Annotated in this window: 53 protein-coding genes and 1 tRNA gene (1 of these 54 running past the window's edge); 35 read left to right on the top strand and 19 right to left on the bottom strand. The window is 70.7% G+C overall.

Annotated elements, in window-relative coordinates; all coding sequences use genetic code 11:
* The 10 genes from uvrA to ACFVHK_RS11450 form a co-directional block, all read left to right on the top strand.
* Positions 1–2342, top strand: the 3' portion of a protein-coding gene (gene uvrA, locus ACFVHK_RS11495) for an excinuclease ABC subunit UvrA (RefSeq protein WP_376928928.1). 550 nt of this gene lie to the left of the window's left edge; the window shows 2342 of its 2892 coding nt (coding positions 551–2892); its start codon lies beyond the left edge, outside the window; its stop codon occupies positions 2340–2342.
* A 2-nt stretch (positions 2343–2344) separates the two neighbouring features.
* Positions 2345–4300 carry an excinuclease ABC subunit UvrC gene (gene uvrC / locus ACFVHK_RS11490; protein WP_376928927.1) on the top strand — a complete coding sequence of 652 codons (1956 nt, stop codon included), beginning with the start codon at positions 2345–2347 and terminating at the stop codon, positions 4298–4300.
* A 42-nt stretch (positions 4301–4342) separates the two neighbouring features.
* The gene (rapZ, locus tag ACFVHK_RS11485; RefSeq protein WP_376928926.1) at positions 4343–5215 is read left to right on the top strand and encodes an RNase adapter RapZ; all 873 of its coding nucleotides are present in this window, start codon (positions 4343–4345) and stop codon (positions 5213–5215) included.
* 43 nt (positions 5216–5258) lie between these two features.
* Positions 5259–6239, top strand: a complete 981-nt coding sequence (whiA, locus tag ACFVHK_RS11480; RefSeq protein ID WP_376928925.1) for a DNA-binding protein WhiA — start codon at positions 5259–5261, stop codon at positions 6237–6239.
* 127 nt (positions 6240–6366) lie between these two features.
* Positions 6367–6993 carry a superoxide dismutase gene (locus ACFVHK_RS11475; RefSeq protein WP_376928924.1) on the top strand — a complete coding sequence of 209 codons (627 nt, stop codon included), beginning with the start codon at positions 6367–6369 and terminating at the stop codon, positions 6991–6993.
* Between the two features lie 95 nt (positions 6994–7088).
* Positions 7089–8093 (top strand): type I glyceraldehyde-3-phosphate dehydrogenase, encoded by a 1005-nt coding sequence (gene gap / locus ACFVHK_RS11470; RefSeq protein ID WP_129233016.1) that lies wholly within the window; start codon positions 7089–7091, stop codon positions 8091–8093.
* A gap of 11 nt (positions 8094–8104) precedes the next feature.
* Positions 8105–9319 (top strand): phosphoglycerate kinase, encoded by a 1215-nt coding sequence (locus ACFVHK_RS11465; protein WP_376928923.1) that lies wholly within the window; start codon positions 8105–8107, stop codon positions 9317–9319.
* Positions 9310–10098 carry a triose-phosphate isomerase gene (gene tpiA / locus ACFVHK_RS11460; RefSeq protein ID WP_376928922.1) on the top strand — a complete coding sequence of 263 codons (789 nt, stop codon included), beginning with the start codon at positions 9310–9312 and terminating at the stop codon, positions 10096–10098. Before ACFVHK_RS11465 ends, tpiA begins: the two co-directional genes overlap by 10 nt.
* A 125-nt stretch (positions 10099–10223) precedes the next feature.
* The gene (gene secG / locus ACFVHK_RS11455; RefSeq protein ID WP_376928921.1) at positions 10224–10475 is read left to right on the top strand and encodes a preprotein translocase subunit SecG; all 252 of its coding nucleotides are present in this window, start codon (positions 10224–10226) and stop codon (positions 10473–10475) included.
* Positions 10476–10485: 10 nt separating this feature from the next.
* Positions 10486–10851 carry an RNA polymerase-binding protein RbpA gene (locus ACFVHK_RS11450; protein ID WP_376928920.1) on the top strand — a complete coding sequence of 122 codons (366 nt, stop codon included), beginning with the start codon at positions 10486–10488 and terminating at the stop codon, positions 10849–10851.
* 86 nt (positions 10852–10937) lie between these two features.
* Here the strand turns inward: ACFVHK_RS11450 and pgl are convergent, their stop codons facing one another.
* Genes pgl through tkt form a run of 6 tightly spaced genes read right to left on the bottom strand, consistent with a single transcriptional unit; the run spans position 10938 to position 19052 of the window.
* Positions 10938–11708: a 6-phosphogluconolactonase gene (gene pgl, locus ACFVHK_RS11445; RefSeq protein WP_376928919.1), complete on the bottom strand. Its 771-nt coding sequence runs from the start codon at positions 11706–11708 to the stop codon at positions 10938–10940.
* On the bottom strand, positions 11705–12670 hold the full coding sequence (locus ACFVHK_RS11440; protein WP_376928918.1) for a glucose-6-phosphate dehydrogenase assembly protein OpcA: 966 nt from the start codon (positions 12668–12670) through the stop codon (positions 11705–11707). Before ACFVHK_RS11440 ends, pgl begins: the two co-directional genes overlap by 4 nt.
* Positions 12667–14208, bottom strand: coding sequence for a glucose-6-phosphate dehydrogenase (gene zwf / locus ACFVHK_RS11435; protein ID WP_376928917.1), 1542 nt, complete (start codon positions 14206–14208; stop codon positions 12667–12669). Before zwf ends, ACFVHK_RS11440 begins: the two co-directional genes overlap by 4 nt.
* A gap of 13 nt (positions 14209–14221) precedes the next feature.
* Complete coding sequence (locus ACFVHK_RS11430; RefSeq protein WP_376928916.1) at positions 14222–15826, bottom strand: glucose-6-phosphate isomerase; 1605 nt, start codon at positions 15824–15826, stop codon at positions 14222–14224.
* Entirely contained in the window at positions 15823–16932 is a 1110-nt protein-coding gene (gene tal / locus ACFVHK_RS11425) for a transaldolase (protein WP_376928915.1), read from the bottom strand. The genes ACFVHK_RS11430 and tal overlap by 4 nt, the downstream gene beginning before the upstream one ends.
* A gap of 23 nt (positions 16933–16955) precedes the next feature.
* Complete coding sequence (tkt, locus tag ACFVHK_RS11420; protein WP_376928914.1) at positions 16956–19052, bottom strand: transketolase; 2097 nt, start codon at positions 19050–19052, stop codon at positions 16956–16958.
* Positions 19053–19335: 283 nt separating this feature from the next.
* Here tkt and ACFVHK_RS11415 point away from each other — a divergent pair, with 283 nt between their 5' ends.
* Positions 19336–20256 carry a heme o synthase gene (locus ACFVHK_RS11415; protein ID WP_376928913.1) on the top strand — a complete coding sequence of 307 codons (921 nt, stop codon included), beginning with the start codon at positions 19336–19338 and terminating at the stop codon, positions 20254–20256.
* A 165-nt stretch (positions 20257–20421) separates the two neighbouring features.
* Here the strand turns inward: ACFVHK_RS11415 and ACFVHK_RS11410 are convergent, their stop codons facing one another.
* A complete protein-coding gene (locus ACFVHK_RS11410) occupies positions 20422–20673 on the bottom strand; it encodes a hypothetical protein (RefSeq protein WP_376928912.1) in 252 nt (83 codons plus the stop codon).
* 144 nt (positions 20674–20817) lie between these two features.
* Between ACFVHK_RS11410 and ACFVHK_RS11405 the strand changes: the two genes are divergently transcribed.
* Positions 20818–23736, top strand: a complete 2919-nt coding sequence (locus ACFVHK_RS11405) for a helix-turn-helix transcriptional regulator (RefSeq protein WP_376928911.1) — start codon at positions 20818–20820, stop codon at positions 23734–23736.
* A gap of 9 nt (positions 23737–23745) precedes the next feature.
* Here the strand turns inward: ACFVHK_RS11405 and ACFVHK_RS11400 are convergent, their stop codons facing one another.
* Positions 23746–24684 carry a COX15/CtaA family protein gene (locus ACFVHK_RS11400; protein ID WP_376928910.1) on the bottom strand — a complete coding sequence of 313 codons (939 nt, stop codon included), beginning with the start codon at positions 24682–24684 and terminating at the stop codon, positions 23746–23748.
* A 246-nt stretch (positions 24685–24930) separates the two neighbouring features.
* Between ACFVHK_RS11400 and sufB the strand changes: the two genes are divergently transcribed.
* The 6 genes from sufB to ACFVHK_RS11370 all read left to right on the top strand — a co-directional run bounded on the left by sufB (position 24931) and on the right by ACFVHK_RS11370 (position 29947).
* Positions 24931–26349 carry a Fe-S cluster assembly protein SufB gene (gene sufB / locus ACFVHK_RS11395; protein ID WP_129233029.1) on the top strand — a complete coding sequence of 473 codons (1419 nt, stop codon included), beginning with the start codon at positions 24931–24933 and terminating at the stop codon, positions 26347–26349.
* A 15-nt stretch (positions 26350–26364) separates the two neighbouring features.
* Entirely contained in the window at positions 26365–27534 is a 1170-nt protein-coding gene (sufD, locus tag ACFVHK_RS11390) for a Fe-S cluster assembly protein SufD (RefSeq protein WP_376928909.1), read from the top strand.
* Between the two features lies 1 nt (position 27535).
* Complete coding sequence (locus tag ACFVHK_RS11385; protein ID WP_376928908.1) at positions 27536–27862, top strand: non-heme iron oxygenase ferredoxin subunit; 327 nt, start codon at positions 27536–27538, stop codon at positions 27860–27862.
* Between the two features lie 58 nt (positions 27863–27920).
* Positions 27921–28688 carry a Fe-S cluster assembly ATPase SufC gene (gene sufC, locus ACFVHK_RS11380; RefSeq protein ID WP_129233032.1) on the top strand — a complete coding sequence of 256 codons (768 nt, stop codon included), beginning with the start codon at positions 27921–27923 and terminating at the stop codon, positions 28686–28688.
* A 19-nt stretch (positions 28689–28707) separates the two neighbouring features.
* Positions 28708–29037, top strand: coding sequence for a metal-sulfur cluster assembly factor (locus ACFVHK_RS11375; RefSeq protein WP_129233033.1), 330 nt, complete (start codon positions 28708–28710; stop codon positions 29035–29037).
* An 88-nt stretch (positions 29038–29125) separates the two neighbouring features.
* Positions 29126–29947: a methyltransferase domain-containing protein gene (locus tag ACFVHK_RS11370; protein ID WP_376928907.1), complete on the top strand. Its 822-nt coding sequence runs from the start codon at positions 29126–29128 to the stop codon at positions 29945–29947.
* Between the two features lie 25 nt (positions 29948–29972).
* On the opposite strand, the gene ACFVHK_RS11365 is transcribed toward ACFVHK_RS11370, so the two are convergent.
* The 4 genes from ACFVHK_RS11365 to ACFVHK_RS11350 form a co-directional block, all read right to left on the bottom strand.
* The gene (locus tag ACFVHK_RS11365) at positions 29973–30203 is read right to left on the bottom strand and encodes a hypothetical protein (protein ID WP_129233035.1); all 231 of its coding nucleotides are present in this window, start codon (positions 30201–30203) and stop codon (positions 29973–29975) included.
* Complete coding sequence (locus ACFVHK_RS11360) at positions 30203–30649, bottom strand: GNAT family N-acetyltransferase (protein ID WP_376928906.1); 447 nt, start codon at positions 30647–30649, stop codon at positions 30203–30205. Before ACFVHK_RS11360 ends, ACFVHK_RS11365 begins: the two co-directional genes overlap by 1 nt.
* Positions 30646–33240: a valine--tRNA ligase gene (valS, locus tag ACFVHK_RS11355; protein WP_376928905.1), complete on the bottom strand. Its 2595-nt coding sequence runs from the start codon at positions 33238–33240 to the stop codon at positions 30646–30648. The genes ACFVHK_RS11360 and valS overlap by 4 nt, the downstream gene beginning before the upstream one ends.
* A gap of 187 nt (positions 33241–33427) precedes the next feature.
* Positions 33428–34768, bottom strand: coding sequence for an MFS transporter (locus ACFVHK_RS11350; RefSeq protein WP_376928904.1), 1341 nt, complete (start codon positions 34766–34768; stop codon positions 33428–33430).
* 90 nt (positions 34769–34858) lie between these two features.
* Between ACFVHK_RS11350 and ACFVHK_RS11345 the strand changes: the two genes are divergently transcribed.
* The 5 genes from ACFVHK_RS11345 (at position 34859) to ndk (ending at position 41059) form a co-directional block, all read left to right on the top strand.
* Positions 34859–35209: a GntR family transcriptional regulator gene (locus ACFVHK_RS11345; RefSeq protein ID WP_376928903.1), complete on the top strand. Its 351-nt coding sequence runs from the start codon at positions 34859–34861 to the stop codon at positions 35207–35209.
* 276 nt (positions 35210–35485) lie between these two features.
* The gene (gene ileS, locus ACFVHK_RS11340; RefSeq protein ID WP_376928902.1) at positions 35486–38812 is read left to right on the top strand and encodes an isoleucine--tRNA ligase; all 3327 of its coding nucleotides are present in this window, start codon (positions 35486–35488) and stop codon (positions 38810–38812) included.
* A complete protein-coding gene (locus ACFVHK_RS11335) occupies positions 38809–40182 on the top strand; it encodes a bifunctional folylpolyglutamate synthase/dihydrofolate synthase (protein ID WP_376928901.1) in 1374 nt (457 codons plus the stop codon). Before ileS ends, ACFVHK_RS11335 begins: the two co-directional genes overlap by 4 nt.
* A 77-nt stretch (positions 40183–40259) precedes the next feature.
* Positions 40260–40640 (top strand): DUF4233 domain-containing protein, encoded by a 381-nt coding sequence (locus ACFVHK_RS11330; protein ID WP_376928900.1) that lies wholly within the window; start codon positions 40260–40262, stop codon positions 40638–40640.
* The gene (ndk, locus tag ACFVHK_RS11325) at positions 40637–41059 is read left to right on the top strand and encodes a nucleoside-diphosphate kinase (RefSeq protein WP_376928899.1); all 423 of its coding nucleotides are present in this window, start codon (positions 40637–40639) and stop codon (positions 41057–41059) included. Before ACFVHK_RS11330 ends, ndk begins: the two co-directional genes overlap by 4 nt.
* A gap of 96 nt (positions 41060–41155) precedes the next feature.
* On the opposite strand, the gene ACFVHK_RS11320 is transcribed toward ndk, so the two are convergent.
* Positions 41156–41779 carry a vitamin K epoxide reductase family protein gene (locus tag ACFVHK_RS11320; RefSeq protein ID WP_129235398.1) on the bottom strand — a complete coding sequence of 208 codons (624 nt, stop codon included), beginning with the start codon at positions 41777–41779 and terminating at the stop codon, positions 41156–41158.
* A gap of 272 nt (positions 41780–42051) precedes the next feature.
* On the opposite strand from ACFVHK_RS11320, the gene ACFVHK_RS11315 reads away from it, so the two are divergent.
* Positions 42052–44835: an Rne/Rng family ribonuclease gene (locus ACFVHK_RS11315; RefSeq protein ID WP_376928898.1), complete on the top strand. Its 2784-nt coding sequence runs from the start codon at positions 42052–42054 to the stop codon at positions 44833–44835.
* On the opposite strand, the gene ACFVHK_RS11310 is transcribed toward ACFVHK_RS11315, so the two are convergent.
* Positions 44821–45102 (bottom strand): DUF4031 domain-containing protein, encoded by a 282-nt coding sequence (locus ACFVHK_RS11310; protein WP_376928897.1) that lies wholly within the window; start codon positions 45100–45102, stop codon positions 44821–44823. The genes ACFVHK_RS11315 and ACFVHK_RS11310 overlap by 15 nt on opposite strands.
* A 237-nt stretch (positions 45103–45339) precedes the next feature.
* Between ACFVHK_RS11310 and rplU the strand changes: the two genes are divergently transcribed.
* From rplU to ACFVHK_RS11260, 10 genes are all read left to right on the top strand, one after another.
* Positions 45340–45648 (top strand): 50S ribosomal protein L21, encoded by a 309-nt coding sequence (gene rplU / locus ACFVHK_RS11305; protein ID WP_129234758.1) that lies wholly within the window; start codon positions 45340–45342, stop codon positions 45646–45648.
* A gap of 21 nt (positions 45649–45669) precedes the next feature.
* Entirely contained in the window at positions 45670–45927 is a 258-nt protein-coding gene (gene rpmA / locus ACFVHK_RS11300) for a 50S ribosomal protein L27 (RefSeq protein ID WP_067948501.1), read from the top strand.
* A 75-nt stretch (positions 45928–46002) separates the two neighbouring features.
* Positions 46003–47538, top strand: coding sequence for a GTPase ObgE (gene obgE / locus ACFVHK_RS11295; protein WP_376928896.1), 1536 nt, complete (start codon positions 46003–46005; stop codon positions 47536–47538).
* Positions 47535–48320, top strand: coding sequence for a glutamate 5-kinase (gene proB / locus ACFVHK_RS11290; protein ID WP_129234760.1), 786 nt, complete (start codon positions 47535–47537; stop codon positions 48318–48320). Before obgE ends, proB begins: the two co-directional genes overlap by 4 nt.
* A gap of 46 nt (positions 48321–48366) precedes the next feature.
* Positions 48367–49647: a glutamate-5-semialdehyde dehydrogenase gene (locus tag ACFVHK_RS11285; RefSeq protein ID WP_376928895.1), complete on the top strand. Its 1281-nt coding sequence runs from the start codon at positions 48367–48369 to the stop codon at positions 49645–49647.
* Between the two features lie 73 nt (positions 49648–49720).
* The gene (locus ACFVHK_RS11280; protein WP_129234762.1) at positions 49721–49942 is read left to right on the top strand and encodes a hypothetical protein; all 222 of its coding nucleotides are present in this window, start codon (positions 49721–49723) and stop codon (positions 49940–49942) included.
* Positions 49943–49958: 16 nt separating this feature from the next.
* Complete coding sequence (nadD, locus tag ACFVHK_RS11275) at positions 49959–50558, top strand: nicotinate-nucleotide adenylyltransferase (RefSeq protein WP_129234763.1); 600 nt, start codon at positions 49959–49961, stop codon at positions 50556–50558.
* Positions 50559–50977: 419 nt separating this feature from the next.
* Complete coding sequence (locus ACFVHK_RS11270; RefSeq protein ID WP_376928894.1) at positions 50978–51844, top strand: hypothetical protein; 867 nt, start codon at positions 50978–50980, stop codon at positions 51842–51844.
* Positions 51845–51896: 52 nt separating this feature from the next.
* Positions 51897–52304 carry a ribosome silencing factor gene (gene rsfS, locus ACFVHK_RS11265; RefSeq protein ID WP_376928893.1) on the top strand — a complete coding sequence of 136 codons (408 nt, stop codon included), beginning with the start codon at positions 51897–51899 and terminating at the stop codon, positions 52302–52304.
* A gap of 92 nt (positions 52305–52396) precedes the next feature.
* Positions 52397–52472: transfer RNA gene (locus ACFVHK_RS11260), tRNA-Ala, on the top strand.
* Positions 52473–52589: 117 nt separating this feature from the next.
* On the opposite strand, the gene ACFVHK_RS11255 is transcribed toward ACFVHK_RS11260, so the two are convergent.
* The 5 genes from ACFVHK_RS11255 to ACFVHK_RS11235 form a co-directional block, all read right to left on the bottom strand.
* Positions 52590–53039 carry a hypothetical protein gene (locus ACFVHK_RS11255; RefSeq protein ID WP_376928892.1) on the bottom strand — a complete coding sequence of 150 codons (450 nt, stop codon included), beginning with the start codon at positions 53037–53039 and terminating at the stop codon, positions 52590–52592.
* Positions 53040–53484: 445 nt separating this feature from the next.
* A complete protein-coding gene (locus ACFVHK_RS11250; RefSeq protein ID WP_376928891.1) occupies positions 53485–53667 on the bottom strand; it encodes a hypothetical protein in 183 nt (60 codons plus the stop codon).
* 141 nt (positions 53668–53808) lie between these two features.
* The gene (locus ACFVHK_RS11245) at positions 53809–54261 is read right to left on the bottom strand and encodes a hypothetical protein (protein WP_376928890.1); all 453 of its coding nucleotides are present in this window, start codon (positions 54259–54261) and stop codon (positions 53809–53811) included.
* Positions 54262–54264: 3 nt separating this feature from the next.
* The gene (locus ACFVHK_RS11240) at positions 54265–55905 is read right to left on the bottom strand and encodes a hypothetical protein (protein WP_376928889.1); all 1641 of its coding nucleotides are present in this window, start codon (positions 55903–55905) and stop codon (positions 54265–54267) included.
* Positions 55906–56220: 315 nt separating this feature from the next.
* Positions 56221–56436, bottom strand: coding sequence for a hypothetical protein (locus tag ACFVHK_RS11235; RefSeq protein ID WP_129235834.1), 216 nt, complete (start codon positions 56434–56436; stop codon positions 56221–56223).
* Positions 56437–56557: 121 nt separating this feature from the next.
* Here ACFVHK_RS11235 and ACFVHK_RS11230 point away from each other — a divergent pair, with 121 nt between their 5' ends.
* Positions 56558–57064 (top strand): hypothetical protein, encoded by a 507-nt coding sequence (locus ACFVHK_RS11230; RefSeq protein ID WP_376928888.1) that lies wholly within the window; start codon positions 56558–56560, stop codon positions 57062–57064.
* The last annotated feature ends 49 nt before the right edge of the window (positions 57065–57113 follow it).

Below are 57113 nucleotides of genomic sequence, written 5' to 3'. Positions count from 1 at the left end.
GCGCGGTCGTCGACGGCGAGCTGATCCGCCTCGACGAGGCTCCGAAGCTGAAGAAGCAGGTCAAGCACGACATCTCCGTCGTGATCGATCGGCTCGTGGCATCCGATGACCTCCTGGGTCGACTCACCGATTCGCTCGAGACGGCCCTGCGGCTGACCGACGGCGTGGTCCAGGTGAACTACGTCGACCGCGAGGGCGATGCCGCGTGGCAGACGTTCTCCGAGAAGCTCAGCTGCCCCAACCAGCACCCGATCGCGCTCACCGAGATCGAGCCGCGGACCTTCTCGTTCAACGCGCCCTTCGGTGCGTGCCCCGAGTGCTCCGGGCTCGGCACGCGCATGTCGGTCGACGAGGAGCTCCTTCTCGGCGACCCGACGCTCAGCATCGCCGAGGGCGTGATCCTGCCGTGGACCTCGCAGGGCAAGAGCCTCTACAACTACTACGAGAAGCTCCTCGACGGACTGGCTCGCGACCTCGGCTTCTCGCTCGACACGCCGTGGGAGGACCTCGACGCAGACGCCCGCCACGCGGTCCTGCGCGGCGACAACTTCGAGGTGCGAGTGCGCTGGCGCAACCGGTACGGGCGCGAGATGAGCTACACCTCGGGCTTCGAGGGGGTCGTGCCCTACATCGAACGCCAGTACCTCCAGGCCGAGACCGACGTGCAGCGCGCGCGCTGGGCCGAGTACCTCCGCGAGATCCCCTGCCCGGTGTGCCGCGGCGACCGGCTGAAGCCCGAGGTGCTCGCGGTCCTCGTCCACGACGCCTCGATCGCCGACGTGTGCCGACTCAGCCTGCACGACGCGCGCGCGTTCATGGACCGCCTCGAGCTGACCGACCGCGAGCAGGCGATCGCGGCGCAGGTGCTCCGCGAGATCAAGCTCCGACTCGACTTCCTCATCCGCGTCGGGCTCAGCTACCTCGACCTCGCCCGGGCCGCGGGCACCCTCTCCGGCGGCGAGGCGCAGCGCATCCGGCTCGCGACCCAGATCGGGTCGGGTCTCACGGGCGTGCTGTACGTGCTCGACGAGCCGAGCATCGGCCTGCACCAGCGAGACAACCGCAGGCTGATCGACACCCTCGTCGCCCTCCGCGACCTCGGCAACACGCTGATCGTCGTCGAGCATGACGAGGACACGATCCGCACGGCCGACTGGATCGTCGACATCGGACCCGGGGCGGGCGTGCACGGCGGCACGGTCGTGCACAGCGGCAGCTATGCCGACCTGATGAAGAACACCGAGTCGCTCACCGGCGACTACCTCGCCGGGCGCAAGGAGATCCCGATCCCGCCGACGCGTCGTCCGGTCGATCCCTCGCGGGTGATCCGGGTCGAGGGAGCACAGGCGAACAATCTCCGCGGCGTCGACGTCGAGTTCCCGCTCGGGACCTTCACGGCGGTCACGGGCGTGAGCGGGTCGGGCAAGTCGTCGCTCGTGAACGACATCCTGTACCGGGTGCTCGCCAATCGACTGAACGGGGCGCGCAAGGTCCCCGGCAAGCATCGTCGGGTCAGCGGCCTCGAGCACCTCGACAAGGTGGTCCACGTCGACCAGGCCCCGATCGGCCGCACCCCGCGATCGAACCCGGCGACCTACACGGGCGTCTTCGACCGCATCCGCACGCTGTTCTCCGAGACCGCCGAGGCCAAGGCCCGCGGCTACCTGCCGGGCCGGTTCAGCTTCAACGTCAAGGGCGGCCGCTGCGAGGCGTGCTCGGGTGACGGCACGATCAAGATCGAGATGAACTTCCTCCCCGACGTGTACGTCGCGTGCGAGGTCTGCGGCGGCAAGCGCTACAACCGCGAGACGCTGCAGGTGCACTACAAGGGCCGGAACATCGCCGAGGTGCTCGAGATGCCGATCAGCGAGGCGGCCGAGTTCTTCGAGCCGATCTCGGCGATCCACCGCTACCTCAAGACGCTCGTCGACGTCGGCCTGGGCTACGTGCAGCTCGGTCAGAGCGCGACGACGCTCTCCGGCGGCGAGGCGCAGCGGGTGAAGCTCGCCACGGAGCTCCAGCGCCGGTCGAACGGGCGCAGCGTGTACGTGCTCGACGAGCCCACGACCGGCCTGCACTTCGAAGACGTGCGGAAGCTCCTGAAGGTGCTCGGCAAGCTCGTCGAGAAGGGCAACACCGTCATCGTCATCGAGCACAGCCTCGACGTCATCAAGTCCGCCGACTGGATCATCGACCTCGGGCCGGAGGGCGGGTCGGGCGGTGGCCAGGTCGTCGCGACGGGCACGCCGGAGCAGGTCGCCGAGGTCCACGAGAGCCACACGGGGTACTTCCTGCGCGAGATCTTCGAGGCCGCCGCCGGCCCGGCGGTCGCCGCCAGCTGAACATGGCCGACACCGTCCCGTACCGTCCGCGGCCGGGGGAGATCCCGACCCGTCCGGGCGTCTACCGGTTCCGCGACGCCGACCGACGCGTGCTCTACGTCGGCAAGGCCATGAACCTCCGCGCCCGGCTGTCGAACTACTTCGCCCCGCTGCACACCCTCCACGAGCGCACCCGCCGCATGGTCACGACCGCGGCGTCGGTCGAGTGGACCGTGGTCGGCAACGACATCGAGGCGCTCCAGCTCGAGTACACGTGGATCAAGGAGTTCGATCCGCCGTTCAACGTCAAGTACCGCGACGACAAGTCGTACCCGTACCTCGCGGTGACGCTCGCCGACGAGGCGCCGCGCGCGATCGTCACCCGGCGCCGCGGTATCCCCGGTGCCAGGTACTTCGGCCCGTACCCGAAGGTGTGGGCGGTCAACGAGACGCTGGACCTGCTCCTGAAGCTCTTCCCGATCCGCACCTGCAAGGACTCCGACTACAAGAGGGCGATCCAGACCGGCAAGCCCTGCTTCGCCGGCCAGATCGGGCGGTGCTTCGGCCCGTGCTCGGGTCGGGTCACGATCGCGGAGCATCGGGCGAACGTCGACCGGTTCGTGGCGTTCATGCAGAACCAGGACCGCCGCATCATCACCGACCTCACGCAGCAGATGCGGGCCGCCGCGGCGGTGCAGGACTACGAGACCGCGGCGCGACGGCGCGACGAGTTGCAGGCGGCGGAGTCGTTCTTCGAGAAGAGCGCGGTCGTCCTGCGCGAACACGTGGACGTCGACGTGTTCGGCATCGACCACGACGAGCTGGCGGCGGCTGTGCACCTCTTCATGGTCCGCGGCGGCCGGATCCGGGGCGTGCGTTCCTGGACGGTCGACACCGAGCTCGACATGAGCCTCGGCGATCTCGTCGACTCGGTGGTGCAGAACGCGTACGGCGATGACATCCGTCCGCCGGCAGAGGTCGTCGTCCCGGCGCTGCCCGACGACGCCGAGGCGCTCGAGGGCTGGCTCGCGGCGCTCGGCAGCCGGAAGGTGCGTCTGCGTGCCGCCCGCCGGGGCGACAAGGCGGCGCTCCTCGACACGGCGACCCAGAACGCACGCCAGACGCTCATGCTGTACAAGACGCGGCGGAGCGCCGACTTCACGGCGCGCTCCCGTGCGCTCGAGGACATCCAGGAAGCGCTCGGCATGGCCGATGCGCCGCTTCGCATCGAGTGCTTCGACGTCTCGCACCTGAGCGGCACGAACGTCGTCGCGTCGATGGTCGTCTTCGAGGACGGACTGCCGCGCAAGGACGAGTACCGTCGCTTCACGATCCCGAGCACCACCGACGACACCGACTCGATCCAGCAGGTGCTCACGCGTCGTCTCGCGTACCTCGCATCACCCGATGACGCGAACGGGGCGGATGCCGCGGCCGACGCCCCGGTCGGCGGCGACGGCGCGGAGGCGCTCGACCCGCCCGTCGACGACGGCGAGGCCGTGGTTTCGCCGCGTCGCGCCAAGTTCGCGTACCGGCCGAACCTGCTCGTCGTCGACGGAGGGCAGCCGCAGGTCGCCGCGGCCGAGCGGGCCCTCCGCGAGTCCGGGGTCGGCGGCGTCTACCTCTGCGGCATCGCCAAGCGCCTCGAGGAGATCTGGACCCCGGATTCCGACTACCCGGTGATCCTTCCCCGCAACAGCGACGCACTCTTCCTCTTCCAGCGCATCCGCGACGAGGCGCATCGCTTCGCGATCACCCACCAGCGGCAGCGCCGCAAGCGCGACATCACGACGGTCCTCTCCGAGGTTCCCGGGCTCGGCCCCGCCCGTGTCAAGGCGCTGCTCAAGCACTTCGGCTCGGTCGCGCGTCTCCGCGGGGCCGACGAGGCGGCGATCGCCGAGGTCCCGGGCATCGGCCCGAGCCTCGCATCGGCGATCCGCTCGCACCTGGAGGGATCGCACCGCTCCGCCGCCGACTAGGCTGGACCACCGGGGGAACGCAGGAAGGGAGCGCCGAGCGAGATGACCGACGGCGATCGCCAGGAGATGCTCATCGTCACGGGGATGTCGGGAGCAGGACGCTCCACCGTCGCCGACGCACTCGAGGATCTCGGCTGGTACGTCGTCGACAACCTCCCGCCCCAGATGCTCCGCCCCCTCGTCGAGCTCGCCCAGCGAGCGGGAGCATCGCTTCCGCGGATCGCCGCGGTCGTCGACATCCGGGGAGGCACGTTCTTCTCGGAGCTGCAGGAGATGGTCGAGTCGCTCCGCGACAAGGTGGACGTCCGCGTCGTCTTCCTCGACGCGAACGACGCGGTCCTCGTACGCCGGTTCGAGTCGGTGCGCCGACCGCACCCGCTGCAGGGCGACGGAACGCTGCTCGACGGGATCGCCGCCGAACGCACACGGCTCGCGGAGGTGCGCGAATCGAGCGACATCATCGTCGACAGCTCCGACCTCAACATCCACCAGCTCGCGACCCTCGTCACCGAGACCTTCGCCGAGGAGAACCGCCCGGGCCTGCGCGTGATCGTCCAGAGCTTCGGGTTCAAGTACGGCCTGCCGCCGGACGCGGACCTCGTCGCCGACGCGCGATTCCTTCCGAATCCGTTCTGGGAGCCGGAGCTGCGCGCCCACACGGGCGAGGACCCCGAGGTCGCCGAGTTCGTGCTCGGCCAGCCCGGAGCGCGTGAGTTCCTCGACGCGTACGTCGCGGCGCTCCGCCCGGTCCTCGAGGGCTACCAACGCGAGAACAAGCGCCACGCGACCATCGCGCTCGGCTGCACCGGCGGGAAGCACCGCTCCGTGGCCCTGGTGCGCGAGCTCGCGGCGCGACTGAGATCGATCCCCGGGCTCGCGGTGAGCGTGAAGCACCGCGATCTCGGACGGGAATGAACCGGCGCCGACGGCGCCGACGCAGCACAGAGAGGACGACCACGTGGCCCTGACCGCTGAGGTGAAAGAGGAGCTGGCGAAGGTCGAGGTCGCCCGGACCTCGGTTCGAGCCGCGGAGCTGGCATCCGTGCTCCGATTCGCCGGGGGACTCCACATCATCTCGAGCCGGATCGCCATCGAGGCCGAGCTCGACGCGCCGTCGATCGCGCGCAGGGTGACCCGCGACCTCGGCGAGCTCTACGGCGTCCGGCCCGACGTCTCGGTGATCTCCGCATCCGGCCTGCGCCGGACGAACCAGTACCTCGTGCGCGTGCTCGACGGCGGCGAGACGCTCGCGCGTCAGACCGGGCTCCTCGACGCGCGCCGCCGCCCCGTGCGCGGACTCCCCAACAAGCTGACGACCGGTTCGCGCGACGAGGTGGCGGCCGTGTGGCGCGGCGCGTTCCTGGCCCGGGGGAGCCTCACCGACCCCGGCCGGTCTGCAGCGCTCGAGGTGACCTGCCCCGGCGGAGAGACGGCGATGGCGCTCGTGGGGGCGGCCGGGCGGCTCGGCGTCTCCGCGAAGGCCCGTGAGGTGCGCGGCGTGCACCGGGTCGTGATCCGCGACGGCGAGGCGATCAGCGCGATGCTCGCACTGATGGGCGCCGAGGAGACGGTCCGGAACTGGGAGGAGCTCCGCCAGCGACGGGAGGTCCGGGCGACGGCGAACCGGCTCGTGAACTTCGACGACGCGAACCTCCGGCGTTCCGCCCAGGCGGCCGTCGCGGCCTGCGCCCGGGTCGAGCGGGCCATGGAGATCCTCGGCGACGAGATCCCCGACCACCTGAAGTACGCCGGCGACCTGCGCCTGGCGCACCGCGACGCGAGCCTCGACGAGCTCGGCCACCACGCCGACCCGCCGCTGACGAAGGACGCGGTCGCGGGGCGCATCCGTCGACTGCTCGCGATGGCCGACAAGCGCGCGGTCGAACTCGGCGTGCCGGGCACCGAGGCGAACCTCCCGCCCGACCTCGACGACGTCTGAACGGCGCCCGATCGGCGCCCGAACGCCGTCAACCCCCGTCATCCGGCCCGACCACGGGCATAGGATCGAGAACGCCGCGGTCCCCGGGCAGACGTCCGGTTCACCCGGCTGCTGACAAGGAGAAGCAATGGCTGACTACACCCTCCCTGAGCTCGCCTACGATTACGCGGCGCTCGAGCCGTCGATCAGCGGCACGATCATGGAGTTGCACCACTCGAAGCACCACCAGGCCTACGTGACCGGTGCGAACACGGCGCTCGCCCAGCTCGCCGAGGCGCGCGACTCCGGCAACCTGGCCAACGTGAACAAGCTCGAGAAGGACCTCGCGTTCAACCTCGGCGGCCACGTCAACCACTCGATCTTCTGGACCAACATGTCGCCCGACGGCGGCGACAAGCCGACCGGTGAGCTCGCCGCGGCGATCGACGACCACTTCGGCTCGTTCGACAAGTTCCAGGCGCACTTCACGGCGACCGCGCTCGGCGTGCAGGGCTCGGGCTGGGCCGTGCTCGCCTGGGACTCGATCGGGCAGCGCCTGATCATCGTCCAGTTCTTCGACCAGCAGGCGAACTTCCCGGCGGGCGTCGTCCCGCTGCTGATGCTGGACGTGTGGGAGCACGCGTACTACCTCGACTACCGGAACGCGCGCGCCGACTACGTGAAGGCGTTCTGGAACATCGTGAGCTGGGAGAACGTCCAGCAGCGCTTGCAGGCCGCCACTGAGAAGACCTCAGGCCTGCTGCTACTGTCATAGCGGATGGTGTCCCCGGGCGCCGTCCGGGGACACCGCCGTCCGGTCAGATCCATCTCGAAGGCGCGATCGCGCCCGTACCTACAGGGGAGATTCCTGTGTCCGTAAAGATCGGCATCAACGGCTTCGGCCGCATCGGCCGCAACTACTTCCGCGCCGCGCTCGCGCAGGGCGCGGACCTCGAGATCGTCGCGGTGAACGACCTCACCGACAACAAGACCCTCGCGCACCTGCTGAAGTACGACTCGATCACCGGGCGCCTCGACGTCTCGGTCGAGTACGACGACGACAACCTCATCGTCGACGGCAAGGCGATCAGGGCGTTCGCGGAGCGCGACCCCGCGAACCTGCCCTGGGGCGACCTCGGCGTCGACATCGTCATCGAGTCGACCGGCTTCTTCACCAAGGCCGCAGATGCGCGCAAGCACCTCGACGCCGGCGCGAAGAAGGTCCTCATCTCGGCGCCCGCGACCGACGAGGACGCCACGTTCGTGATGGGCGTGAACGAGGACTCGTACGACCCCGACACGCACCACATCATCTCGAACGCGTCGTGCACCACGAACTGCCTCGCACCGCTCGCGAAGGTCTTCAACGACGAGTTCGGCATCGAGCGCGGCCTGATGACGACCGTCCACGCGTACACGGCCGACCAGAACCTGCAGGACGGCCCGCACAAGGACCTCCGCCGCGCACGCGCCGCCGCCGTCAACATCGTCCCGACCTCGACCGGTGCGGCCAAGGCCATCGGCCTCGTGCTGCCCGAGCTCGTCGGCAAGCTCGACGGCTTCGCGCTGCGGGTTCCCGTGCCCACCGGCTCGATCACGGACCTCACCGTGACGTCGTCGCGCCCGGTCACGGTCGACGAGGTCAAGGCCGCCTACAAGAAGGCAGCCGAGGGCCCGATGAAGGGCATCCTCAAGTACACCGAGGACCCGATCGTGTCGAGCGACATCGTCACCGACCCGCATTCGTCGATCTTCGATTCCGGCCTGCTGCGGGTCCTGGGCGACCAGGTGAAGCTCTCGTCGTGGTACGACAACGAGTGGGGCTACTCGAACCGGTTGGTCGACCTGACCGAGTACGTCGCAGAGCGACTCTGAATCGAGCTGACGTGACCCTCAGGACCATCGATTCCCTGGGTCCGCTCGCCGGCACGCGTGTCGTCGTCCGCTGCGATCTCAACGTCCCCCTGAAGGACGGAGTCATCACGGACGACGGCCGCGTGCGCGCGTCGGTCCCCACGCTCGCCGCGCTCGTCGAACAGGGCGCCAAGGTGATCGTGATCTCCCACCTGGGCCGCCCCGAGGGCGCGCCCGACCCGAAGTACAGCCTCGAGCCGGTGGCGGTCCGCCTCGGCGAGGTGCTCGATGCCCCGGTCGCGTTCGCGACCGACACGGTCGGCGAGGATGCGGCGGCGAAGGTGGCCGCCCTCGGCGACGGCGAGGTGCTCGTGCTCGAGAACCTCCGGTTCAACCCGGGCGAGACGAGCAAGAACGAGGCCGAGCGCACCGCGTTCGCGGGTCGGCTCGCCGAGTTCGCCGATGCCGTCGTCTCCGACGGCTTCGGCGTCGTCCACCGCAAGCAGGCGAGCGTGTACGAGCTCGAGCAGCTCCGCCCGAGCGCGGCGGGCAGGCTCATCGCCGCCGAGCTCGACGTGCTCGACCGCCTCACCGAGAACCCGGAGCGGCCCTACGTGGTCGTGCTCGGCGGTTCGAAGGTCTCCGACAAGCTCGGCGTCATCGAGCACCTCCTTCCGCGGGTCGACGCGCTCCTCATCGGCGGCGGCATGCTGTTCACCTTCCTCGCGGCCCAGGGCCACAAGGTGGGTTCGAGCCTCCTCGAGGCCGATCAGATCGACACCGTGAAGGGGTACCTGGCCGCAGCGGCGGAGCGCGGCGTCGACATCGTCCTGCCGACCGACGTCGTCGTCGCCGCGTCGTTCTCCGCCGATGCCGACCACGAGGTCGCCGCGGCCGACGCCATCGAGGAGACGCCGTTCGGCGCTTCCGGCCTCGGCCTCGACATCGGGCCGGAGACGGCCGCCGCGTTCGCCGAGCGCATCCGCGGTGCGAAGACGGTGTTCTGGAACGGCCCGATGGGCGTGTTCGAGCTCGCTCCCTTCGCCGAGGGCACGCGCACCGTGGCATCCGCCCTCACCGGCATCGACGGGCTCAGCGTCGTCGGCGGCGGCGATTCGGCGGCCGCGGTCCGCCAGCTCGGGTTCGACGAGTCCGCGTTCGGGCACATCTCGACGGGCGGCGGCGCGAGCCTGGAATTCCTCGAAGGCAAGAAGCTCCCCGGACTGGAGGTCCTCGGATGGCAGTGACCCGCACCCCGTTCATCGCGGGCAACTGGAAGATGAACCTCGATCACCTGCAGGCGATCGCGTTCGTGCAGAAGCTCGCGTGGAACCTCTCAGACGCCAAGCACGACTTCGCCGACGCCGAGGTCGCGGTCTTCCCGCCCTTCACCGACCTGCGGTCGGTGCAGACCCTCGTCTCGGCCGACGACCTGCCCGTGAAGTACGGCGCGCAGGACCTCTCGGCCAAGGACTCGGGCGCCTACACCGGCGAGGTCTCGGGCGCCTTCCTGGCGAAGCTCGACTGCGCGTACGTCATCATCGGCCACTCGGAGCGCCGCACCATGCACGCGGAGACCGACGACGTCGTGAACGCGAAGGTCGTCGCCGCGCACCGTCACGCGCTCGTGCCGGTGCTGTGCGTCGGCGAGACCGCCGAAGACCTCGAGCAGCACGGTGCGAGCGCCGTGCCCGTGGCGCAGCTCCGCGGTGCACTGGAGGGCGTCGACGTGTCGAAGGGCCTCGTCGTCGCCTACGAGCCCGTCTGGGCGATCGGGTCGGGCCAGGCGGCCACGCCCGAGCAGGCGCAGCAGGTCGCCGCGGCCCTCCGCGGCGTGCTCGCCGAGATCGCCGGTGCCGAGCTCGCGGCGTCGACGCGCATCCTGTACGGCGGCTCCGTGAAGGCGGCCAACATCGCGGCCTTCATGCGGGAGCCCGACGTCGACGGCGCGCTCGTCGGAGGTGCCAGCCTCGACCTCGACGAGTTCTCGAGCATCGTCCGCTTCAAGAAGCACGTCGGGGCCTGAGCCGAACGCCCCAGACTCCGCCGCAGCGCCGTCCGGCCGCGCCAGTGCGCGTTCGCAGGACGGCGCTGCGGCTATACTCGACAGGCGGCATCGACATACCCGGTCATGCCCGGAAAGGTTTCACCGTGGAGATTCTCCAGGTCGTCCTGCAGGTGCTGCTCGGCCTCACGAGCATCCTGCTCACGCTCCTGATCCTGCTGCACAAGGGCCGCGGCGGCGGACTGTCCGACATGTTCGGCGGCGGCGTCACCTCGAACCTCGGTGCGTCCGGGGTCGCGGAGCGCAACCTCAACCGCATCACGATCATCCTCGGACTGGTCTGGGTGGCGTGCATCGTGGTGCTCGGCCTCATCACCAAGTTCGACGCCGGAATCTGACGGAGGAGACGTGGTTTCTGGAAACAGCGCGATCCGCGGTTCGCGGGTCGGTTCGGGTCCGATGGGCGAGCAGGACCGTGGATTCCACGCCGAGCGCATCGCCGTGAGCTACTGGGACGCCCAGGGCAACGAGACCGTGCGGCACTTCGCGGCCAACGTGCCCGAGGAGGAGATCCCGGACGTCATCGACAGCCCCTCGACCGGCCTTCCCGCCGGCCGCGACAAGGACAACCCTCCCGCCGTGGCGAAGCTCGAGCCGTACAAGACGCACCTCGCGTACGTGAAGGAGCGTCGCAGCGAAGAGGAGGCGGCCGCCCTCCTCGAGGAGGCGCTGCAGCAGCTGCGCGCCCGTCGCGGCACCGCAGCAAACGACTGAATACCCGGACGCCGGATACGACGAAGGGCCGCCCTGTCGGGCGGCCCTTCGTCGTGTGGAGCCGGCGGAACGGTCGTCGTGCCGACTCAGTAGTCGCGCGCGATGAGCGCGTCGGGGACCTCGGCCGCGGCATCCCGATCGACGAAGAAGACGGTGCGTCGACGGCCCTTGATGCCTGCGACGGGCACCTCGTCGCGGCTCGCGCCGGCGAGCGCGAGGCCGAGGGCAGACGCCTTGTCGGCGCCGGCGAGCACCAGCCAGACGCGCTGAGCGGCGTTGATGACCGGGCGCGTGAGGCTCAGGCGCTCGGGCGGCGGCTTCGGCGAGTCGCGGACGGCGATCACCGGTCGGTCCACGACCTGGATTCCCGACCGGTGCGGGAACAGCGAGGCGATGTGGCCGTCGGGTCCGACGCCGAGGAACACGATGTCGAACACCGGATGCGGGTAGCCCTCGGCCCCGTATTCGGCGAGCTCCGACGTGTAGGCGTCGGCCGCCTCGTCGAGCGAGAGCCCGGAATCCGACGCCGGGAACGGGTGGATGTGCCCGGCGGGCAGCTGCAGCGCGTCGAGGAGCGCGACGCGCGACTGCCGGTCGTTGCGCTCGTCGTCGCCCGCGGGAACCCAGCGCTCGTCGCCCCACCAGAAGTGGACGCGCTGCCAGTCGACGGACTTGTGCGCAGGCGAGGCACGGACCGCCTCGAGCACGGACCCGCCCATCGAACCTCCGGTGAGCACCACGTGGACCGTCTCCTGCGCATCGAGCAGGTCGAGGACCTTGGTGATGAAGCGAGCGGCGACCGCCCCGGCGAGGGTGTCCTTGTCGGGGTGGACGAGTACGCGCCGCTCGTTCGTCATGCGGTGGCTCCTTCGCTCGCAGGGGTCCTGTGGTCGGGGAGCAGGCCGAGTCCCCGGGTGATCACCTCACCGTACAGTTCGTCGGGATCGAGGCGGCGCAGTTCGTCGGCGAGGCAGTCACGCAGGCTGCGGCGCGGGAGTGCGACGTCGTGCACGGGTTGGCCGGGCTGACGCAGCGTGGCGACGCCGGGCAGGTCCCTGACGAGCTCGATCGTGCCGGTCGCCCGGCCGAGCGAGACGCCTCGGATGCCGTGGGAACCGTGCTCGAGCCCGGTCAGCGCGCAGTTCGTCGATGCTCCGAGCTGCATGGACAGCCACGCGGCGAGGAGCGTCGTCGACGGGGAGTCGATCGACCCGGTCACCTGCACCGTGGTGACCGACTCGTACGGTGGCTGGTCGAGCACGGCGGCGAGCTGCGCCCGCCACAGCGTGAGCCTCGTCCACGCGAAGTCGGCGTCGCCGGGCCGGTAGCTCGCAGCCAGCGCGTCGAGGGCGGCCTGCGGGTCGGGTTGCATGGATGCGTCGGTGATGCGTCGCTGGGCGATCCTGCCGAGGGGCGAGTCGCCGGGGACCTCGGGCGCCCTGCCGGGCCACCAGGTGACCACCGGGGCGTCCGGCAGGAGGAGCCCCATCACGAGACCCTGCTCGTCCTGGGCGGCGTCTCCGCTCGCCCTGAGGATGACGACCTCGCTCGCCCCCGCGTCGCCGCCCACGCGGATCTCCGCGTCCAGTCGGCTGACGGCGGGGTCGCCCTGGTCCGCGGTCGAGACCACGATGACGCGCATCGGATGCTCCCGGGATGCGTCGTTCGCCGCCTCGATCGCCTCCTCCTCGGCGCCGTGCGTGGTCGCGATGACGAGGGTGAGGACGCGGCCCAAGGCGACGACGCCGCCCTCCTCGCGGATCTTCACGAGCGTCTTCGAGATCTGGCTCGTGGTGGTGTCGGGCAGTTCGAAGATCATGGGCGCCTCCAGGTGCGTCCGTCGCGGGCGAGGAGCTCGTCGGCCGAGGCCGGGCCCCACGAACCGGGCTTGTACTGCTCGGGCCGACCCTGGGTGGCCCAGAACTCCTCGATCGGGTCGAGGATCTTCCAGGAGAGTTCGACCTCCTCCTGCCTGGGGAAGAGGGGCGGGTCGCCGAGGAGCACGTCGAGGATGAGTCGTTCGTACGCCTCGGGACTGGCTTCCGTGAACGCGTGCCCGTAGCCGAAGTCCATCGTCACGTCGCGGACCTGCATGCCCGCGCCGGGCACCTTGGAGCCGAACCGGATGGTCACGCCCTCGTCCGGCTGCACGCGGATCACCAGCGCGTTCTGGCCGAGCTGCGACGTCTGGCTGTCGGCGAACACCTGCTGGGGCGCGCGCTTGAAGACGACCGCGATCTCGGTGACCCGGCGACCGAGGCGCTTGCCCGCTCGGAGGTAGAACGGGACGCCGGCCCACCGACGCGTGCCGATGAGCAGCTTCATCGCCGCATAGGTCTCGGTGGTCGACTCGGGATTCATCCCGTCCTCGTCGAGGAAGCCGGTGACCTTCTCGCCGCCCTGCCATCCGCCCGAGTACTGTCCGCGCGCGGTCGCCGTGGCGAGATCCGACGGCAGTCGCACCGCGCGGAGGATCTTCTCCTTCTCCGCGCGGAGGTCGGCTGCGTCGAACGAGATGGGCTCCTCCATCGCGGTGAGCGCGAGCAGCTGGAGCAGGTGGTTCTGGATGACGTCCCGCGCCGCACCGATGCCGTCGTAGTAGCCGGCACGGCCGCCGACGCCGATGTCCTCGGCCATCGTGATCTGCACGTGGTCGACGAAGTTGGCGTTCCAGATGGGCTCGTAGAGCTGGTTGGCGAACCGCAGCGCGAGGATGTTCTGGACCGTCTCCTTGCCGAGGTAGTGGTCGATCCGGAAGACCGAGTCGGGTGGGAAGACCGACGCGACGACGTCGTTCAGTTCGATCGCGGTCTTCAGGTCGGACCCGAACGGCTTCTCGATGACGACTCGCCGCCACTGGTCGCCCTTCTGCTCCGTCAGGCCGGAGCGCTTGAGCTGCTCGGTCACCTGCGGGAAGGACTTCGGGGGGATCGACAGGTAGAACGCGTGGTTGCCCATGGTGCCCCGCTCGCGGTCCAGGTCCTCGACGGTGCGTCGGAGGCGCGCGAACGCCTCGTCGTCGTCGAAGGTGCCCTGGACGAAGCGGATGCCGCGGGAGAGCTGTTTCCAGACGTCCTCGCGGAACTCGGTGCGGGCGTACTTCTTCACCGAGTCGTGCACGACCTCGGCGAAGTCCTGGTCCTCCCAGTCGCGCCGCGCGAAGCCGACGAGCGCGAAGCCCGGGGGCAGCAGCCCCCGGTTCGCGAGGTCGTAGACCGCGGGCATGAGCTTCTTGCGGGAGAGGTCGCCGGTGACGCCGAAGATGATGAGGCTCGACGGACCGGCGATCCGGTTCAGGCGGTAGTCCTTGGGCGACCGCAACGGATTGTGCGTCGCCGTGATCTCGACCGGATGCATGGGTGCTCCTGGATCAGTCGATGGCCGCGCGCAGCGACCGCAGGTCGGCGCTCGGATCGGACAGGGTCAGTGTGAGGACCGGCCGGCCGTGCTCGGCGAGGACGGAGGCGTCGCCGGAGGCCTGGGCGGCGATGAGGTCGCCGAACGTGAACGGCCGACCGGGGATCGGGAGGTCGTCGGTGGGGCGCTGCACGAGCTGCAGGAACGCCCCGTGCGCGGGTCCGCCCTTGTGGTACTGGCCGGTGGAGTGCAGGAACCTCGGCCCCCAGCCGAACGTGACCGGGCGGCCGCTGCGCTCGGCGAGCAGGTCGCGGAGCTCGCCGAACTCGGGGTGCGCCACGCGGTCGACGTAGGCCTGGACGGCGAGGTACCCATCGGCCGGGATCTCCTCGAGGAGCACCTCGACCGCGGAGACCAGGTCGCTGGCCGCACCGATCACGTCGGGCGTGCCGCGGACCTCGATGGTCCCGCTGACGAACGCGGCCGGATCGGGCTCGGGCCGCGCCTCCAGGAGGCCGCGCGCGGCGACCTTCGCCGACTCCACGTCGGGCTGGTCGAACGGGTTGATGCCGAGGAGCCGCCCGGCGACCGCCGTCGCGTACTCCCAGGCGAGCAGCTGCGCGCCGAGCGTGCCCGAGACGCGGATGTCCCCGTCGGAGTCCTCCACGAAGCGCTCGGTGCCCGCGTCGTCGACGAGGCGCACGACCTGCAGGTCGGACGGACGCGACTCGAGTTCCGGGGCATCCGGGCCCAGGACGACGGGCAGGATGCCCGTGCCCTCCTTGCCCGTCGACTCGGCGATGAGCTGCTCGGCCCAGTCGGCGAAGCCGACGATGTGGGTTCCGTCCGCCACGATCGCGAGCTTGTCCCTGCGCGGTTCGGCGCCGGCGATCGCGGCGCCGAGGACGAGACCGGGGTTCTCCTCTGAGTCGATCGCGAGGGCGAGCTCTATCGCCTCCGCCTCGGCGAGCAGCTCCCCGAGGTCCGCGCCGGCTAGGCCCGTCGGCACGAGGCCGAACGCGGTGAGCGCCGAGTAGCGTCCGCCGACCGTCGGGTCCGCTGTGAACACCCGGTAGCCCGCCGCCCGAGCGGACTCCTCGAGCGGCGAACCCGGGTCCGTCACCACGACGATGCGCGTCGCGGGGTCGATGCCGGCGTCGAGGAAGGCCTGCTCATAGGCCCGGCGCTGCGAATCGGTCTCGACGGTGGAGCCGGACTTCGACGCGACGACGAGCACCGTCCGCTGGAGCCGGTCGGCGATCGCCGAACGCACCTGGCCGGGTTCGGTCGAATCGAGGACCGTGAGGTCTGCGCCGTCCGTGCGCGCGATGACCTCGGGAGCCAGGGATGAGCCTCCCATGCCGGCGAGCACCACGTGGTCGATCCCGCGCGCGCGGAGCTCGTCGCGGAGCGCGGCGATCTCGGGCAGGAGCGGCCGGGACACCGCGATCGCCTCGGTCCAGCCGAGCCGCTTCGCGGCCTCCTCCTCGGCAGCGGGCCCCCACAGGCTCGAGTCGAGCGAGGTGATGCCCGTCGCCACCCGATCGGCCACGAGCTGCGGCACGATGCGGCGCACCGCGTCGGCCGCCGGGCCGCTCACGGAGATCCGGACATTCACCGAGCCGCCTCCAGGGCGGTCCGCACGGTGTCGAGGAGCTCGTTCCAGGAGACGATGAACTTGTCGACGCCCTCGCGCTCGAGGACCTCCGTGACGTCGTCGTAGTCGACGCCCACGCCGGCGAGGGCGTCGAGCACGCGCCCCGCCTCCGCGAAGGCGCCGGTGACCGTGTCGCCCTCGATGACGCCGTGGTCGAAGGTCGCCTCGAGGGTCTTCTCGGGCATGGTGTTCACGACACCGTGGGCGACGAGCTCGGTCACGTAGAGCGTGTCCGGCAGTGCGGGGTCCTTGACACCCGTGGAGGCCCACAGTGGGCGCTGCCGGTTGGCGCCGGCGTCGAGGAGCGCGACCGCGCGCGGCACGGCGAACTGCTGGAGGTAGAGCTCGTACGCGAGCCGGGCGTTGGCCACGCCGGCCCGGCCCTTGAGCGCGATCGCCTCGGGCGAGCCGATCTCCTCGAGGCGCTTGTCGATCTCGGTGTCGACGCGGGAGACGAAGAACGAGGCGACGGAGTGGATCGTCGACAGGTCGATGCCGGCCGCCTTCGCCTGCTCGAGGCCGGTCAGGTAGGCGTCGATGACCTCGCGATACCGGTCGAGGCTGAAGATCAGCGTCACGTTGACGCTGATGCCCGCGCCGATCGCCGCGGTGATCGCGGGCAGGCCCGCCTTGGTGGCGGGGATCTTGATCATGACGTTGGGACGATCGACCTTGTCCCAGAGGCGGTGCGCCTCGGAGATGGTCGCGTCGGTCTCGTTCGCGAGGTCGGGGGAGACCTCGATCGAGACACGGCCGTCGTAGCCGTCGGTGCGGTCGTAGATCGGACGGAAGTGGTCGGCGGCGTCGCGCACGTCGTCGGTGGTGATCTCGAAGACGGCGCGGTCGACGTCGGCACCGTCGGCCGCGAGCGCGGCGACCTGGTCGCGGTAGGCGTCGCCCTTGGCGAGGGCCCCGGCGAAGATCGTCGGGTTCGTGGTGACGCCGACGACGTCACGCTCGGCGATGAGCCGCTCGAGGCCGCCCGAGGTGATCCGCTCGCGCGAGAGGTCGTCGAGCCAGATGCTGACGCCGGCCTGCGAGAGGGCGGCGGTGGGGGTGGTGCTCATGATGATGTCTCCTTCGTGCTCGGTCAGCTCGACGCGAGCGATTCCTTCGCGGCGGCAACGACGTGCTCAGGCGTGATGCCGAACTCGCGGAACAGGGTCTTGTAGTCGGCGGAGGCGCCGAAGTGCTCGATGGACACGGCGCGGCCGCGCGTGCCGAGGTAGCGGTACCAGCTGAGGGCGAGCCCCGCCTCGACGCTGACTCGCGCGGTCACGGACGACGGCAGCACCGACTCGCGGTACTCGGCGGGCTGCTCCTCGAACCACTCGAGGCTCGGCGCGGACACCACCCGGGCGGACACGCCGTCGGCGGCGAGCTGGTCTCGGGCGGCGAGCGCGACCTGGACCTCGGAGCCGGTGGCGATGAGGATCACGTCGGGCGTGCCCGATGCCGCTTCGGCGAGGACGTACGCGCCCTTCGCCACGTTCGAGGCCGCAGCGAGCGTGTCGCCGGATGCCTCGCCCTCGCCGCGCTCGAACACGGGCACGTTCTGACGGGTCAGCGCGATGCCCGCGGGGCCGCCGCGACGCTTGAGGACCTCGAGCCATGCCCAGGCGGTCTCGTTCGCATCGGCCGGCCGGACGACGGAGAGGTGCGGGATCGCGCGCAGCGCGCTCAGCTGCTCGATCGGCTGGTGCGTCGGGCCGTCCTCGCCGAGGGCGACGGAATCGTGCGTCCAGACGAAGATCGACGGGATCTGCATGAGCGCGGCGAGACGGACGGCCGGGCGCATGTAGTCGCTGAAGATGAGGAACGTGCCGCCGAAGGCGCGCGTCGGTCCGTGCAGGACGATGCCGTTCAGGATGGCGCCCATGGCGTGCTCGCGGATGCCGAAGTGGAGCACGCGGCCGTAGCGGTTGCCGGGGAACTCGTGCGTCGAGTGCTCGGCCGGGATAAACGACGGTGCGCCGTTGATCGTGGTCAGGTTCGACTCCGCGAGGTCGGCGGATCCGCCCCAGAGCTCGGGGAGGTGGGCGGCGAGCGCGTTGATCGCCTTGCCCGATGCGGCACGCGTCGAGACGTCCTTGCCGGGCTCGAACACCGGGAGGGCCGCCTCGAGCCCGTCGGGCAGCTCGCCGGCCTCGAGTCGGTCGAGCAGCGCCTTGCGCTCCGGGTTCGAGGAGGCCCACGCGTCGAACGACGCCTGCCAGGCCTGCTTGGATTCGGCGGCGCGGTCGCGGGCGTTGCCGCGAGTGCGCTCGAGGACGTCGTCGGCCACGACGAAGTTCTGCGCGGGGTCGAAGCCGAGCACCTCCTTCGTCGCGGCGAGCTCCTCTGCGCCGAGCGCCGAGCCGTGGATTTTGCCGGTGTTCTGCTTCTTGGGCGCAGGCCATCCGATGATCGTCTTCAGCACGATGATCGACGGCCGGGCGGTCTCCGCCCTGGCGGCCTCGATGGCGTCGTTCAGCTCTGCGACGTCCTCGACGTAGTCGCCGGACTTCTTCCAGTCGACCGTCTGCACGTGCCAGCCGTAGGCCTCGTACCGCTTCGCGACGTCCTCCGTGAACGCGATGTCGGTGTCGTCCTCGATCGAGATCTGGTTCGAGTCGTAGATGACGACGAGGTTGCCGAGCTGCTGGTGGCCCGCGAGCGACGAGGCCTCGCTCGTCACGCCCTCCTCGAGGTCGCCGTCGGAGGCGATCACGTACACGTGGTGGTCGAAGGGGCTCTCGCCGGCAGGCGCCTCCGGGTCGAACAGGCCGCGCTCGTACCGCGAGGCGTACGCGAAGCCGACTGCCGATGCCAGGCCCTGCCCGAGCGGACCGGTCGTGATCTCGACGCCGGCCGTGTGGCCGTACTCGGGGTGGCCGGGGGTCTTCGAGCCCCAGGTGCGGAGCGCCTCGAGGTCCGACAGCTCGAGGCCGTCGCCGGCGAGGTAGAGCTGGACGTACTGCGTCAGCGAGCTGTGGCCCGCCGAGAGGATGAAGCGGTCCCGCCCGAGCCAGTCGTGGTCGGCCGGGTCACGGCGCATCACCTTCTGGAAGAGCAGGTACGCGACGGGCGCGAGGCTCATCGCCGTGCCGGGGTGGCCGTTGCCGACCTTCTCCACGGCGTCGGCGGCGAGCACGCGCGCCGTGTCGACCGCGCGATCGTCGATGGGGTCCCAGTGCAGAGTTGCCACGGGTTGGGGTTCCTTCCGGTCGTGACGGAGTCGGGGAGCCTCTCCATTCGGCTCCCGGACCCGCCGGGAAACGCGACGGCGCGGTGGAGCCCGGGACCGATCCGGTCATGCGTCAGGTGGAGTTGCACGTCGAATCCGCGCCACCGGGCGCGCTGGGTTCAGTATATGGAGTCACCCTCACTCTATGACGGGGCTTGACGCGTCCGTCCGGCGACGATCGGATGGCCTAGAATCGAACGGGTTGCGCGCCCTGACTCGTCGGCGCGCGCCGGAAGAGGAATCAATGCAGGCCGCGCCGACCATCCGTGACGCTCGACGGACGACGAACGTGCGACGCAAGGTCGCTGCATACGTCGCACTCACCAAGCCTCGCGTGATCGAGCTCCTGCTCGTGGTGACCGCGCCGACCATGATCCTCGCCTCGAACGGCCTGCCCGACGTCTGGCTCCTGCTCGCGACGCTCATAGGCGGTGCGATGAGCGCCGGCTCCGCGGGCGCATTCAACTGCTACATCGACCGCGACATCGATCGCGTCATGAAGCGCACCAAGGGTCGCCCGCTCGTCACCGGCGAGCTCACCGACCGCGAGGCGCTGGTCTTCGCGTACGCGCTGGGCGCGGCATCCATCGCCTGGCTCTGGGTCTTCGCCAACTGGCTCGCCGCACTGCTCTCGCTCGCCGCGATCCTGCTCTACGTCGTCTTCTACAGCCTGATCCTGAAGCGGCGCACGGCGCAGAACATCGTCTGGGGCGGCGTGGCCGGCTGCATGCCCGTGCTGATCGGCTGGGCTGCGGTGACCGAGAGCCTCACCTGGGCGCCGTTCATCCTCTTCCTCATCATCTTCCTCTGGACCCCGCCGCACTACTGGCCGCTGTCGATGAAGTACAAGGACGACTACCAGGCTGCCGGCGTCCCGATGCTCGCCGTCGTGCGCGGCCGCGCGCAGGTGGGCCTGCAGGTCATCCTCTACGCGTACGCGACGGTCGCGGCCTCGCTCCTGCTCATCCCCGTCGCGGGCATGGGCCTGCTCTACTCGAGCGTCGCACTCGTGTCCGGCATCTGGTTCGTCGCCGAGTGCCACCGTCTCTACAGCCTCGCGATCCGCGGCCGGGAGGTCTCGCCGATGCGGGTCTTCCACGGCTCGATCGTCTACCTCTCGCTGCTGTTCCTCGCGGTGGGCGTCGACCCGCTGCTGCCGTTCTAGGAGCGGCACCGGACGGCAGGCGGAAGGCCTGCGCTGCGGGTCAGCGCGGGCTGAGGACCTCGGCCCGGTTGCCGGCGGGATCCCGTGTGTGCAACGGGGATGCGGTGGACGCACTGCGCCCGGAGGCTCCACCCCGTGGCCTTCGGACGCGTGCGGTCCGTGTCGTCAGTGCTGTTCCGGGATCCAGGACGGGGCGGGGACACCGGCGCCGGTGAGGTCGTCGCACCGCACGAACTGGGTGCCGATGCGTCGGAGCGCGCACCCCAGGTCGTCGGCGACCCGGACCGAGACCGCGGTCGGCGTCGGTTCGGGAGCCGGCTCCGGGCGTGCGACCGCGGGTCCGGCGGCGAGGGCGGAGAGCAGCGCGGCCGCCGAGGCGACGAGCGCCGAGGTGAGGGCGGTGGTGGTGGTGCGCATGATCGTGTTCCTTCCGGGACGGGGCCGACGGTGCGTCGACACCCACGACGATGCGGCTCGCAGCCCGGGGCCGGATCGGATCCCGGCCCTGAGATGGGTGACCAAAGACCTGATTCTCGAGAGCGCCGATGTCAGACTGGTCGGGTGGTCGTGCCAGCCGCGACCGCCGGGCCGCAATTGGTCGGCCGCGAGCGGGAGCTCGACATCGTGGATCGCCTCCTCGACCGGGCATGGGGCGAGGAGGCGCAGACCCTCGTCGTGTCCGGCGACGCCGGCGTCGGCAAGACCGCACTCGTCGCCACGGCGTGCGCGCTTCGGAGCGAAGTCGCTGAGACCCTCGTCGGGGCGTGCCTGCCGCTCACGTCGATGTCCATCCCGTTCCTCCCGATCCGGTCGGCGCTCCGCGCGAACACCCGGCTCACGCCGCCGCCCCTCGTGGCCGCCGACGGCGCGGGCCGCGACTTCGCAGTGCGCTTCGATGCGTGGCTCGACGAACAGTGCGCGCGGCGTCCGCTCGCACTTGTCGTCGACGACGTCCAGTGGGCGGATCGCAGCACGCTCGACACGCTCATGTACGCCATCGCGGGTCCGGCGTCGCGTCGCCTCGCGATCGTCGTCACGCTGCGCGCCGGCGAGGTCGGGCTCGGTCATCCGCTGAAGCGCTGGCTGGCCGACGTCCGTCGTCTTCCGCGAACCGTCCAACTCGAGCTCGGCCCGCTCGATCGTGCGGGGACGGCCGGGCAGGTTCAGGCCGTGCTGCGCACATCACCGCACCAATCGCTGATCGACGACGTCCACGCGCGCAGCCGGGGCAACCCGTACTTCACCCGCCTGCTCGTCACCGGGCTCGCGCCCGACGCGCGTGCCGTGCCCGCCTCGTTCCCGGCGGACCTCAGTTCCGCGGTGCTGCAGTCCTGGTACCGGCTCTCGAAGCCGACCAGGGAAGTGGCGACGGTGCTCGCGGTCGGCGGGCGGGCGATGCGCGCCGACGACCTGGCCGCGGTCGTCGGCGCAGCGGATGTCGCCGCGACCCGTTCGCTGCTGCTCGAAGCGGTCGATGCCGGAACGCTCGACCTGATCGACGATGGCGGCTTCTGGTTCCATCATCCGCTCAACGCGGAGGTGCTCGAGGCCGCACTCGGCGCCGACGAGCGGCGCGAGTGGCATCGACGCTTCGCCGACGCGATCGAGGCCGGCGGCGCTGCCGAGGCCTCGGTGTCGTCCGCGGTCGCCGTCGCCGACCACCGACACCGTGCCGGGCAGCAGCGGGCTGCACTCGACTGGGCCCTGCGTGCCGCGAGCGCAGCTCGCGAGTCCGAGGGGACTGCCGAGGAGCTGCGCCTACTCCGCCGGGCCGTCGACCTCCGTGCCCGGTTGCCGGGTCGCGATCCGACGATGGAGGAGCTGCTGCAGCGGCTCCGCCGCGCCGCGGAGGATGCCGGCGCCACCGCGGAGGAGCTCGATGCGGTCGAGATGCTCCTCGACCGGATCGATGAGGATGGCGATCCGCTGCAGGCTGCTGCGCTGCGCGTGCGTCGAACCCACCTTCAGTTCATGCGGGGGCTCGCCTTCGCCGACGTGGCGGAGCTGGAGCATGCCGTTCGACTCGCGTCGGCCGACACCGCCAGCCCCGAGTATGCGCTGGCCCTGGCCGAGCTCGCGCAGGCAGAACGGTGGCGCGGGTTGCCGGCCGCGGAAGACCACGCTGCAGCCGCCCTGGCGCATGCGCGCGCCTCCGGCGATCCGAGGGCGCTCTCGTTCGCCCTGAGCGTGAGGTCCATGACTGCGACCTTCGCGGGCGACATCGAGGAGGCCGCAGGCTTCGGCCGCGACGCGCTCGCGCCTGCGTTGGAAGCGCGGGACTGGTTCGCGTACGTGCACGCGTCGATGTGGGCGGCCAACGCGATCGAGACGTGGGCGAGCGCGGCGTACGCCGTACGGATCGGAGCGAACCGGCGCGAGCTCGAGGCGAACGGCGGCCCCCATGCCTACCTCGCCTGGCTCTCGGCCGCTGAGGCCAATTCGCGCCTCGCGAGCGGTGCATGGAGAGAGGCCGACGAGCGGCTCCGTGTCGCGCTCGGGTCCGATCCGGGCCCACTGGGCGACATCGAGGCGCGCCTGGCCGCGGCTCGACTGGCCCTGCTCCAGGGACAGCAGCGTGAGGCCGAGGCCCACATGCGGCGCGTCGGCGAGCTCGTCGTCGACGGGTCGGCGTTTCTGCCCTTCGAGTACGACGCGGTGCGCGCGGAGGTCCGCCTCGCGGCAGGGGACGCCCCCGGTGCATACGATGCCGCGCTCACGGGGGCCGTCGACCGGGGCACGGCGCCGACGATGGCCGAGTGGCTCATGCCGTTCGCCGCCCGCGCCCTCGCCGACCAGGCGCAGTCCGCGCGCGATGCCGGCGAAGCCGTCCAAGACGTGCTCGAGCGGCTCGACGCGCTCGTCGAGCGGTTCCCGCACGTCATCGAGGACGTCGGGACGACGACGGAGCTCATGCGACTGCAGGTCGCCGCGCTCGACGGCCTGTACGCTGCCGAGTGCGCCCGGGCGCGTGCCGCGCCCGATGCCGCCGGTGCGTGGTCGCTCGCGGTGTCGCAATGCGCGTCCGCCCGTCTCCCCTGGGAGGAGGCGTACGCCCGCTGGCGCGCATCCGAGGCGCTCCTCGGGCGAGGGGGCGACCGGCCTGCCGGGGTCCAAATGCTGCGATCGGGGCTGGCGCTCGCGCAACGGCTCCGGGCACGGCCGGTCGAGGAGGAACTTCTCGACATCGCACGCCGGGCCCGGGTGCCCGTCGACGAGCCGGATCCGGTGACGCCGGACCGCGCATCAGGCGTACCAGGGCTCACCGAACGCGAGCGCGAGGTCCTTGCGCTCATCGCGGTCGGCCGGACCTACTCCGACATCGCGCGCTCACTGGTCATCAGCGAGAAGACGGTGAGCACGCACGTCTCGCACCTGCTTGCCAAGACCGGGGCAGCGAACCGAGTCGAACTCGCCCGACTGGTCCACCGCCTCGGCGCCGACGAGGGCGCGGGCGACGTCGGCGGTACCGCTGCGAGGTGACTCGACGGCTCAGCGAGCGGATGCCGCCACGGGTGCGTCGTCGGCGGAGGCATCCGTCGCCACCGGGCGCTTCAGCTTCAGCACCACGACGGTCATCGTCGCGGCCATGAGCGCCGCGAGGACCATGTGGACGCCGACGGCGAGCGGCGGGAGGCCGTTCCGCGCCTGGTAGAGGCCCACGGCGATCTGGACGAGTTCGATCGCGAGCAGCGCCACCATCCATCGGGCGACCTGGAGCCGCAGGCGCCACGCGGCGGTCGCGAGGACGACCGTCAGGGCGAAGAGGGCGTAGCCGGGCCACGCGTGCACGTGCTCGAGGAGCTCGGCGTTGAAGCCGGTGCGTCCGGCGTCGGCGTCGCCGGAGTGCGGACCGGAGGCCGTGGTGAGGACGCCGAAGACGATCGAGATCGCGAGCACCGCGGTCGTCGCGTGCGTCAGGGTGGCGAACCAGCGCGGCGCGGCGGGTTCGCGGGCGCCGGGCGTCGCGTCGAGGCGGACCAGGTAGGCGGCCGTCACGCAGACGAGCACGAGCGAGGCGACGTAGTGGAATCCGACGATGAAGGGGTTGAGGCCGGTCCACACGGTGACGCCGCCCACGACGGCCTGCGCGATGATGCCGAGCAGCACGATCACCGCGAGCCGCCAGAGGTCGCGGCGCTCGCGCCGCAGGCGCCAGATCGAGAGCAGCACGAGCAACGCGACGATGCCGACGACGCCGGTCATGAGTCGGTTGCCGAATTCGATCACGCCGTGGATGCCCATCTCGGGCGTCGTGACGAGGGAGTCGGCCGTGCACATCGGCCAGGTCGGGCAGCCCAGCCCGGACCCGGTGAGGCGGACCGCACCGCCCGTGGCGATGATGATCGTCTGGGCGAGGAACGACAGCCACGCGGCGACGCGCACGCGGCGGTCGATGCGGTCGGGCAGCCAGGCGATGACGCGGTTCACGGCTCGACGAGTTCCTGATCCGGGTCGGAGTGTGAGGGTTCTGGGAGTCGGGACTCCGGGACCTTCGACCCTATAGACTTGGTTGGTTGACGCGGTTCCGCGCGCGAGTGCGGCGCGGCGCATCACCATTGTAGGTTCGCGACGAAGCCACCCGCACATCACCCCACGACCGAACCGGCACCTCGACCGGAAGGCCGGGGGTGGGCCGGACTGATAGCCGGTGCGCGGGAGGAGAAGAGGGAGAGCATGACGGACGTACTCATCGACCGCCCCGAGTTGGAGGGGCTCGGCACGTACGAGTTCGGCTGGTCCGACTCCGATGTCGCCGGCGCATCCGCTCGCCGCGGCCTGGCGCCCGAAGTGGTGGCCGACATCTCGCGCCTGAAGGACGAACCCGAGTGGATGCTCCAGCGTCGCATGCGCGGGCTGCAGCTGTTCGACCGCAAGCCGATGCCGTCCTGGGGCGCCGACCTGTCGGACATCGACTTCGACAACATCAAGTACTTCGTCAGGTCCACCGAGAAGCAGGCCCAGACCTGGGAGGACCTGCCCGAGGACATCCGCAACACCTACGAGCGCCTCGGCATCCCCGAGGCCGAGCGCCAGCGCCTCGTCGCGGGCGTCGCCGCCCAGTACGAGTCGGAGGTCGTCTACCACCAGATCCGCGAGGACCTGGAGGAGCAGGGCGTCATCTTCCTCGACACCGACACGGCGCTGCGCGAGCACCCGGAGATCTTCCAGGAGTACTTCGGCACCGTCATCCCGGCGGGCGACAACAAGTTCGCTGCGCTGAACACCGCGGTCTGGTCCGGCGGGTCGTTCGTCTACGTCCCGAAGGGCGTGCACGTCGAGATCCCGCTGCAGGCCTACTTCCGGATCAACACCGAGAACATGGGCCAGTTCGAGCGGACCCTGATCATCGCCGACGAGGACAGCTACGTCCACTACATCGAGGGCTGCACCGCCCCGATCTACAAGTCCGACTCGCTGCACTCGGCGGTCGTCGAGATCATCGTGAAGAAGAACGCCCGCGTGCGGTACACGACGATCCAGAACTGGTCGAACAACGTCTACAACCTCGTGACCAAGCGCGCCGTCGCGCACGAGGGCGCCACCATGGAGTGGGTCGACGGAAACATCGGCTCGAAGGTCACGATGAAGTACCCGTCGATCTTCCTCATGGGCGAGCACGCCAAGGGCGAGACCCTCTCGGTCGCGTTCGCGGGCCCGGGCCAGCACCAGGACGCCGGCGCGAAGATGATCCACATGGCGCCGTACACGCAGTCGTCGATCGTCTCCAAGTCGATCGCGCGCGGCGGAGGGCGCGCGGGCTACCGCGGCGAGGTGCGGGTGGATGCCAACGCGCACCACTCGGCGAACACCGTGCGCTGCGACGCCCTGCTCGTCGACACCATCTCCCGTTCCGACACCTACCCGGCGATCGACATCCGCGTCGACGACGTGCAGCTCGGCCACGAGGCCACGGTCTCGAAGGTCAGCGAGGAGCAGCTCTTCTACCTCATGTCGCGCGGCCTCCCCGAGGACGAGGCGATGGCCATGATCGTGCGCGGCTTCATCGAGCCGATCGCGCGCGAGCTGCCCATGGAGTACGCGATGGAACTCAACAAGCTCATCGAGATGGGCATGGAAGGATCGGTCGGCTAACAGATGAGCACCGCGATGCAGAGCACCGCCATGCCCACCGCAGAGCAGCACGGTTTCCGCGCCCACTCCGACGGTCCGGTCGTGCCGGTCCAGACCCGGTCGGAGCGCTTCCGCTCCACCGAGGTCGCCGACTTCGCCCCCGTCACGGGGCGCGAGCACGAGTGGAAGTACTCGCCGGTGGCGACCTTCGCCGACCTGATCTCCGGCGACCTCGACGGCTCGCGCCTCGAGGTGTCGTCGACGGATGCCGCAGGCGTCGCCCTCTCCTGGATCGCCCGCGACGACGCCCGCATCGGGCGCGCGGGCATCCCCGAGGAGCGGGCGTCGGCCAACGCCTGGTCGAGCTTCGACGAGGCGCTCCTCGTCGAGGTCTCGGGCGAGGAGGCGAAGACCGTCACCGTCACCCGCTCCGACCTCGGCACGAGCCCGCGCGCCGCTCACACCGTGATCGAGGCAGCGCCGTTCAGCCGCGGGCTGGTCGTGCTGCGCGGCATCGGCGACGGACGGCTCACCGAGAACGTCGAGATCGTCGTCGGCGAGGGGGCGAACCTCGAGGTCGTCTCGCTCCAGGAGTGGAGCGACGAGTCGGTCCACCTCGCGAGCCACTTCGCGCGCATCGGCCGTGATGCCAGGCTCAAGCACATCGTCGTCTCGCTCGGCGGCAAGGTCGTGCGCGTGAACCCGTCGACGCACCTCGCCGAGCAGGGTTCCGACGTCGAGGCGCTCGGGCTCTACTTCTCCGACGCCGGCCAGCACCTCGAGCAGCAGGTGTTCGTGCACCACGATGCACCGCACACCCGTTCGCGCGTGACGTACAAGGGCGCGCTGCAGGGCGAGGGCGCGCGCAGCGTCTGGATCGGCGACGTGCTCATCGGCAATGCCGCGACCGGCACCGACAGCTACGAGCAGAACCGCAACCTCGTCCTGACGGACGGCACGCGCGCGGACTCGGTCCCGAACCTCGAGATCGAAACCGGCGACATCGAGGGCGCCGGCCACGCGTCGGCGACCGGCCGGTTCGACGACGAGCAGCTGTTCTACCTGCAGGCGCGAGGAATCCCCGAGGAGGAGGCGCGCCGTCTCGTGGTCCGCGGGTTCCTCATCGAGGTCGTCCAGCAGATCGGCGACGCCGAACTCGAGGAGCGTCTCATCCGGGCGCTCGAAGCGGAACTCCAGGGGAGCTGACGTGGCATCCACTCGCGTGTGCGGGGTCGACGACCTCGCCGTCAATGAGGCGCAGAAGTTCGTGGTCGACGGCGTGCCCATCGCGGTCGTCAAGGACTCGGCCGGCGCCATCTTCGCCATCGGCGACACCTGCACTCACGGCGACATCTCGCTCTCCGAGGGGTTCGTCGAGGACGACACGCTCGAGTGCTGGGCCCACGGCTCGAAGTTCTCCCTCCTCACGGGCAAGCCGCTCACGCTGCCGGCGTACGAGCCCGTCCCCGTCTACCAGGTCGAGATCACCGACGGGGGCGTGTTCATCGACCCCACGGTGAAGCTCGCCGTCTGACCCACCTGCCTCCCGGCCCTCGCGGCCGGACACGAACCGAAAGAGACACCGAATCACCATGTCCGTGCTCGAGATCAAGAACCTGCACGTCAACGTCGAGACCGACCAGGGCACCCGCGAGATCCTCCGCGGCGTCGACCTGACCATCCGCGAGGGCGAGATCCACGCGATCATGGGGCCGAACGGCTCCGGCAAGTCGACGCTCGCCTACACGATCGCCGGCCACCCCAAGTACACCGTCGTCCAGGGCGAGATCCTGCTCGACGGCGAGAACGTGCTCGAGATGTCCGTCGACGAGCGCGCCCGCGCCGGAATGTTCCTGGCGATGCAGTACCCGGTCGAGATCCCGGGCGTCACGGTCACGAACTTCCTCCGCACCGCGAAGACCGCGATCGACGGCGAGGCGCCGTCGATCCGCACGTGGCTGAAGGACGTCCGCGGCGCGATGTCGAACCTCAAGATGGACTCGGCCTTCGCCGAGCGCAACGTCAACGAGGGGTTCTCGGGCGGCGAGAAGAAGCGCAACGAGATCCTCCAGCTCGAGCTGCTGAAGCCGAAGTTCGCGGTGCTCGACGAGACCGACTCGGGCCTCGACGTCGACGCGCTCAAGGTCGTCTCCGAGGGCGTGAACCGCGCTCACGCGAACACCGGCCTGGGCATCCTGCTCATCACGCACTACACGCGCATCCTCCGCTACATCACGCCCGACTTCGTGCACGTGTTCGTCGCCGGCCGGATCGCCGAGCAGGGCGGTCCCGAGCTCGCCGACCGGCTCGAGGAGGAGGGCTACGACCGCTACCACGTCGCCGAGTCGGCGACGCAGTAATCGGGCGTAGGCTGGACGCATGGTCACCTCACTCGCACCCGAGCGCTACGACCAGATCAGCGAGGCGCTGAAGGACGTCGTCGACCCCGAGCTCGGCGTCAACATCGTCGATCTGGGCCTCATCTACGACCTGAACTGGGACGACGAGAACGACGCACTCGTCGTCAACATGACCCTGACGAGCGCCGGCTGCCCGCTCACCGACGTCATCGAGGAGCAGACCGCCGAGGCGCTCGACGGCACCGTCGAGCGGTTCCGCATCAACTGGGTGTGGATGCCGCCGTGGGGGCCCGAGCGGATCACGGACGACGGACGCGACATGATGCGTGCGCTCGGCTTCGCGATCTGAACCGAACCTCGTCGAGGGAGGTCCCGGAAGGGGCCTCCCTCGCGGCTTCCCCGGCGTGTCCGGCCCCGTCGGGGAATAGGCTCGGGGCATGCAGGGAACGGCCGCGTCCGCCCGCGACGCGTACACGCACGGTCACCACGAGAGCGTCCTCCGAGTGCACGAGTGGCGCACGGTCGAGAACTCCGCGGCGTACCTCGCGCCGCATCTCCGGGAGGGGATGCGGGTCCTCGACATCGGGAGCGGCCCGGGCACGATCACGCTCGACCTCGCCCGCCGGGTCCGACCCGGACGAGCCGTCGGCGTCGACGCATCCGCCGAGGTCGTCGCACGCGCGCAGGGACTCGCCGAGAGCGAGGGGGTTCCCAACGCGGAGTTCCGCACCGGGGACGCCTACCACCTCGACTTCCCGGACGGCGTGTTCGACGTCGTCCACGCGCACCAGGTGATGCAGCACCTGGCACGTCCCGTCGATGCCCTGCGCGAGTTCCGCCGCGTGCTGCGGCCGGGCGGCTTCCTGGCCGCACGCGACGTGGACTACGGAGGCGTGATCTGGAGCCCGGAGTCGCCCGAGCTCGCGCGCTGGCGCGAGCTGAACGAGCTCATCTGCGCCTGGAACGGCGGCGACGGCAACGCCGGGCGCCACCTCACCCGCTGGGCGCGCGCGGCAGGGTTCGCCGAGGTCGAGTCGAGCGGCTCCGTGTGGGTGTTCTCGTCGGACCGCGACCGTGAGTGGTGGGGCGGCAATTGGGCGCAGCGCGCGCTGCACTCGACTTTCGCGGCGCACGCGATCGAGTCCGGGCACGCGTCCCGCGCCGAACTCGAGGCGATCTCCTCGGCCTGGAGCCGCTGGGCTGCGGATCCCGACGGGTGGTTCCTCATGCCGCACGGCGAGGTCCTCGCGCGCGCGTAGGGCCGGGCCGGAACCCGACCGCCTACTACCAGTCGTCGCCGTCGTCGACGGCGCCGCCACCGCTCGGGTGCTCGAGCGTCACGACCGTGCCGTCGTCGAGCTCGGCGATCGGCCGGCCCTCCAGCCACGTCAGCGTCCAATGCCGGCCGGCGCCGTCGGGGGTGCCGGACTCGGCCGCCGCGATGCCGGGGCGGAGCTCCATCGGCACGGATCGCGGCGGCTCGTCGCCGAAGGCCCAACGTGTGCCCAACTGCATCAGATCTCCATCTCGAACACGATCCCGGGGGAGCGGCGGGCGATCTCGTCGGAGAGGCGCAGCCCGTCGACGTCACCGGGGTCGCTGGTCCAGGTGATGCGCGTCGCATGCATCTCGCCCGCCAGCGCGCGGACCCGTTCGAGGAGCCGTCCGGCGACGCCGTTCCGGCGGTGCGCCTCGACGACGTAGAGGTCGTCCACGACGATGCCGATGCTCGCGTCGAGGGTGCGGGGCTCGGGGTGCGCATGCACGAGACCGACGAGGGTGCCCTCGTCGTCGACGGCCACCGTCGCGCGAAGCGCGTTCCGCGGGTCCTGGATCCAGCTCCAGACGATGAGCGCCTTGGTGTCGTCGAGCCTGCGTCCGCGGTTCGCGCAGTACGCGTCGAAGAGGGGCAGCCAGGCGAAGAAGTCGTTGTCCGCGACGTCCCGCACGGTCACGCTCATGCGCTCGCCTCCTCCCTCGGGACCTCGAGCACGACGTCGCGCACCTCGAGCACCTCGGCCTCCTCGAAGCGGAGGTCGGCGATGCGACCGACGGCGCGCAGGTCGCTCGCGGCCGAGGAGAGGAGCGAGGTCGCGGCGGCGGGTGCGGCGATCACGGCGCTCGCGACCGGAGTCTTCTGCGAGGCCTTCGCGTCGGTCTTCGCGCGACGGATGCCGGTGAGGGCGAGGCTCGCGAGCTCGAGCAGCTCGACCCCCGCCTCGCCGCGCGCGGCGAGTTCGTCGACGGCCGGCCAGTCGGCCACGTGCACCGATCCGGGGTTCGACCAGCTCCAGGCCTCCTCCGCGGCATACGGGATGACCGGCGCGAACAGGCGCAGCAGCACGCTGAGCGCGGTCTTGAGCGCAGCGACCGCCGAGGCCTGCTCGGGGCTCGCCTCGCCGTACGCGCGCTCCTTCACGAGCTCGAGGTAGTCGTCGCAGAACGTCCAGAAGAAGGTCTCGGAGACCTCGAGGGCGCGCGCGTGGTCGTAGGACTCGAGCGCGCGCGTCGCCTGGTCGACGACCGTCGCGAGCCCGGCCAGCATGCTGCGATCGACGGGCACGGTCACCGCGGCATCCGCTGCGCCCTCGAAGCCGAGGATGAACTTCGCGGCGTTCAGCACCTTGATGGCGAGGCGCCGGCCGATCTTCACCTGCGTCGGGTTCTGCGGGTCGAATGCCGCGTCGGTGCCGAGTCGGGAGGACGCCGCCCAGTAGCGCACCGCGTCGGGGCCGTGCTGGTCGAGCAGGCCGGCGGGCGTGACGACGTTGCCCTTCGACTTCGACATCTTCTTCCGGTCGGGGTCGACGATGAAGCCCGAGATGGCGGCGTTCGACCAGGGTGCGACGCCGTGCTCGAGTTCGGCGCGCAGCGCCGTCGAGAAGAGCCACGTGCGGATGATGTCCTGGCCCTGCGGGCGCAGCGAGTACGGGAAGACGAGGTCGAACAGCTCGGGGTCGCGCTCCCAGCCGCCCGCGAGCTGCGGCGTCAGCGAGGAGGTCGCCCAGGTGTCCATGACGTCGTGCTCGCCGATGAAGCCGCCCGCCTGTCCGCGCTGCGACTCGTCGTATCCGGGCGCCGCCGTCGACGACGGGTCGACGGGCAGCATCTCGCGCGTGGCGACGATGGGCTCGTCGAACACCGGGTTCCCCGCGGCGTCGACGGGGTACCACACGGGGATCGGCACGCCGAAGAAGCGCTGCCGGGAGATCAGCCAGTCGCCGGAGAGCCCGCCGACCCAGTTCTCGTAGCGCACTCGCATGAAGTCGGGGTGCCAGTCGATCCCGCGACCGCGCTCCAGCAGGCGGTCCTTGAGCGCCTCGTCGCGCGCGCCGTTCACCACGTACCACTGGCGGGTCGAGACGATTTCGAGCGGGCGGTCGCCCTTCTCGAAGAACTTCACCGGGTGGGTGATCGCCTTCGGGTCGGCGAGGAGGTCGCCGCTCTCGCGGAGCAGCTCCACGACGGCCTGCTTGGCGGAGAACGCGGTCTTGCCCGCGAGCTTCGCGTACGCCTCGCGCCCGGCCTCCGTGGAGATCGCCTCGGGCGCCTCGGCGATGATGCGGCCGTCGAAGCCGATGATCGCGCGGTTCGGAAGGTCGAGCTCGCGCCACCAGACGACGTCGGTCACGTCGCCGAAGGTGCAGATCATCGCGATGCCGGTGCCCTTGTCCTTCTGCGCGAGGTGGTGCGCCACGACGGGCACCTCGACGCCGAAGACGGGGGTGGTCACGGTCGTGCCGAAGAGCGGCTGGTAGCGCTCGTCGTCGGGGTGCGCCACGAGCGCCACGCACGCGGGGATGAGCTCGGGCCGGCTGGTCTCGATCTCGACGTGACCGCCGTCGGGCTTCGCGAACGCCACGCGGTGGTAGTGGCCGGGCTGCTCGCGGTCCTCGAGCTCGGCCTGCGCGACGGCGGTGCGGAACGTGACGTCCCACAGGGTCGGGGCGAGGGCCTGGTAGGCCTCGCCGCGCTCGACGTTGCGGACGAAGGCGAGCTGCGACGTGAACAACGCCTCGTCGGCGATGGTCCGGTAGGTCTGCGTCCAGTCGACCGAGAGGCCGAGCTGGCGCCAGAGGGCCTCGAACTGCTGCTCGTCCTCGACGGTCAGTCGCTCGCACAGCTCGATGAAGTTGCGGCGGCTGATCGGCTTCTGGTCGGCGGCCTTGACGCTCTTGCCCTCGCCGCCCTCGAACGGCGGCGTGAAGTCGGCCTCGTACGGCAGGGTCGGGTCGCAGCGCACGCCGTAGTAGTTCTGCACGCGGCGCTCGGTGGGCAGGCCGTTGTCGTCCCAGCCCATCGGGTAGAACACGTGCTTGCCGCGCATGCGCTGGAATCGCGCCATGACGTCGGTGTGGGTGTAGGAGAAGACGTGGCCGATGTGCAGCGAGCCGGAGGCGGTGGGCGGCGGCGTGTCGATCGAGTAGATGGCCTCGCGGGTCGCGCCCTCGCGTTCGAACCGGTAGGTCCCCTCGGTCTCCCAGACGCCGCCCCACTTGGATTCGAGGCCCTCGAGTGCGGGCTTGTCGGGGATGCGCGCGGTGTCGGTCATGATGCTCCGGTTCGGTATGTGCGGCACCGAGTCCACTGGGGTGCCTGAATATGCGACAGTCCAGCCTACCGGAGTCGTGGGAATCCGCCGTGACCTGCGGGGACGCGGTCGGCGTGCCGTGCCGTCGGAGCCGGCGGGGCGGATGCCGCGGGCGCGCGCCGCGGCATCCGCCCCCGGTTCCTCGGCCTCAGACGCTCGCGGGCGCCACCTCGCGGCCGTCCTCGGAGATCGGCGCGTGCCGCACGCGCGCCGCCGCCCACGCGGAGACCAGCGTGATCGCGGAGAGCAGCGCGAGGACGACGCCGGGGTGCCACCAGACGTATCCGGTCGACTCGCCGAGCAGCGTCGTCACGAGCGGGATGAACCCGCTGACCGCCGCCGCGACCGCGTAGGCGACCGAGAGCGCCGAGTACCTGTAGTGGTCGGCGAACAGGTCGTTCATGAGCCCGCCGAGCGCGGCCCACGACATCGTCGGCAGGATGCCGCCGACGATCATCGTGCCGACGAGCACCGGGAAGCTCGAGAACTGCAGCAGCCAGTACATCGGGAACGTGATGAGCAGCGTGCCGAGGGCGCCGTACGCGACGACCTTCGCCGAGCCGACTCGCGTCGCCCAGCGGCCGAACAGCGGGATCGTGATCAGCTGCAGCAGCCCGCCGATCGTGGTCGCCACGAGCAGGTCCTGGAAGCTGAAGCCGAGCGCCGTCACGCCGTAGTTGATCGTGTACGTGTTCATCAGCGAGTACGAGCCGATGCCGAGCAGTGCCGCGCCGAACGCGATGAGGAGGGCGGTCGGCTGCGCGCGGAACATCGTGGCGAACGGCACGCGGTCGCGTCGCTGCTCCGAGACGACGGCCTTGAACACGGGCGTCTCATCGATGGTCAGGCGGAGGTAGAGCGAGACGGCGAGGAGCGGGATCGCGAGGAGGAACGGGATGCGCCAGCCCCACGCCGCGAGTTCCTCGGCCGGAAGGGCGAGCGTCATCACGATGAACACGACCGCGGAGAGGATCGAGCCGACGGGCGAGCCCAGCTGCGGCACCGCCGCGTAGAAGGCCCGCTTGACGGGGCTGGAGTGCTCGGTCGCGAGGAGGATCGAACCGCCCCACTCGCCGCCGAGCGAGAGGCCCTGCGCCACGCGCAGCAGGACGAGCAGCACGGCGCCGAGCCATCCGGCCTGCGCGTACGTCGGGAGCAGGCCGATGAGGCCGGTCGCGACGCCCATGATGCCGATGGTCCAGAGCAGGGTCGCGCGTCGGCCGAGGCGGTCGCCCATGTGGCCGAAGATCGCGGCGCCGAGCGGGCGGACGACGAACGCGACGCCGATCGTGGCGAACGCGGCGAGCGTGCCGCCGAACTGCCCGAGCGGGTCGAAGAACAGCGGGCCGATGAAGTAGGCGCTGAAGTAGGCGAACACGTAGAAGTCGAAGGACTCGAGCGACGTGCCGATCATGGACGCCCAGGCGACGCGCCGGACGGGCGACGACGAGGCGGGAAGGGAAGCAGGGGATGGGGCTTCGGTGGTCACGGGGAGCCATCCTGACAGCGAGCGGATGCCTCGACAAGCCGAATGCGATAGATGTGCTATCGCGGCTATCGCAACTGCTACCATCGGTCGGTGCGCATCACGCTCGACGCCGCCGCCCCGGGGCCGATCTTCGAACGGCTCGCCGCCGCCCTCCGCGCCGCGATCGTCGACGGTCGGATCGGGTTCGGCGAGCGACTGCCGCCCGCCCGCGGGCTCGCCGAACAGCTCGGCGTGAACGTCAACACCGCACTCCGCGCGTACCGGCTGCTCCGGGAGGAGGGCTTCATCGACCTGCATCCCGGCCGGGGCGCGACGGTCGCGAAGCGGCTGGGCCACCACACCGCGCTGGCCGGCGCCATCCACGACCTCGTCGACGAGGCCCGGCTGAACGGCGTGGACCGGGAGGCGCTGCTCGCCCTCGTCCGCGAGGCCTGGCGCTGAGCCGTCCTGGAGCGGCTCGGTGCCGGGGCGCGACGCGGGGGCGCGCGCGGTACCATTGACGGCAACGACATCGATCCGGCCATCACCGGGGAGTCTTCGGAAGAACGCGGAACGGGCGCCTCGGCATCCGTCTCGTCACTAGAACCGAACGGGTCCAGCCCGTCACAGCTGACGAACGAGAGGTCCCGCATCGCCGGGGCAAGCGGGGTGGTACCGCGGTTGGGCTCGACGAGCCGGCCGTCCTCGTGAACCGGCGAGATCCAGCAGGAGCGAGCGTTGTACCCCAAGGGCCACGACCCCGAGCAGCAGTCCGTCACGCCGTCGCCGTCCTTCCCGGCGATCGAGCAGGAGATGCTCGCGCACTGGAAGGCCGACGGCACGTTCCAGGCCTCGATCGACCAGCGCGAGGGCGCCGAGGAGTGGGTCTTCTACGACGGCCCTCCGTTCGCCAACGGCCTGCCGCACTACGGCCACCTGCTGACCGGCTACGCGAAGGACGTCTTCCCGCGCTTCCAGACCATGCGCGGCAAGCAGGTGCACCGCCGCTTCGGCTGGGACACCCACGGCCTGCCCGCCGAACTCGAGGCGGAGCGCCAGCTCGGCATCACCGACAAGGTGCAGATCGAGGAGATGGGCATCGCCGCGTTCAACCGCGCCGCGCGAGAGGCCGTGCTCCGGTACACCGAGGAGTGGCAGGACTACGTCACCCGCCAGGCGCGCTGGGTCGACTTCGAGAACGACTACAAGACGCTCGACGTGACCTTCATGGAGTCCGTGCTCTGGGCGTTCAAGACGCTGCACGAGAAGGGCCTCGCCTACGAGGGCCACCGCGTGCTGCCGTACTGCTGGCGCGACCAGACGCCGCTGTCGAACCACGAGCTGCGCATGGACGACGACGTCTACAAGCCGCGCCAGGACCAGACCGTCACGGTCACGTTCCCGCTCACCGGCCCGAAGGCCGAGGCGCTCGGCCTCACCGCGGTGCGGGCGCTCGCCTGGACGACCACGCCCTGGACCCTGCCCACGAACTTCGCGCTCGCCGTCGGGCCCGAGATCACCTACGCCGTCGTGCCGGCCGGCCCGAACGGCACGCCCGACGCCACCGTGCTCCGCGAGCACGCCCCGGGCGGCCCCGACGACACCGAGGTCCTGGGCGCCGAGTACATGCTCGCGCTCGACCTCGTCGGCAACTACGCGAAGGACCTCGGCTACGACTCCGCCGACGAGGCGCGCGCGGCCGTGTCGCGCACCGTGGTCGGCGCCGAGCTCGAGGACGTCACCTACGACCGGCTGTTCGACTACTACGCCGACGTCGAGCGGTTCGGCCTCGAGCGCGCCTGGCGCGTGCTCCTGGCCGACTACGTCACGACCGAGGACGGCACGGGCATCGTCCACCAGGCTCCCGCCTACGGCGAGGAGGACCAGAAGGTCTGCGAGGCGCACGGCATCCCCGTCGTGATCTCGGTCGACGACTCGGGCCGGTTCCTCCCCGAGGTGACGGATGTCGCCGGCCTGCTCTGGTCGGACGCGAACAAGCCGCTCACGCAGCTGCTGAAGGCCGAAGGGCGCCTGCTCCGCCAGGCGAGCTACGAGCACTCGTACCCGCACTGCTGGCGCTGCCGGAACCCGCTCATCTACAAGGCGGTCTCCAGCTGGTTCGTCCGCGTCCCCGAGTTCCGCGACCGCATGAGCGAGCTCAACGAGGACATCACCTGGGTCCCCGAGAACGTCAAGTACGGCCAGTTCGGCAAGTGGGTGGGCAACGCCCGCGACTGGTCGATCAGCCGCAACCGCTACTTCGGCTCGCCGATCCCGGTGTGGAAGAGCGACGACCCCGAGTACCCGCGCGTCGACGTGTACGGCTCGCTCGAGGAGCTCGAGCGCGACTTCGGCCGCGTGCCGACCAACCCCGAGGGCGAGCCCGACCTCCACCGCCCGTACATCGACGAGCTCACCCGGCCGAACCCCGACGACCCGACCGGGAAGTCGACGATGCGCCGGATCAGCGACGTGTTCGACGTGTGGTTCGACTCGGGCTCGATGCCCTTCGCGCAGGTGCACTACCCGTTCGAGAACGAGGACTGGTTCGACACCCACAACCCGGCCGACTTCATCGTCGAGTACATCGGGCAGACGCGCGGCTGGTTCTACGTCATGCACGTGCTCGCGACCGCGCTCTTCGACCGCCCGGCGTTCAAGAACGTCGTGAGCCACGGCATCGTGCTCGGCAGCGACGGGCAGAAGATGTCGAAGTCGCTGCGCAACTACCCCGACGTCTCCGAGGTGTTCGAGCGCGACGGATCCGACGCGATGCGCTGGTTCCTCATGTCGAGCCCCGTGCTGCGCGGCGGCAACCTCGTGGTCACCGAGGAGGGCATCCGCGAGGGCGTGCGCCAGCTCATGCTGCCGCTCTGGAGCACGTGGTACTTCTTCTCCCTGTACGCCAACACGGCGAGGGAGGGCGGCTACGAGGCCTCGCGCTCGACCGCGTCGACCGACGTGCTCGACCGGTACCTGCTGGCCAAGCTGCGCGACCTCGTCGAGGCCGTCACGGCCGACTACGAGGACTTCGACACGACGCTCGCCTCGCAGAAGCTCCGCGACTTCGGCGACGTGCTCACGAACTGGTACGTGCGCCGATCGCGCGAACGGTTCTGGCAGGGCGTGGGTGCCGACGGCTCGGGCGCCGAGGCGTTCGACACGCTCTACACGGTGCTCGAGACGCTCACGCGCCTCGCGGCACCGATGCTGCCGCTCGTGACCGAGAAGGTGTGGCGCGGACTCACCGGCGGTCGCAGCGTGCACCTGGCCGACTGGCCGGTCGCCGACGAGTTCCCGGCCGACGGCGACCTCGTCGCCGCGATGGACGCCGTGCGCGAGGTCACCGGTGCGGTGCTCGCGCTCCGCAAGCAGGCCGGTCGTCGCGTGCGCCTGCCGCTCGCGTCGCTCACGGTCGTGACGACGGATGCCGCGAGCCTCGCGCCGTTCGAGTCGATCCTGCGCGACGAGCTCAACGTCAAGCGCGTCGACCTCGTCGAGCTCGACGACTCGAGCGCCGCGGCGTACGGCGTGACCAAGCGCCTCACGGTGAATGCCCGCGCGGCGGGCCCGCGACTCGGCAAGCAGGTGCAGCAGGCCATCCAGGCGGCCCGCGGTGGCGACTGGTCGGTCGACGGCGACGTGGTCGTGGCCGGCGGCATCGCGCTCGAGCCGGGCGAGTACGAGCTCGTGCTCGAGGCGAGCGGCGGTGCCGACGGCGGCAACGCGCTCGGCCTCCTCGCCGACGGCGGCTTCGCGATCCTCGACGTGCGCACGACCCCCGAGCTCGAGGCCGAGGGGCTCGCGCGCGACATCGTGCGGGCCGTGCAGGAGTCGCGGAAGGCCGCGGGGCTCGAGGTCGGCGACCGCATCCGCCTCGACCTCACGCTCGACGCCGCCGGTGCGGCGGCCGCCGAAGCGCACCGCGACCTCATCGGCCGCGAGACGCTCGCACCCGAGGTGCTCGTCACGGTCGGCGAGGTCGACGGCGACGGAGCGCACAAGGTCGGCGACGGGTCGAGGCTGCTCGTCTCGGTCGCGAAGCTCGCGGAGGCCGTCCGATGACCGACGCGATCCCCGCGTCCACGCCCGAGGAGCGCGACGCGGCCGACGCCGTGTACGCCGACCTGCTGGCGCGCGTCGGCGAGTCGGCGCCGCAGCCTCGGCTGGAGGCGACCCGGCGCGCGGTCGAGCTCCTCGGCGATCCGCACCGCGCCGCACCCGTCATCCACCTGACCGGCACGAACGGCAAGACGTCGACGAGCCGGATGATCGAGTCGATCCTCCGCGCGCAGGGGCTCCGGACCGGCCTGCTCACGAGCCCGCACCTCGTGCGGTTCACCGAACGGATCCGGATCGACGGCGAGCCGATCGCCGACGAGGCCGTCGCCCGGATCTGGGAGGAGATCGCCCCCGTCGTCGCGATCGTCGACGCCGAGCTCGCCGCGCGCGGCGAGGAGGCGCTCACGTTCTTCGAGGCGCTCACCGCCCTCGCCTTCGCGGCGTTCGCCGACGCGCCCGTCGACGTCGTCGTGCTCGAGGTCGGCATGGGCGGTGAGTGGGACTCCACGAACGTCGCCGACGGCCAGGTCGCCGTGATCACGCCCATCGCGATCGACCACGAGCAGCGGCTCGGCCGGACCATCGCCGAGATCGCCCGGACCAAGGCCGGCATCATCAAGCCGGGCGCCGAGGTCGTCACCGCGTTCCAGGACCCTGCCGCGCTCACCGTGCTGAGCGAGGTCGCCGAGCGGAACGACGCGAGCCTCGCGGTCGAGGGCGGAGCGTTCGCCGTGCTCGACTCGCGCGTGGCCGTGGGCGGGCAGCTCGTGTCGGTCCGGGGGCTCGCGGGGGAGTACCGCGAGCTCGCCCTTCCCCTGCACGGTCGTCACCAGGCCGAGAACGCCGCCGTCGCGATCGCCGCCGTCGAGGCGTTCCTCGGACGCGCCGTCCGCCTGGCCGACGACGTGCTCGAGGCCGGCCTCGGCGCCGTGACCTCGCCGGGCCGACTGCAGCTCGTCTCGACCGACCCGACGATCCTCGTGGACGCCGCCCACAACCCGCACGGCGCCGCGGCGCTCGTGGCGGCGCTCGGCGAGGTGTTCGACTTCGACGAGCTCGTGATCGTGCTCGGCGTCCTCGGCGACAAGGACGCCGCGGGCATCGTGCGCGCCCTCGAACCGACCGGCGCGCACTTCATCGTGACCCGCTCCGAGTCCGATCGCGCCGTTCCCGCCGACGAGCTCGCGGCCCTCGTCGCGGGTGTCGTCGGCCCGGAGCGGGTCGACGTCGCCGAGCGGCTCGAGGACGCGCTCGACGAGGCCCGCGACTGGGCGGGCCGCGGCGAGAAGCGCGGCGTGGTGGTCACCGGATCGATCACGCTCGTGGGCGACGTGCTCGCGATCGCGGACGACCGCGGCTGGAGCGATCGATGACCGCCGAGGCGCCGGATCCGATCGACGACGCCACTGGAGCCGGCGCGCCGCTCCGTCCGGTCCGCCGCGCTCGCTCCGTGAGGGAGAGCCTCGCGTCGATCGTGCTCACGTTCGAGATCGTCGTCGTCTTCCTCGCGGCCCTCGTGATCTGGGGCCTCTCCCGCGAGGACGGCGGCGCGTTCGGCCTGCCGACCTGGGCGCCGCTCGCCGCGGGCGGCGTGGTCATCCTCGGCCTGGTCGTCACCATCCCCCTGCTCCGGTACGAGTGGGCGTACGTGCTGGGCTGGGCCCTGCAGGTGCTGCTCCTCGCCTCGGGGCTCCTCAACCCGGCGATGTTCGTCGTCGGCGCGCTGTTCGGCGGCATGTGGGCGTACTGCATGATCGTCGGCGCGCGCATCGATCGTGCCCGCGAGGCTGCCGCCGCCGCGGACGCCGAACCTGGAAAGGAACCCGAATGACCACCGCCATCGAAGAGACCCTCGTCCTCGTCAAGCCGGACGGCGTCGCCCGCAACCTCACCGGCGAGATCCTGCGCCGCATCGAGGCGAAGGGCTACTCGCTCGTCGACATCCGCATGGTGCAGGCCGACCGCGACCTGCTCGCCCGGCACTACGCCGAGCACGAGGGCAAGCCGTTCTACGAGCCGCTCATGGAGTTCATGGAGTCGGGTCCCGTCGTCGCGATTCGCGTCGCCGGCAACCGCGTGATCGAGGGGTTCCGCGTGCTCGCGGGGGCGACCGACCCGACGACCGCGCTGCCCGGGACGATCCGCGGCGACTTCGGCCGCGACTGGGGCCTGAAGGTCCAGCAGAACCTCGTCCACGGTTCCGACTCGGTCGAGTCCGCCGAGCGCGAACTGTCGCTCTGGTTCGCCTGACCCACGTGCGGCACGGGGCCGCGGCATCCGATCAGCGGATGCCGCGGCCCCGCCGTCGTCCGGGCGCCGACGCGCCGCGGCGGCACCGCGAGCGGGTCAGAAGAGGTTCTGCAGGTCGATGACGACCCGCGGGATCGCGTTCATCTGCGCCTGCGCCAGGACGATCACGATCGCGTAGCACGCGGCGGTGATGACGACGACCCACCCCAGGGCGGAGGACCCGAACCGCCTGAGCCCGGGCGAATCGCCGAACACGCCGTCGCGGAGGTTTCGCAGGGTGACGACGAGGAACGTCGGGATCGTCACGGCCCAGGTGAGCATGCACCAGGGGCACAGCACGTCGAGCACGTAGATGCTCTGGTAGATCAGCCAGCCGACGAAGACGACGGCGCCGGTGACGCCGACGTTCAGCCCGATCCAGAACCATCGCGCGAACCGCGCGCCCGCGAGCAGCGCCATCGCGATCGTGATGACGACCGGCCAGGCCATGAGGCCGATGAACGGATTGGGGAAGCCGAAGAGGCTGCCCTGCCACGACGCGAGGTTCGTGCTGCACCCGACGAGCACGCCCACGTTGCAGTTCGGGATGTGGCTCGGATCGGCGAGCGTGAGCACCTTCTCGAGCGACAGCTCGAACGCCGCGAGCAGTCCCAGAGCCCCCGCGATGAGGAGGAAGACGGCCACGCCGATCGGCCGGGATGCGCGGGGGGAGTCGGGCATGCCCACGATTCTGGCACGCCGATTCGACGGTCCGCTGGGTGAGCGTGCGATAATCGTTGCAGTCGCCCGGGCCGCGCCCGGTGCGACGCCAACGAGGGCTTCGAGGATGCACCGCATCCCATCCGCGGAGGAACCGCGAGATTTGGCGTCACCGGCACCCGCCGGGCGCAGCAGTGAAGGATTGGCGGTATGGCGCGAACGGCGCTGAACCGCTCTGAGGAGTACGGGAACGATGGCGCGGCCGTCGGCCCCGGTGTAGGAGTGCACCAGAGATGGTGGAAGACAACGCAACACCGCCGATCGAACCCGGGGGCGATGAGCCTCGTCGTCTCGGCGGGATCTTCGGGGCGCGTCGCCCGGGCCGTCGGGCGCAGGTCGTGCCGCGGTCCGCGGCCGAGGCCTCGACGAACGTCGACGACGCCGCCGGGAACGCCCCGGTCGACGAGACCGCAGTGTCCGCGACCGAGGAGACCACGCCGGCCGAGCAGCCGGCGGTCGATCAGGCTGCCGCTGACCAGCCCGCCGCTGACCAGCCCGGAGCCGAGCAGGCCGCGGAGCCGTCGCCCGATGCGGGCGCGCCGGCGGCCGAGCCCGAGCCCGACGACGCGTCGGCCGAGACCGGCGGCGCCGCAGCCGAGGCCGAGGCGGATGCCTCGGTCGACGGCACCGCCGCCGAGGCATCCGAGTCCGGCGAATCGACTTCGGCCGAGTCGCCGATCCCGCCGGTGCTCTCGACCACGTCGCTCATCTTCCATGCCCCGCCCGTGTACACCCCGCCGGCCGGGTCCGGACCCGAGCGCGACGACGATCGCGCCGCCGGGCGCGAGGCTGCAGACCGCGAGGCCTCGAGCGTGCGCCGCCGCTCGCGTCGGCGCAGCGGCGACGAGTCGCGCGGGAACGAGGACGATCCCGCGAACACGGTCGTCAAGGTCCGCAAGCCGCGCGAGCCCGAGCTCATCACCGAGCCCCAGAAGGTGAAGGGCTCCACGCGCCTCGAGGCGAAGAAGCAGCGTCGCCGCGACGGTCGCGACGCCGGTCGCCGTCGTGCGGTGATCACCGAGGCCGAGTTCCTCGCGCGCCGCGAGTCGGTCGACCGCCGGATGGTCGTCCGCCAGAAGGGCGGTCGCATCCAGATCGGCGTGCTGGAGGACGACGTGCTCGTCGAGCACTACGTCGCCCGCAACCAGGACGCGTCGCTGATCGGCAACGTCTACCTCGGGCGCGTCCAGAACGTGCTGCCCTCGATGGAGGCCGCCTTCGTCGACATCGGCCGCGGTCGCAACGCCGTGCTCTACTCGGGCGAGGTCGACTGGGACGCCGCCGCCGAGAACGGCGAGAAGAACCAGCCGCGCCGCATCGAGCTCGCACTGAAGCCGGGCGACCGCGTCCTCGTGCAGGTCACGAAGGACCCGGTCGGCCACAAGGGCGCCCGACTGACGAGCCAGATCTCGCTGCCCGGCCGTTACCTCGTGTACGTGCCGAACGGCTCGATGAACGGGATCAGCCGCAAGCTGCCCGACACCGAGCGAGCACGGCTGAAGAAGATCCTGAAGGAGGTGCTCCCCGAGAACCAGGGCGTCATCGTCCGCACGGCCGCCGAGGGCGCCACCGAGGAGCAGCTCACGCGCGACGTGAACCGCCTGATCTCGCAGTGGCAGGACATCTCGCAGACCGTCGAGAAGGCCCAGGCCCCGGCCCTGCTGCACTCCGAGCCCGACCTGCTCATCAAGATCGTCCGCGACGTCTTCAACGAGGACTTCCAGAAGATGATCATCGCGGGCGACGAGGCGCGTCGGACCATCGAGAAGTACCTCGGCCAGGTCGCACCCGACCTGCTCGAGCGCGTCGAGGCGTACGAGGGCGAGCGCGACGCGTTCGACGAGTTCCGCATCTCCGAGCAGATCGAGAAGGCGCTCGACCGCAAGGTCTGGCTGCCGTCGGGCGGTTCGCTCATCATCGACCGCACCGAGGCGATGACCGTCGTCGACGTCAACACGGGCAAGTTCGTCGGCTCCGGCGGCAACCTCGAGGAGACGGTGACCAAGAACAACCTCGAGGCGGCCGAGGAGATCGTCCGCCAGCTGCGGCTCCGCGACATCGGCGGCATCATCGTGGTCGACTTCATCGACATGGTCCTCGAGTCCAATCGCGACCTCGTGCTGCGCCGGCTCGTCGAGTGCCTCTCCCGCGACCGCACGAAGCACCAGGTCGCCGAGGTCACCTCGCTCGGCCTCGTGCAGATGACCCGCAAGAAGCTCGGCCTGGGGCTCCTCGAGACCTTCAGCGAGCCCTGCGAGGTCTGCGCCGGTCGGGGCATCATCGTGCACCACGAGCCGGTGGCGAAGCACCGCGCGCCCCAGCAGCAGGTCGAGCGCCGTCGCAACCGCGGCGGCGGCAACGGCGGCGGCCAGCCGCAGCAGCCGGCGACCGACAAGGCGCACCAGGGCACCCACGCGATCACGGAGGACGTCAAGAACGCCCTCGCGCAGATCGCGGCGTCCACCGTCGCGCACCAGGAGCAGCGTCCCGCCGCGGCGGCGACCGCAGCCGACGGGGCGGCGGCCGCCGATGCGACGCAGGCTCCCGTGGCCGGAGGCGAGGCGACGGATGCCGCGCAGGCCGGCACCGAGCCGGCGCCGCGCAGCGAGCGCCGCCGCGGTCGACGCCGCGCGTCGCGCGGATCGGGTTCGCAGCAGCAGGGCGGCGATCGCTCGCCGTCCGGCGAGCGTGAATCGCGCGAGGAGCGCCCGGCCGATGTCTCGTCCGAGCGCCCCGCCGAGGAGTCACCGGTCGCCGCCGACGACGCGGCCTCGCGTCAGGCGGCGCTCATCGACCTGCCCGAGGCGCCCGCCCGTCGCGAGCGGCCGACGCGCGCGGTCGAGGCCGAGACGCTCCTCGACTCCGTGCTCGATTCGCTCCCCGCGCCGAAGGCAGCGGGGGAGGGACGCACGCGCTCGCGCAGTCGCCGCGTGTCCACCCCCGCACTGAGCCCGGCGGGCGCCCCGCCGGTCATCACGCGGCCCGACGGCTCGGAGGCGGACTCAGCCTCCGAGTGAGGCGCGCCGCTCGCGCGGCGTGACCCGCAGGCCGCTCGCCGCGAGACGACGAACGAGGTCGCGCGCCGGGACGGGCTCCGCCCCGGCCGCGACGAGCTCGTCATAGCGTTCGACGGGCACGTCGTAGTGGTCGAGGTCGAAGCCCCGACGGGGGATGCCCGTCCGGTCGGCGAACGCGACGAGTTCCTCGATCGACGTGTCGCTCACCAGGTGGGACCACACGGTGCCGTGCTTGGGCCAGAGCGGCGGGTCGATCAGCACGGCCATGGGCCGAGTGTACGCCGCGGCCGCGGCATCCGCTCGGGGTCCTGCGACACGCGGTCGACGCCCGTTTGACCGCCTTGCGGGCATCCGGTAAACTCGACCGTTGGTGCCACCGCTTATCCCGGCCGGCACGCACAGTTTTCTGGCAGTGACGACCCTCCTTCCCGCTGGGGTCTCCCGCGCAGTGACATCCCATCAAGTAGACGGAGTCGCAAGGCTCCCCGGAGATAGGTACGAGAAGTGGTTTACGCAGTAGTGCGCGCCGGTGGTCGGCAGGAGAAGGTCGAGGTCGGCACCATCGTGACGATGGACCGGATCAAGGCCGACAAGGACGGCAACGTGCAGCTCACGCCCGTCCTCCTCGTCGACGGCGACAAGATCACCTCCGACGCGAAGTCGCTCGCCAAGGTCACGGTCACGGCCGAGGTCCTGAACGACCTGCGCGGTCCGAAGATCGTGATCCAGAAGTTCAAGAACAAGACCGGCTACAAGAAGCGCCAGGGCCACCGTCAGGAGCTCACGCGCGTCAAGATCACCGGCATCAAGTAACGGCCAGAGGAGACAGGGACAATGGCACACAAGAAGGGTGCGAGCTCCACTCGCAACGGTCGTGACTCGAACGCCAAGCGCCTCGGCGTGAAGCGCTTCGGTGGCCAGGTCGTCTCGGCGGGCGAGATCCTCGTCCGCCAGCGCGGCACCCACTTCCACCCCGGTGCGGGCGTGGGTCGCGGCGGCGACGACACGCTGTTCGCCCTCGAGGCGGGCGCGGTCGAGTTCGGCAACAAGGGCGGCCGCAAGGTCGTGAACATCGTCTCGGTCGACGCGTAAGCAGCGACCGGTTTTCGTGAGGGCGGGCTTCGGCTCGCCCTCACGTGTTTCCCGAGAAGGAGTAGTGATGCGGCGATGGTGAGCTTCGTCGACCAGGTGCGCCTGTTCCTGCGCGCCGGCCACGGCGGCAACGGCTGCGTGTCGGTGCGCCGTGAGAAGTTCAAGCCGCTCGCCGGCCCCGACGGCGGGAACGGCGGCGACGGCGGCGACATCGTCCTCGTGGCCGACCCGCAGGTCACGACCCTGCTCGCCTACCACGGCCGCCCGCACCGCTCGTCCGAGAACGGCCAGCCCGGCGCGGGCGACAACCGCTCGGGCGCCGCGGGCGAGATCCTGGAGCTGCCCGTGCCCGTCGGCACGGTCGTCAAGGACGACGCCGGCACCGAACTCGTCGACCTGACCGAGGCCGGCATGCGGTTCGTCGTCGCGCCCGGCGGCCAGGGTGGACTCGGCAACGCGGCGCTCGCCTCCCCGAAGCGGAAGGCCCCCGGCTTCGCACTGCTCGGCACGCCCGGCCACGAGGGCGAGGTCACCCTCGAGCTGAAGACCATCGCGGATGTCGCGCTCGTCGGCTTCCCGTCGGCCGGCAAGTCGAGCCTCATCGCCGCGCTGTCCGCGGCGCGGCCCAAGATCGCCGACTACCCGTTCACCACGCTGCACCCGAACCTCGGCGTCGTGCAGGCCGGCGACCACAGGTTCACCGTCGCCGACGTCCCCGGGCTCATCGAGGGCGCGAGCGAGGGCAAGGGCCTCGGGCTCGAGTTCCTCCGCCACGTCGAGCGCTGCTCGGCGCTGCTCCACGTGCTCGACTGCGCCACGCTCGAGCCGGGCCGCGACCCCATCACCGACCTCGAGGTGATCCTCCGCGAACTCGAGGCGTACGAGGTTCCCGAAGGGCAGGTGCCGCTCCTCGAACGTCCGCAGCTCGTCGCGCTCAACAAGATCGACGTCCCCGAGGCCCGCGAACTCGCGGACTTCGTCCGCCCGGAGCTCGAGTCGCGCGGCTACCGCGTGTTCGAGATCTCGACGGTGAGCCACGAGGGCCTCCGCCAGCTCGGCTTCGCGCTCGGCGAGGAGGTCGACCGTGCCCGAGCCCAGGCGGCGCAGGAGCCCGAGGCGCCCCGCATCGTGCTCCGGCCCAGGGCGGTCCGCGAGCCCGAGTTCGTGGTCAAGCCCGAGGGCGGCAGCTACGGCACGATCTATCGCGTGCTCGGCACCAAGCCCGAGCGCTGGGTCGCGCAGACCGACTTCCAGAACGACGAGGCCGTCGGCTACCTCGCCGACCGGCTCGCCCGCCTCGGCGTCGAGGACGAACTCGTCCGCGCCGGCGCGGTGGCCGGCTCGACCGTGGTCATCGGACCGGGTGCCGGCGTCGTCTTCGACTGGGAGCCGACGCTCACCTCGACGGCCGAGCTGATGTCGTCCCCCCGCGGCACAGACGACCGACTCGACGAGCGCCGCCGCGCCACTCGCGCGGAACGACGCAGCGGCTACCACGAGCGCATGGACGCGAAGGCCGAGGCCCGCGCCGAACTCGAGCGTGAGCGCGAGGCCGGCATCTGGGCCGGCGACCAGGACGCCGCGGGCACCGACGACGAGGGGCGGGGATGACCGGTCTGACCCGCGACGGGATCGCCTCCGCACGGCGCATCGTCGTGAAGGTCGGATCCTCCTCGATCTCCGGGGAGAACGTCGGCCAGATCGCCCCGCTCGTCGACGCCCTCGCGGGCGCGCACGCGCGGGGCGCCGAGGTCGTGCTCGTCTCCTCGGGTGCGATCGCGACCGGGATGCCGTACCTGGCGCTGGACGCTCGACCCGATGACCTCGCGACCCAGCAGGCCGCGGCATCCGTCGGCCAGAACATCCTCATCTACCGGTACCAGGAGTCGCTGCGGCGCTACCGGATCGTCGCCGGCCAGGTCCTGCTGACCGCGGGCGACCTCGAGAACTCGACCCACCGGCTGAACGCCCAGCGCGCCATGGAACGTCTGCTCGGCCTGCGGATCCTGCCCATCGTGAACGAGAACGACACGGTCGCGACTCACGAGATCCGGTTCGGCGACAACGACCGGCTCGCCGCGATGGTCGCCGAGCTCACGGGTGCCGACCTGCTCGTCCTGCTCTCCGACGTCGACGCGCTCTACACGCGGCCGCCGCACCTGCCGGGTGCCGAGCGCATCGCGCACGTGCCCTTCGGCGACGAGCTCGCGGGCATCGAGATCGGCTCGATCGGCCGCGCCGGCGTCGGGACCGGCGGTGCGGAGACCAAGGTCTCGGCCGCACGGATCGCCGCGGCATCCGGCACCGGCGTGCTCGTGACGGCGACCTCGCTCGTCGACGAGGCGCTCGCCGGCGAACCCGTCGGGACCTGGTTCGAGCCCGCAGCAGGCTGACGTCACACGCGGCATCCGGCCCTCGGCGCGGAACTAGGCTGGACGCATGACCGACGTCCGCACCGCCCCCGCAGACCTCGCCGAGGTGCTCGACGCGCGCCTCGCCGCCGCCGAGGAGGCGTCGCGGCGCCTCGCCCGCGCGACCACCGCCGAGAAGGATGCCGCGCTCGCGGCGATCGCAGAGCGGCTCCGAGCGCGGGTCGACGACATCGTCGCGGCGAACCGCGAGGACCTCGAACGGGGCCGCGAGTCGGGCCTCGGCACCGGCCTGCTGGACCGCCTCACGCTCGACGAGGCGCGCATCGGCGCCATCGCCGACGCCGTGCTCGACGTCGTCGGGCTCGGCGACCCGGTGGGCGAGACCGTGAGCGGCCGCACGCTCCCGAACGGGGTGCGCATCGAGCAGGTGCGCGTGCCGCTCGGCGTCGTCGGGGCCATCTACGAGGCCCGGCCGAACGTCACCGTCGACATCGCGGCGCTCGCGCTGAAGAGCGGCAACGCGGTCGCCCTCCGCGGCGGCTCCGCCGCCGAGCGCACCAACGCCGTGCTCGTCGACGTGCTCCGCGAGGCGATCGCGGGCACCGGTCTCCCGGGCGACGTCGTGCAGACCGTCGACGACTACGGCCGCGAGGGAGCCCGTCACCTCATGCGTGCGCGCGACCACGTCGACGTCCTCATCCCGCGGGGGAGCGCAGCGCTGATCCGTGCCGTCGTCGACGAGGCGACCGTGCCGGTCATCGAGACCGGAGCGGGCGTCGTCCACATGTTCCTCGACGCGAGTGCGCGCGAGGACTGGGCCGTCGACCTCGTGCACAACGCCAAGGTGCAGCGGCCCAGCGTCTGCAACGCGCTCGAGACGCTGCTCGTGCACGCCGACGCCGCCGACCGGCTCCTGCCGCCAGTGCTCGCCCGGCTCGAGGCATCCGGGGTCACGGTGCACGGCGACGATCGCGTTCGCGCCCTGCACCCCGATGCGCTGCCGACCACCGACGAGGACTGGGCCACGGAGCACATGAGCCTCGACCTCAACGTCGGCGTGGTGGACTCGCTCGACGACGCGCTCGCGCACATCCGGCGGTACTCGACGAAGCACACCGAGTCGATCGTCACGAACGACCTGGGCAACGCCGAGCGCTTCCTCGACGAGGTGGATGCCGCGGCGGTCATGGTGAACGCGTCGACGCGCTTCACCGACGGCGCGGAGTTCGGCTTCGGCGCCGAGGTCGGGATCTCGACGCAGAAGCTGCACGCCCGCGGCCCGATGGGCCTGCCCGAGCTCACGAGCACGAAGTGGATCGTGCGGGGCTCCGGTCACGTGCGCGCCTGAGCCGCGGCCCGCCCGCGCGCACCGATAGACTGTCCGCAGCGTCACCCACCCGAAACACCTGGAGGAACGGCCGATGAGCCTGGCGACCGCACTGCAGACCATCACGGTCCTGACCGAGACCGAGTTCGCGAGGGAGCTCCCGTTCGACCCGATCTGGTACGGAGTGATCGTCTTCGGGATCTTCGCGGCGCTCGGCGTCGTCGTCTACTCGTACCGCGACGTGGCGAACCGCCACCGCTCCAAGGCCGAGGCGTACGCCGCCCGCCACGCGGGAAGCGAGCACGGCGGTCACTGACCCCGTCGATCCGGCCATGAGCTCGGCAGCGCGGCGCCCGCGCCTCGGCGTGATGGGCGGAACCTTCGACCCCATCCACCACGGGCACCTCGTGGCGGCGAGCGAGGTCGCCCAGGAGCTCGGCCTCGACGAGGTGGTGTTCGTGCCGACCGGGCGGCCGTACTACAAGGAGGTCGTGACGCCGGCCGAGCACCGCTACCTCATGACGGTGATCGCCACCGCGTCCAATCCGCGGTTCACGGTCAGCCGGGTCGACATCGATCGCGAGAAGCCGACGTACACGATCGACACGCTGCGCGACATCCGTCGGGAGCGACCGGATTCCGACCTGTTCTTCATCTCCGGCGCCGATGCGATCGCCCAGATCCTGTCGTGGAAGGACGTGGCGGAGCTCTGGAGCCTCGCGCATTTCGTCGCTGTGAGTCGACCGGGACATGTACTGTCCGTTTCGGGTCTGCCGGAGCAGGACGTAAGCTTGCTGGAAGTCCCGGCGTTGGCGATCTCGTCGACCGATTGCCGGGATCGAGTGCACCGGGGATCACCGGTGTGGTACCTGGTGCCTGATGGGGTCGTCCAGTACATCTCCAAGCACCACCTCTACCGGAGTGTCGAATGACGTCGTCGCAGGAACCGCCGCTCACGCGCCGCGAGATGCGTGAGCGCGAGCGCCTGCTGGAACAGCAGCGCGCCGCGTCGTCGTCGGCGCCTGACGCCGCCGCACCTGCGCCCGCGCAGCCGTCGCCGCCGCGTCCCCAGCAGTATCCGCAGCAGCAGGCTCAGCCCGCGTACCCGCAGGGGCAGGACCCGCGCGCGGCGCAACCCGCCCGGCCGGCGCCAGGCGTGCCGTCCGGCACGCCTCCGGAGCGCCGGGCCGACCCCCGTCAGGCGGATCCGCGCCAGGCCCCGCCGGCGCAGCGGCCGCCGCAGGGCTGGAACGACCCGCGCAGGCAGCAGGGACCGCCTGCGCCGGGCGCGCCGACGCAGGCGCCGCAGCGCGCTGCGCAACCACCGCGGTCCGCCACGACGTCGGGCCCGATGCCCGTTCCCGTGGACGACCGGCCGTATCCCGGTCCGAGGCAGGCCACGCCCGGCGCGGCTCCGCCGCGGCCCCCGCAGGGGCCGCCGCGAAGCGCGCCCGCACCGCAGACCACGCCCGAGCGCACGCTCACGCGTCGTGAGCTCCGCGCGATGCTCGAATCGCACTCGGGCGACGGCTTCGACGACGACCTCGAGCCCGAGGCCGCGCCGCCGCATCCGATGCCCGCGGGCGTCGGTCAGCGCCAACCGAACGCGCCGGTCGCCGGGCTCCCGCACGACGAGGGGCAGCCGCCGCGGCACCCGCACCAGTCCGCGCCGACGCGGGCGGCAGCACCGCACACGACGGTCGACGCCGGCCTGGACGAGCCCGTCGTGGCACCGAAGCCGGTCGGGCACTGGACCTCGCAGCTGAACCTTCCCGACGACCACTCGGAGCCGTACGACCAGCTCCTGTCGCGGGGCGGCTCGCCGCGCGGCGTCCCGACGACGACGAACGCGCTCATCCTGCCGTCGCTGCCCGACCAGGGTCCGCTCGGTCAGCAGCTCGCCCCGAGCGGCGAGATCATCGTGACGGGATCGATCGACCTGCCGCGAAGCTACGGCGCGACCGGGGTGCACCCGAGCCAGGTCGACTCCAGCGACGTCGATCGCCTGTTCGACTCGGTCGAGGACGTCGCCGGCCCCGGCGTCGCGCCGGTCTCCGCGACACGGGCGATCAGCACGCAGCAGCCGAGCAAGGCGATGATGGCGCCTCCGAGCAAGGAGGGCATGAACGTGCCCCTCGTGCTCGCGGTCACCGCGGGCGTGCTCGCACTCGGAGTGGTGGCGACGCTCGTCGTCGGCGCGATGGCAGGGCTCTTCTGATCGAGGACATGATGGGGGCGGGCCGCACGCCGGCCTCCGGGAAGTCGAGGACATGACCGCAACCGACCACGCACACCGCCTGCTCGCCATCGCCGCGCGCGCGGCGGACGCGAAGGGCGGTGAGGATCTCGTCGCGCTCGACGTGTCCGAGCCGTTGCCGTTCGCGGACGTCTTCCTGCTCGTCACCGGCACCGCCGAGCGCAATGTCGTCGCGATCGCCGATGCGGTCGTCGAAGCGCTCCGCGAGGAGGGCCAGGACCTCTCGCGCCGCGAGGGACGCGATGGGGGGCGTTGGGCCCTGCTCGACTTCGGCGACCTCGTCGTTCACGTCTTCCACCGCGAGGAGCGCATGTACTACGGGCTGGAGCGTCTCTGGCGCGACTGCCCGGCCATTCCGGTGGGACCGCTGCTCGAGCGCGACGGGTCGTCGACCGGCCCAGGGACGTCGTCGCAGGGCTGAGCCCGGCTCGATTTCGCATCCTCCCGAGGGCTGGTGTAATCTGAATCCGTTGCCCCGAAGGGGGCGGCACACCGACCGAGTCGGTGCAGAACGGGTCTGTGGCGCAGCTGGTAGCGCACCTGCATGGCATGCAGGGGGTCAGGGGTTCGAGTCCCCTCAGATCCACCAAGAACCCCTGATGAATCGCGAGATTCTCAGGGGTTTTCTCGTTGCTGAGGGGCTGCTGAAGGGCGCTCCCGGTCACTGGACGTCATCACGAACTGCGCGTCGGGGTGGTGAGCGACCTCACTCGGCTGGGAGGAAGAAGTTCACTGCCTTTCTGTCGGTGAGGCCGAACTCCGCCACTTGAGTGAATTCGCCGAGGCCCAGGTCGTGCAATTCCGGAGGAAGGGTTCGAGGGTCGAGCGCGACGGCGTATGAAGCTTCCTTGCTTGGGACATTGATGCTCCAACTGCCGTCCGCGTCGGTGCACGTGACGACAGCGAAGCCGGAACCATTGGAGACGCTGACCGCCGCGCCGGCGATCCGCTCATCGTCGCCAATGCGGACGTTACCGCCGAACTGGTAGATGCCGTCGCCTGCCGTCCCCGACGGCGTGCACTCCGCCCGTTCTGGCGCCGCCTCGATCGGCGTCTGCGTCAGCTGGTCGGTGGCCAGGGCGCTCGCACACGAAGTCAGCGTCAACGAGAATGCGGCCACGATCGTGGCTCCGACGAGGGGGCGGTTTCGGGTCATCATCTTCTCCTGGGCGTCACGGCAGAGCACGAAACTATCGGCTCCCGACTGCCGGGCTGCACCCCCAGAACGGAGGGTCTTCCCCGGCGTGCGGCCCCGGTGCTCCGCACATTTCCCCAGAAGCTCGACCACCCGTTGTCGCGATAGGAACCGACATGAGCTCCCACACGGACCAGGTGGGCGGCGATCGCCGCCGCCGCGCTCGGCCTCATCCTTGCCGCGACCACCGCGGTCGCCCCCGCCACCGCTGCGAAGCCTGTGAAGGGCGGAACCACCACCCCGACACAGACCGTCCAGTACGACTGCGGATCCTTCCACGACCGCACCGGGCCCTGCAGATAGGAGAGGAGCTCACCACTGTGCAGTCGATCGACCGGGAGAACGCGATGTGGGAGGCAGAACAGGCGGCCTGCGCGGCACCTGCCTGAGCTTGGCGCCGCGGAGCTCAGTCTCGGCGGAAGGTAATGAACAAGCCACCGGTCGTGGTCCCGCTAGTCCCCGGAGAGACGTGGATGGGTTCCCACCGGTCCTCGGCCATCGTGTTCATCGCCTTGGTGGCCTCGGGCACATCCTGCGCAGGTAGCTCGTACACGTGATCGCGCACCCAGATCACCTTGTATTCGGCCACCGCGTCTCCCTCCGGCGCATACGAGTCCAGTGCGCATCCTACGGCTGCGCCTCCTTCACGACTGCGAGCTCGTCCCAGCGCGTCGTCCCGCGGTGACAGCCGTTCACCGTCTGCCTCGATCGACCGCGGCCCACGCCCTGATCAGTTATCCGCCCAGCTCGGCGACCCGGCACCCGGCTCCGCCCAGCTCGGCTGCCATGGCTCGGCGTTCTCCAGCTGCGCGTTCAACTCGGCCTCGTACTCGCGGCCAGACTCAAGAATCTCCGCTTCGGTGACGAAGTCATCCCACCCGCGGAGGCTCGGCCGGTGCGCGGATAGCCCGTTCTGGCAGATGACGTCGTTGTGCCAGTTCCCATCGAACGTCGGGTCGTACGTGCATGTCCACCTGCTCGGGGCGGCGTCCTCGATCGCTGCCTGGATATCCTCGTCCGACGGCACGTACTCCTCGTACTGGCCTCGCTCCTCGAACTCCGGGACGTACTCATCGCCGCCCCCGCCGAACCGCGGGCTCGAGTACCCGGAACAGCCGGACAGGAGCAGCAACGCAGCGGCCGCAAGTGCGAGCGCTTTGCCGTCGCCAGATGCTTTCGCCATCGATCAGCTCACGTATCCCTGCACGAATGCTCCATAGCCCTTCGACGCGGATCCACACGTGTCATCGGTGTGGGTTTCGACGCGGAGCTCGTCGACGCCCGATACGTCCAGTTGTTGCCGGGTCAGGGGGTCACCGGTTGTTGTTTGTCCGGTCAGAAGCTGAACGCCGTCGCCGAGCAGGGTGTAGGTGGCGGTGAGCCCAGCTGGAGTGTGCGCTTGCAGCGCGAACCCGAAGTCGAAGCTCTGGTACTGCCCGCCGAGCTGGTAGGTGGTGTCGCTGGTGCGGCGCCCGCACCCGATCCACTGGTTCGCGCTGAACGGGTAGGAGCCTTCGACACCCGGAAGTGTGGCGATGTCCTGCTCGCCACTGGCGGACTCGGATGCGTTGCTCGGGATCCCGAACAGCCATATCGCTCCCTCTGGTGGCTCGCGGAGCGCGTCTTCCGGTACGAGGTACACCGTGAACGACTCAACGTTCTGGCCGCTGGCTTCACGCCAGAGACCCTCGATCTGCGTGGCGAGCAGCCCGGGACCGGTAGAGATGATGCCCAGCAGATCCCCGCCGACCCCGCCGACCCCTACCGCCACGCAGTCGACGATGGCGGAGAACTGCTCTGCGCTGCCTTCGATGGTCGACTCAAGCGCACCCGTGGCGCATTCGAACCAGTCGACCGTTTCCATCCACTCGTCAGGAAGCACCATGCCGAGCCCGAATGCGATCGCTGCGACCTGGGTGAGACCGGGTTCGATCTTCATCTCGAAGTAGCTCTGGTCGAACTCCTCGAACGCGGCGTTCATCGAACCTCCAGCCAAGAGGACCGCTTCGCCTTCCAAGGAGCCAGACTCAAGCAGACGGGTCGCCAGCACTGCGGTGGCGAGGCCGGACGCGTCGAGCGCCGTCATCCGGCCCCACTGAGGCCGAGGGTGGGCGAGCAGCTCGAACACCAGTCCGCTGTTCGATGTCAGGTCGACAGCGACCTCGCCGTTGCCGTCGACACCGGCGCACACCCATGCCGAATCGGGCCAAGGGTCAGCGAGGACGTACATGCCGGACACCGGATCGGGTTCGTCGACGCAGCCCGGCTTGGTGGTCCTCACCGAGTTGGCGGTGTCAATCCACGCTCCGAACTGCTGACCGAAGGACGAATCGTCGACATGGGTCACCGCGTACCAGGAGAGGTGGTCGGCGACAATGGTCGCGGTGCTGGCCTGAGCGTCGAACACTGACTCCACGAACTCGACGCCACGCCCCGCTTCATCCGATTCCCGGATCACGAAGGTCCTGTCCGGGTCTGCCCCCTCCGGTACCGGGAGCGTGATCGACAGGGGCGATGACGGCTGCAGTCCGTCGCCGAGTTCGACGTTCACGCCGCTGCCGAGTGCGGCCGCGAAGCTGAACTCGTCAGGGATCGGCGCGTCAACCAGTTCGGCGGACACCTCGGTGCCCTCGGGTGCGGCGCCTGCCGGCCCGGTCACGGTGGTGCCCCCTTCGAGTTCGAGCGTGAAGCCGTCCTTACCGACCACGGTGCTCGCTTCGGCTCCGGGCGGAGGCTCAGGAGCACATCCGGGGAGCAGGGTGACGGTGAGCGCGACGATCACGCCGAACGCAGGAAAGGAGGCGGGCCGAGGGAGTCGGGTCGTCACCGCTGAACTGTATCGACCCGCGTGTCGGACGCGCGAGAACCTCAGCACCCCCAGGATCGGGGACAAACCGCCCGATTCGGCGTGCACGTCCGCGCATGAACCCAGCCGCCCGCCCCGCTCTTCCTTATACTTGCTGGCATCCACAACCAAACACGTGCGCGCCAGCTAAGGTGCCTCCCGTCAGGGGGTCAGGGGTTCGAGTCCCCTCAGATCCAGCGAAGAAGCCCCCGAGCGAATCGCTCGGGGGTTTCGTCGTTCACTGGTTCGCTCGTGGCGGGGGACGCCCCGCGGCCGTCGCGCGCGATCGCGGACCGGTCAGGCGGCGTGCGTGGCGTGCGAGCGACGCGCGCGGATGATCGACTCGGGCGCGGCCGTGAGCCGCCCCTGCCGCCCCTCTTCGGTCAGGTACTGCACGCGGATGCCGCGCCCGACCCGCGCGACCCTGGTGATCTCGTACGAGCCGCCGGTCGCGCTGACGAGGACGTCGCCCACGGCGAGCTCCCTGGCCTGCATCAGTTCGACGATTCCCATGTCGAGAGGTTCTCACCACCCACCGACATTCCCGCGTCCGATGATCCGGCGCGCTTGCTTGACCGCCCCAGCGCCCCGGCCCACAATTGGGGGACATGCCAACACTGGGGGATTGCGCGATATGAGCGACACGACCACCCGCCCCGTCGACCACACGGGCGGCGACGGCGCCTACGGCGACACCGTCGTCTTCCAGACCGAACCCGAGAGTGCGGAGGCGCCGACCGACTCGACGGCCAAGCGCGGTTCGTGGAGCCGCGACCTCCGTTTCATGCTCGTCGTGCTCGTCGCGATCGCGGCGCTGTTCCTGGCGTTCGCACTGGTCGTCGCCTTCAGTCCCGACGCCTCCGGCATCGCGGCGCTGGCGGTCGTCGCGGCTCCGATCGCGACCATGGTCGCGGCCTACTACGGGATCTCGCTCGCCCTGCGCCAGGTGGCGGAGGCACGGCGTTCCGCCGATGCCGCCGACGCCCGGGCCCGCGCGGCCGAGACGAGCGCCCGCGAGTCCGACGCCTGGGCGGCGCAGATGGAGTCCGGACTGCGCGTCGCGGTCGCGAAGCTCGAGGCGGCCCGCATCGAGACCCGCGACGTCCAGCGCGCCGCCGGCACTCCCGACGACTTCTTCTAGACCGGCTGGAGCCCGGAAACGGCGAAGGCGCATCCGCCAGGATGCGCCC

This window comes from Agromyces binzhouensis (assembly GCF_042672355.1).
In the GTDB taxonomy this organism is placed as follows: domain Bacteria; phylum Actinomycetota; class Actinomycetes; order Actinomycetales; family Microbacteriaceae; genus Agromyces; species Agromyces binzhouensis.
Note: the sequence above shows the minus strand (reverse complement) of the source record. Positions and strands in the feature narration are given on the sequence as shown.

What these genes read in the sequence shown, in the direction of transcription:
- uvrC (WP_376928927.1), top strand. Translation starts at nt 2,345, where the DNA reads ATGGCCGACACCGTCCCGTACCGTCCGCGGCCGGGGGAGATCCCGACC.
- rapZ (WP_376928926.1), top strand. Translation starts at nt 4,343, where the DNA reads ATGACCGACGGCGATCGCCAGGAGATGCTCATCGTCACGGGGATGTCG.
- ACFVHK_RS11475 (WP_376928924.1), top strand. Translation starts at nt 6,367, where the DNA reads ATGGCTGACTACACCCTCCCTGAGCTCGCCTACGATTACGCGGCGCTC.
- tpiA (WP_376928922.1), top strand. Translation starts at nt 9,310, where the DNA reads ATGGCAGTGACCCGCACCCCGTTCATCGCGGGCAACTGGAAGATGAAC.
- pgl (WP_376928919.1), bottom strand. Translation starts at nt 11,708, where the DNA reads ATGACGAACGAGCGGCGCGTACTCGTCCACCCCGACAAGGACACCCTC.
- ACFVHK_RS11440 (WP_376928918.1), bottom strand. Translation starts at nt 12,670, where the DNA reads ATGATCTTCGAACTGCCCGACACCACCACGAGCCAGATCTCGAAGACG.
- zwf (WP_376928917.1), bottom strand. Translation starts at nt 14,208, where the DNA reads ATGCATCCGGTCGAGATCACGGCGACGCACAATCCGTTGCGGTCGCCC.
- tal (WP_376928915.1), bottom strand. Translation starts at nt 16,932, where the DNA reads ATGAGCACCACCCCCACCGCCGCCCTCTCGCAGGCCGGCGTCAGCATC.
- ACFVHK_RS11415 (WP_376928913.1), top strand. Translation starts at nt 19,336, where the DNA reads ATGCAGGCCGCGCCGACCATCCGTGACGCTCGACGGACGACGAACGTG.
- ACFVHK_RS11410 (WP_376928912.1), bottom strand. Translation starts at nt 20,673, where the DNA reads ATGCGCACCACCACCACCGCCCTCACCTCGGCGCTCGTCGCCTCGGCG.
- sufB (WP_129233029.1), top strand. Translation starts at nt 24,931, where the DNA reads ATGACGGACGTACTCATCGACCGCCCCGAGTTGGAGGGGCTCGGCACG.
- sufD (WP_376928909.1), top strand. Translation starts at nt 26,365, where the DNA reads ATGCAGAGCACCGCCATGCCCACCGCAGAGCAGCACGGTTTCCGCGCC.
- sufC (WP_129233032.1), top strand. Translation starts at nt 27,921, where the DNA reads ATGTCCGTGCTCGAGATCAAGAACCTGCACGTCAACGTCGAGACCGAC.
- ACFVHK_RS11375 (WP_129233033.1), top strand. Translation starts at nt 28,708, where the DNA reads ATGGTCACCTCACTCGCACCCGAGCGCTACGACCAGATCAGCGAGGCG.
- ACFVHK_RS11370 (WP_376928907.1), top strand. Translation starts at nt 29,126, where the DNA reads ATGCAGGGAACGGCCGCGTCCGCCCGCGACGCGTACACGCACGGTCAC.
- ACFVHK_RS11365 (WP_129233035.1), bottom strand. Translation starts at nt 30,203, where the DNA reads ATGCAGTTGGGCACACGTTGGGCCTTCGGCGACGAGCCGCCGCGATCC.
- ACFVHK_RS11360 (WP_376928906.1), bottom strand. Translation starts at nt 30,649, where the DNA reads ATGAGCGTGACCGTGCGGGACGTCGCGGACAACGACTTCTTCGCCTGG.
- valS (WP_376928905.1), bottom strand. Translation starts at nt 33,240, where the DNA reads ATGACCGACACCGCGCGCATCCCCGACAAGCCCGCACTCGAGGGCCTC.
- ACFVHK_RS11335 (WP_376928901.1), top strand. Translation starts at nt 38,809, where the DNA reads ATGACCGACGCGATCCCCGCGTCCACGCCCGAGGAGCGCGACGCGGCC.
- ndk (WP_376928899.1), top strand. Translation starts at nt 40,637, where the DNA reads ATGACCACCGCCATCGAAGAGACCCTCGTCCTCGTCAAGCCGGACGGC.
- ACFVHK_RS11320 (WP_129235398.1), bottom strand. Translation starts at nt 41,779, where the DNA reads ATGCCCGACTCCCCCCGCGCATCCCGGCCGATCGGCGTGGCCGTCTTC.
- ACFVHK_RS11315 (WP_376928898.1), top strand. Translation starts at nt 42,052, where the DNA reads ATGGTGGAAGACAACGCAACACCGCCGATCGAACCCGGGGGCGATGAG.
- ACFVHK_RS11310 (WP_376928897.1), bottom strand. Translation starts at nt 45,102, where the DNA reads ATGGCCGTGCTGATCGACCCGCCGCTCTGGCCCAAGCACGGCACCGTG.
- rpmA (WP_067948501.1), top strand. Translation starts at nt 45,670, where the DNA reads ATGGCACACAAGAAGGGTGCGAGCTCCACTCGCAACGGTCGTGACTCG.
- obgE (WP_376928896.1), top strand. Translation starts at nt 46,003, where the DNA reads ATGGTGAGCTTCGTCGACCAGGTGCGCCTGTTCCTGCGCGCCGGCCAC.
- proB (WP_129234760.1), top strand. Translation starts at nt 47,535, where the DNA reads ATGACCGGTCTGACCCGCGACGGGATCGCCTCCGCACGGCGCATCGTC.
- ACFVHK_RS11285 (WP_376928895.1), top strand. Translation starts at nt 48,367, where the DNA reads ATGACCGACGTCCGCACCGCCCCCGCAGACCTCGCCGAGGTGCTCGAC.
- ACFVHK_RS11280 (WP_129234762.1), top strand. Translation starts at nt 49,721, where the DNA reads ATGAGCCTGGCGACCGCACTGCAGACCATCACGGTCCTGACCGAGACC.
- nadD (WP_129234763.1), top strand. Translation starts at nt 49,959, where the DNA reads ATGAGCTCGGCAGCGCGGCGCCCGCGCCTCGGCGTGATGGGCGGAACC.
- ACFVHK_RS11270 (WP_376928894.1), top strand. Translation starts at nt 50,978, where the DNA reads ATGCCCGTTCCCGTGGACGACCGGCCGTATCCCGGTCCGAGGCAGGCC.
- rsfS (WP_376928893.1), top strand. Translation starts at nt 51,897, where the DNA reads ATGACCGCAACCGACCACGCACACCGCCTGCTCGCCATCGCCGCGCGC.
- ACFVHK_RS11255 (WP_376928892.1), bottom strand. Translation starts at nt 53,039, where the DNA reads ATGACCCGAAACCGCCCCCTCGTCGGAGCCACGATCGTGGCCGCATTC.
- ACFVHK_RS11245 (WP_376928890.1), bottom strand. Translation starts at nt 54,261, where the DNA reads ATGGCGAAAGCATCTGGCGACGGCAAAGCGCTCGCACTTGCGGCCGCT.
- ACFVHK_RS11235 (WP_129235834.1), bottom strand. Translation starts at nt 56,436, where the DNA reads ATGGGAATCGTCGAACTGATGCAGGCCAGGGAGCTCGCCGTGGGCGAC.
- ACFVHK_RS11230 (WP_376928888.1), top strand. Translation starts at nt 56,558, where the DNA reads ATGAGCGACACGACCACCCGCCCCGTCGACCACACGGGCGGCGACGGC.